Annotated in this window: 54 protein-coding genes, 3 tRNA genes and 1 other RNA gene (2 of these 58 only partly in view); 27 read left to right on the plus strand and 31 right to left on the minus strand. The window is 71.7% G+C overall.

The annotated features are described in order from the left end of the window. Positions 1 to 803, plus strand: partial view of a transglycosylase domain-containing protein gene (locus tag MICAU_RS29550; RefSeq protein ID WP_013289027.1) — the 3' end only. It extends 1,642 nt beyond the left edge of the window; 803 of the gene's 2,445 nt are visible here — the last part of the coding sequence; its start codon lies off the left edge, out of view; its stop codon occupies positions 801 to 803. 73 nt (positions 804 to 876) lie between these two features. Here MICAU_RS29550 and MICAU_RS29555 read toward each other — a convergent pair whose 3' ends face one another. Next, on the minus strand, positions 877 to 1,332 hold the full coding sequence (locus MICAU_RS29555) for a GatB/YqeY domain-containing protein (RefSeq protein WP_013289028.1): 456 nt from the start codon (positions 1,330 to 1,332) through the stop codon (positions 877 to 879). A gap of 25 nt (positions 1,333 to 1,357) precedes the next feature. Here MICAU_RS29555 and MICAU_RS29560 point away from each other — a divergent pair, with 25 nt between their 5' ends. From MICAU_RS29560 to MICAU_RS29575, 4 genes are all read left to right on the plus strand, one after another. Then, positions 1,358 to 2,251: a metallophosphoesterase gene (locus tag MICAU_RS29560; RefSeq protein ID WP_013289029.1), complete on the plus strand. Its 894-nt coding sequence runs from the start codon at positions 1,358 to 1,360 to the stop codon at positions 2,249 to 2,251. Between the two features lie 131 nt (positions 2,252 to 2,382). Further along, positions 2,383 to 2,459 (plus strand) — tRNA-Pro (locus MICAU_RS29565). A gap of 82 nt (positions 2,460 to 2,541) precedes the next feature. Continuing rightward, positions 2,542 to 3,216: an HAD family hydrolase gene (locus MICAU_RS29570; protein ID WP_013289030.1), complete on the plus strand. Its 675-nt coding sequence runs from the start codon at positions 2,542 to 2,544 to the stop codon at positions 3,214 to 3,216. A 76-nt stretch (positions 3,217 to 3,292) separates the two neighbouring features. Then, complete coding sequence (locus tag MICAU_RS29575; protein WP_013289031.1) at positions 3,293 to 4,396, plus strand: calcium:cation antiporter; 1,104 nt, start codon at positions 3,293 to 3,295, stop codon at positions 4,394 to 4,396. 51 nt (positions 4,397 to 4,447) lie between these two features. On the opposite strand, the gene MICAU_RS29580 is transcribed toward MICAU_RS29575, so the two are convergent. Beyond that, positions 4,448 to 4,921 (minus strand): hypothetical protein, encoded by a 474-nt coding sequence (locus MICAU_RS29580; RefSeq protein WP_244879695.1) that lies wholly within the window; start codon positions 4,919 to 4,921, stop codon positions 4,448 to 4,450. Between the two features lie 110 nt (positions 4,922 to 5,031). On the opposite strand from MICAU_RS29580, the gene MICAU_RS29585 reads away from it, so the two are divergent. Continuing rightward, positions 5,032 to 6,315 carry an MFS transporter gene (locus tag MICAU_RS29585; RefSeq protein ID WP_013289033.1) on the plus strand — a complete coding sequence of 428 codons (1,284 nt, stop codon included), beginning with the start codon at positions 5,032 to 5,034 and terminating at the stop codon, positions 6,313 to 6,315. Between the two features lie 57 nt (positions 6,316 to 6,372). Here the strand turns inward: MICAU_RS29585 and MICAU_RS29590 are convergent, their stop codons facing one another. From MICAU_RS29590 to MICAU_RS29600, 3 genes are all read right to left on the minus strand, one after another. Then, positions 6,373 to 8,115: a bifunctional metallophosphatase/5'-nucleotidase gene (locus MICAU_RS29590; protein WP_013289034.1), complete on the minus strand. Its 1,743-nt coding sequence runs from the start codon at positions 8,113 to 8,115 to the stop codon at positions 6,373 to 6,375. Between the two features lie 401 nt (positions 8,116 to 8,516). After that, entirely contained in the window at positions 8,517 to 9,209 is a 693-nt protein-coding gene (locus tag MICAU_RS29595) for a hypothetical protein (protein WP_013289035.1), read from the minus strand. Positions 9,210 to 9,221: 12 nt separating this feature from the next. Continuing rightward, positions 9,222 to 10,001 (minus strand): phosphodiesterase, encoded by a 780-nt coding sequence (locus tag MICAU_RS29600; protein ID WP_013289036.1) that lies wholly within the window; start codon positions 9,999 to 10,001, stop codon positions 9,222 to 9,224. Between the two features lie 178 nt (positions 10,002 to 10,179). On the opposite strand from MICAU_RS29600, the gene MICAU_RS29605 reads away from it, so the two are divergent. Beyond that, positions 10,180 to 11,637 (plus strand): sensor domain-containing diguanylate cyclase, encoded by a 1,458-nt coding sequence (locus tag MICAU_RS29605; RefSeq protein WP_013289037.1) that lies wholly within the window; start codon positions 10,180 to 10,182, stop codon positions 11,635 to 11,637. 155 nt (positions 11,638 to 11,792) lie between these two features. On the opposite strand, the gene MICAU_RS29610 is transcribed toward MICAU_RS29605, so the two are convergent. Both MICAU_RS29610 and MICAU_RS29615 read right to left on the minus strand, forming a co-directional pair. Then, entirely contained in the window at positions 11,793 to 12,854 is a 1,062-nt protein-coding gene (locus MICAU_RS29610) for an aspartate-semialdehyde dehydrogenase (protein WP_013289038.1), read from the minus strand. Between the two features lie 6 nt (positions 12,855 to 12,860). Then, on the minus strand, positions 12,861 to 14,126 hold the full coding sequence (locus MICAU_RS29615) for an aspartate kinase (RefSeq protein WP_013289039.1): 1,266 nt from the start codon (positions 14,124 to 14,126) through the stop codon (positions 12,861 to 12,863). 238 nt (positions 14,127 to 14,364) lie between these two features. Here MICAU_RS29615 and MICAU_RS29620 point away from each other — a divergent pair, with 238 nt between their 5' ends. Further along, positions 14,365 to 15,129 (plus strand): hypothetical protein, encoded by a 765-nt coding sequence (locus MICAU_RS29620; protein WP_225319527.1) that lies wholly within the window; start codon positions 14,365 to 14,367, stop codon positions 15,127 to 15,129. A gap of 270 nt (positions 15,130 to 15,399) precedes the next feature. Beyond that, positions 15,400 to 17,145: a 2-isopropylmalate synthase gene (gene leuA / locus MICAU_RS29625; RefSeq protein WP_013289041.1), complete on the plus strand. Its 1,746-nt coding sequence runs from the start codon at positions 15,400 to 15,402 to the stop codon at positions 17,143 to 17,145. Positions 17,146 to 17,266: 121 nt separating this feature from the next. Here leuA and MICAU_RS29630 read toward each other — a convergent pair whose 3' ends face one another. After that, complete coding sequence (locus MICAU_RS29630; RefSeq protein WP_013289042.1) at positions 17,267 to 18,712, minus strand: MFS transporter; 1,446 nt, start codon at positions 18,710 to 18,712, stop codon at positions 17,267 to 17,269. Between the two features lie 108 nt (positions 18,713 to 18,820). Between MICAU_RS29630 and MICAU_RS29635 the strand changes: the two genes are divergently transcribed. Further along, entirely contained in the window at positions 18,821 to 19,480 is a 660-nt protein-coding gene (locus MICAU_RS29635; RefSeq protein WP_013289043.1) for an HNH endonuclease family protein, read from the plus strand. Continuing rightward, the gene (locus MICAU_RS29640; protein WP_013289044.1) at positions 19,462 to 19,914 is read left to right on the plus strand and encodes a hypothetical protein; all 453 of its coding nucleotides are present in this window, start codon (positions 19,462 to 19,464) and stop codon (positions 19,912 to 19,914) included. The genes MICAU_RS29635 and MICAU_RS29640 overlap by 19 nt, the downstream gene beginning before the upstream one ends. A gap of 55 nt (positions 19,915 to 19,969) precedes the next feature. Here MICAU_RS29640 and MICAU_RS29645 read toward each other — a convergent pair whose 3' ends face one another. The 9 genes from MICAU_RS29645 to ffs all read right to left on the minus strand — a co-directional run bounded on the left by MICAU_RS29645 (position 19,970) and on the right by ffs (position 30,357). Next, on the minus strand, positions 19,970 to 21,073 hold the full coding sequence (locus tag MICAU_RS29645; RefSeq protein ID WP_013289045.1) for an ABC transporter ATP-binding protein: 1,104 nt from the start codon (positions 21,071 to 21,073) through the stop codon (positions 19,970 to 19,972). After that, a complete protein-coding gene (locus MICAU_RS29650; protein ID WP_013289046.1) occupies positions 21,070 to 22,185 on the minus strand; it encodes an ABC transporter ATP-binding protein in 1,116 nt (371 codons plus the stop codon). Before MICAU_RS29650 ends, MICAU_RS29645 begins: the two co-directional genes overlap by 4 nt. An 11-nt stretch (positions 22,186 to 22,196) precedes the next feature. Then, complete coding sequence (locus MICAU_RS29655) at positions 22,197 to 23,165, minus strand: ABC transporter permease (protein WP_013289047.1); 969 nt, start codon at positions 23,163 to 23,165, stop codon at positions 22,197 to 22,199. Continuing rightward, a complete protein-coding gene (locus tag MICAU_RS29660; RefSeq protein ID WP_013289048.1) occupies positions 23,162 to 24,166 on the minus strand; it encodes an ABC transporter permease in 1,005 nt (334 codons plus the stop codon). Before MICAU_RS29660 ends, MICAU_RS29655 begins: the two co-directional genes overlap by 4 nt. A gap of 78 nt (positions 24,167 to 24,244) precedes the next feature. Next, positions 24,245 to 25,906 (minus strand): ABC transporter substrate-binding protein, encoded by a 1,662-nt coding sequence (locus tag MICAU_RS29665; protein ID WP_013289049.1) that lies wholly within the window; start codon positions 25,904 to 25,906, stop codon positions 24,245 to 24,247. A gap of 322 nt (positions 25,907 to 26,228) precedes the next feature. Next, entirely contained in the window at positions 26,229 to 26,822 is a 594-nt protein-coding gene (recR, locus tag MICAU_RS29670) for a recombination mediator RecR (RefSeq protein WP_013289050.1), read from the minus strand. 8 nt (positions 26,823 to 26,830) lie between these two features. Further along, complete coding sequence (locus MICAU_RS29675; RefSeq protein ID WP_013289051.1) at positions 26,831 to 27,139, minus strand: YbaB/EbfC family nucleoid-associated protein; 309 nt, start codon at positions 27,137 to 27,139, stop codon at positions 26,831 to 26,833. A 108-nt stretch (positions 27,140 to 27,247) separates the two neighbouring features. Continuing rightward, on the minus strand, positions 27,248 to 30,160 hold the full coding sequence (locus MICAU_RS29680) for a DNA polymerase III subunit gamma and tau (RefSeq protein WP_013289052.1): 2,913 nt from the start codon (positions 30,158 to 30,160) through the stop codon (positions 27,248 to 27,250). Positions 30,161 to 30,267: 107 nt separating this feature from the next. Beyond that, positions 30,268 to 30,357, minus strand: an RNA gene (gene ffs, locus MICAU_RS31605) — signal recognition particle sRNA small type. Positions 30,358 to 30,438: 81 nt separating this feature from the next. On the opposite strand from ffs, the gene MICAU_RS29685 reads away from it, so the two are divergent. Then, positions 30,439 to 30,523: transfer RNA gene (locus tag MICAU_RS29685), tRNA-Ser, on the plus strand. A 64-nt stretch (positions 30,524 to 30,587) separates the two neighbouring features. Here MICAU_RS29685 and MICAU_RS29690 read toward each other — a convergent pair. Then, positions 30,588 to 31,808, minus strand: a complete 1,221-nt coding sequence (locus MICAU_RS29690; protein WP_013289053.1) for an RNA polymerase sigma factor — start codon at positions 31,806 to 31,808, stop codon at positions 30,588 to 30,590. Further along, positions 31,805 to 32,137 (minus strand): YciI family protein, encoded by a 333-nt coding sequence (locus tag MICAU_RS29695; RefSeq protein ID WP_013289054.1) that lies wholly within the window; start codon positions 32,135 to 32,137, stop codon positions 31,805 to 31,807. Before MICAU_RS29695 ends, MICAU_RS29690 begins: the two co-directional genes overlap by 4 nt. Positions 32,138 to 32,336: 199 nt before the next feature. On the opposite strand from MICAU_RS29695, the gene MICAU_RS29700 reads away from it, so the two are divergent. The 7 genes from MICAU_RS29700 (at position 32,337) to MICAU_RS29730 (ending at position 38,191) form a co-directional block, all read left to right on the plus strand. Next, positions 32,337 to 33,671, plus strand: coding sequence for a helix-turn-helix domain-containing protein (locus MICAU_RS29700; protein ID WP_013289055.1), 1,335 nt, complete (start codon positions 32,337 to 32,339; stop codon positions 33,669 to 33,671). Positions 33,672 to 33,692: 21 nt separating this feature from the next. Beyond that, on the plus strand, positions 33,693 to 34,205 hold the full coding sequence (locus MICAU_RS29705) for an NUDIX domain-containing protein (RefSeq protein ID WP_013289056.1): 513 nt from the start codon (positions 33,693 to 33,695) through the stop codon (positions 34,203 to 34,205). A 51-nt stretch (positions 34,206 to 34,256) separates the two neighbouring features. Continuing rightward, complete coding sequence (locus tag MICAU_RS29710; RefSeq protein ID WP_013289057.1) at positions 34,257 to 34,871, plus strand: hypothetical protein; 615 nt, start codon at positions 34,257 to 34,259, stop codon at positions 34,869 to 34,871. Then, positions 34,868 to 35,389 carry a hypothetical protein gene (locus tag MICAU_RS29715; protein WP_013289058.1) on the plus strand — a complete coding sequence of 174 codons (522 nt, stop codon included), beginning with the start codon at positions 34,868 to 34,870 and terminating at the stop codon, positions 35,387 to 35,389. The genes MICAU_RS29710 and MICAU_RS29715 overlap by 4 nt, the downstream gene beginning before the upstream one ends. Before the next feature lie 259 nt (positions 35,390 to 35,648). Beyond that, a complete protein-coding gene (locus MICAU_RS29720) occupies positions 35,649 to 36,026 on the plus strand; it encodes a hypothetical protein (RefSeq protein WP_041799133.1) in 378 nt (125 codons plus the stop codon). 10 nt (positions 36,027 to 36,036) lie between these two features. Next, a complete protein-coding gene (locus MICAU_RS29725) occupies positions 36,037 to 37,419 on the plus strand; it encodes a hypothetical protein (RefSeq protein WP_013289059.1) in 1,383 nt (460 codons plus the stop codon). Between the two features lie 127 nt (positions 37,420 to 37,546). Continuing rightward, positions 37,547 to 38,191 carry a hypothetical protein gene (locus MICAU_RS29730; protein ID WP_236619407.1) on the plus strand — a complete coding sequence of 215 codons (645 nt, stop codon included), beginning with the start codon at positions 37,547 to 37,549 and terminating at the stop codon, positions 38,189 to 38,191. Between the two features lie 105 nt (positions 38,192 to 38,296). Here the strand turns inward: MICAU_RS29730 and MICAU_RS29735 are convergent. Beyond that, a tRNA-Ser gene (locus MICAU_RS29735) sits at positions 38,297 to 38,383 on the minus strand. A gap of 75 nt (positions 38,384 to 38,458) precedes the next feature. On the opposite strand from MICAU_RS29735, the gene deoD reads away from it, so the two are divergent. From deoD to MICAU_RS29750, 3 genes are all read left to right on the plus strand, one after another. Beyond that, positions 38,459 to 39,166 carry a purine-nucleoside phosphorylase gene (deoD, locus tag MICAU_RS29740; protein WP_013289061.1) on the plus strand — a complete coding sequence of 236 codons (708 nt, stop codon included), beginning with the start codon at positions 38,459 to 38,461 and terminating at the stop codon, positions 39,164 to 39,166. Between the two features lie 111 nt (positions 39,167 to 39,277). Next, entirely contained in the window at positions 39,278 to 39,916 is a 639-nt protein-coding gene (locus MICAU_RS29745; RefSeq protein ID WP_013289062.1) for a TetR/AcrR family transcriptional regulator, read from the plus strand. After that, positions 39,913 to 40,380: an acyl-CoA thioesterase gene (locus MICAU_RS29750; protein WP_013289063.1), complete on the plus strand. Its 468-nt coding sequence runs from the start codon at positions 39,913 to 39,915 to the stop codon at positions 40,378 to 40,380. The genes MICAU_RS29745 and MICAU_RS29750 overlap by 4 nt, the downstream gene beginning before the upstream one ends. Before the next feature lie 10 nt (positions 40,381 to 40,390). On the opposite strand, the gene MICAU_RS29755 is transcribed toward MICAU_RS29750, so the two are convergent. From MICAU_RS29755 to MICAU_RS29765, 4 genes are all read right to left on the minus strand, one after another. Next, a complete protein-coding gene (locus MICAU_RS29755) occupies positions 40,391 to 40,864 on the minus strand; it encodes a nucleoside deaminase (RefSeq protein ID WP_342341510.1) in 474 nt (157 codons plus the stop codon). A gap of 148 nt (positions 40,865 to 41,012) precedes the next feature. Further along, a complete protein-coding gene (locus tag MICAU_RS29760) occupies positions 41,013 to 41,537 on the minus strand; it encodes a tRNA adenosine deaminase-associated protein (protein ID WP_013289065.1) in 525 nt (174 codons plus the stop codon). 122 nt (positions 41,538 to 41,659) lie between these two features. Beyond that, a complete protein-coding gene (locus MICAU_RS32810) occupies positions 41,660 to 41,830 on the minus strand; it encodes a hypothetical protein (protein WP_018786529.1) in 171 nt (56 codons plus the stop codon). A 72-nt stretch (positions 41,831 to 41,902) separates the two neighbouring features. Continuing rightward, positions 41,903 to 42,199, minus strand: coding sequence for a hypothetical protein (locus MICAU_RS29765; protein WP_013289066.1), 297 nt, complete (start codon positions 42,197 to 42,199; stop codon positions 41,903 to 41,905). A gap of 172 nt (positions 42,200 to 42,371) precedes the next feature. On the opposite strand from MICAU_RS29765, the gene MICAU_RS29770 reads away from it, so the two are divergent. Together MICAU_RS29770 and MICAU_RS29775 are read left to right on the plus strand one after the other, a co-directional pair. Continuing rightward, the gene (locus MICAU_RS29770; RefSeq protein WP_013289067.1) at positions 42,372 to 43,106 is read left to right on the plus strand and encodes a M23 family metallopeptidase; all 735 of its coding nucleotides are present in this window, start codon (positions 42,372 to 42,374) and stop codon (positions 43,104 to 43,106) included. 57 nt (positions 43,107 to 43,163) lie between these two features. Next, the gene (locus tag MICAU_RS29775; RefSeq protein ID WP_013289068.1) at positions 43,164 to 44,234 is read left to right on the plus strand and encodes a PHP domain-containing protein; all 1,071 of its coding nucleotides are present in this window, start codon (positions 43,164 to 43,166) and stop codon (positions 44,232 to 44,234) included. 3 nt (positions 44,235 to 44,237) lie between these two features. On the opposite strand, the gene MICAU_RS29780 is transcribed toward MICAU_RS29775, so the two are convergent. Further along, complete coding sequence (locus MICAU_RS29780) at positions 44,238 to 45,212, minus strand: DMT family transporter (RefSeq protein WP_174361751.1); 975 nt, start codon at positions 45,210 to 45,212, stop codon at positions 44,238 to 44,240. A gap of 73 nt (positions 45,213 to 45,285) precedes the next feature. Between MICAU_RS29780 and MICAU_RS29785 the strand changes: the two genes are divergently transcribed. Then, a complete protein-coding gene (locus tag MICAU_RS29785) occupies positions 45,286 to 46,956 on the plus strand; it encodes a DUF885 domain-containing protein (RefSeq protein WP_013289070.1) in 1,671 nt (556 codons plus the stop codon). A 45-nt stretch (positions 46,957 to 47,001) separates the two neighbouring features. Here the strand turns inward: MICAU_RS29785 and MICAU_RS29790 are convergent, their stop codons facing one another. The 3 genes from MICAU_RS29790 to pgfA form a co-directional block, all read right to left on the minus strand. Further along, a complete protein-coding gene (locus MICAU_RS29790) occupies positions 47,002 to 48,564 on the minus strand; it encodes a DUF6114 domain-containing protein (RefSeq protein ID WP_013289071.1) in 1,563 nt (520 codons plus the stop codon). A 77-nt stretch (positions 48,565 to 48,641) separates the two neighbouring features. After that, on the minus strand, positions 48,642 to 49,265 hold the full coding sequence (locus tag MICAU_RS29795) for a DUF6230 family protein (RefSeq protein ID WP_013289072.1): 624 nt from the start codon (positions 49,263 to 49,265) through the stop codon (positions 48,642 to 48,644). Positions 49,266 to 49,658: 393 nt separating this feature from the next. After that, entirely contained in the window at positions 49,659 to 50,816 is a 1,158-nt protein-coding gene (gene pgfA / locus MICAU_RS29800) for a cell envelope lipid trafficking protein PgfA (RefSeq protein ID WP_013289073.1), read from the minus strand. A 113-nt stretch (positions 50,817 to 50,929) separates the two neighbouring features. Here pgfA and MICAU_RS29805 point away from each other — a divergent pair, with 113 nt between their 5' ends. Together MICAU_RS29805 and MICAU_RS29810 are read left to right on the plus strand one after the other, a co-directional pair. After that, entirely contained in the window at positions 50,930 to 52,180 is a 1,251-nt protein-coding gene (locus tag MICAU_RS29805; RefSeq protein ID WP_013289074.1) for an acyltransferase family protein, read from the plus strand. Between the two features lie 151 nt (positions 52,181 to 52,331). Beyond that, positions 52,332 to 53,510: a glycosyltransferase family 4 protein gene (locus MICAU_RS29810; RefSeq protein WP_085983664.1), complete on the plus strand. Its 1,179-nt coding sequence runs from the start codon at positions 52,332 to 52,334 to the stop codon at positions 53,508 to 53,510. On the opposite strand, the gene MICAU_RS29815 is transcribed toward MICAU_RS29810, so the two are convergent. The 3 genes in view from MICAU_RS29815 to MICAU_RS29825 are tightly spaced (at most 35 nt apart) and all read right to left on the minus strand, a layout consistent with a single transcriptional unit that may run on beyond the window. Next, entirely contained in the window at positions 53,495 to 53,689 is a 195-nt protein-coding gene (locus MICAU_RS29815) for a hypothetical protein (protein ID WP_013289076.1), read from the minus strand. The genes MICAU_RS29810 and MICAU_RS29815 overlap by 16 nt on opposite strands. A 35-nt stretch (positions 53,690 to 53,724) precedes the next feature. Beyond that, positions 53,725 to 55,434, minus strand: a complete 1,710-nt coding sequence (locus MICAU_RS29820) for an MmpA family trehalose lipid delivery protein (RefSeq protein ID WP_013289077.1) — start codon at positions 55,432 to 55,434, stop codon at positions 53,725 to 53,727. Then, on the minus strand, positions 55,434 to 55,695 hold the 3' portion of the coding sequence (locus tag MICAU_RS29825) for a hypothetical protein (RefSeq protein WP_374539165.1). 1,616 nt of this gene lie beyond the right edge of the window; only the last 262 of its 1,878 coding nucleotides appear in the window; its start codon lies off the right edge, out of view; its stop codon occupies positions 55,434 to 55,436. The genes MICAU_RS29820 and MICAU_RS29825 overlap by 1 nt, the downstream gene beginning before the upstream one ends.

Raw genomic sequence — 55,695 nt, forward strand, 5'->3', positions numbered from 1 at the left:
TCTCCCAGACCACTCCGCTGGAGCTGGCGAACGCGTACGCGACGCTCGCCGCCGACGGCAAGTACTGCGAGCCGATCCCGGTGCAGGAGATCCGTGGCCCGGACGGCGAGAAGCTGGACGTCGCCAACCCCCGCTGCGAGCAGCGGGTCAGCACCGAGGTGGCCCGCGCCGCCGTGGATGCCGCGCGCTGCCCGGTCGGTGACCGCTCCTCCACCACGAAGTGCGGCCCCGCCACCGCCGGCAACGTCCGCAACATCGTCAACGCGCCGGTGGCCGGCAAGTCCGGCACCACCGACTCCGACCGCACCTCGGCGCTGGTCGCGATGACCAAGCAGTACGCGGTGGCCGGCATCATGGCCGACCCGGACTGGCCGCAGACCAACCAGAAGATGGGCCACGACGAGACGCCCCAGGGCATCAACCCGGCTGTCTACCAGACGCTGCGCGACGCCATGAAGGGCAAGGAGCGGAAGAACTTCACGCCGCCCAGCGGCAAGATCGTCCTGGGTGACCAGCGCTCCATCCCGGGCGTGAAGTGCGAGTCCATCGAGACCGCGAAGTCCCGGCTGAAGGGTGCCGGCTTCGAGCCGGTGGTCTCCAGCAACAAGGTGCCGTCGGAGTGCCCGGCCGGCACCGCCGCCGGCACCAGCCCCGACGGCCGCACCATCAAGGGTGGCGTGGTGATGATCGAGGTCAGCTCCGGCCAGGGCACCCCGGAGCAGGGCGACACCGCCACACCGGGCCGGCCGGGTGGCCCGGGCGGACCGGGTAACGGCGGCCGACCGGGACGACCGCCGAACTGACAGCCGACAACAGCGACGGCCACCTCCCTCGGGAGGTGGCCGTCGTCGTTTCCGCGCTACCGGAGCGCCGGGGTCAGAGACCGAGCTGGCGGCGTACCTCGGCGGCGACCCGACCACCCTCGGCCCGGCCGGCCACCGCGCCCTGGGCCGCCTTCATGGCCGGGCCCATCTGCGCCTTGCCGGTGAAGCCGCCCGCGGCGAGCGCCCCCGAGACCAGCTCGGCCAGCTCGTCGTCGGAGAGCTGCTTGGGCAGGTAGCGCTCCAGCACCTCACCCTCGGCGGTCTCCTTGCCGGCCTGCTCGGCGCGCCCGGCGTCGGCGAACGCCAACGCCGCCTCGCGGCGCTTCTTGGCCTCCTTGGTCAGCACGGCGAGCACCTCGTCGTCGCTGAGCTCGCGCTTTTCCCGGCCGGCGACCTCGGCGTTGCCCACGGCGGCCAGGGCCATCCGCAGCGTGGAGGTGGTCAGCTCGTCGCGCGCCTTGAGAGCGGCGCGCATGTCGGCGGTGAGACGGTCCTTCAGCGTGCTCATGGACGGTGAAACTACCCTGAACGCCATGCGAAAGCGCACACTATTCCGGCTCGCGGCCGGAACCGTCGCCGCCGGTGCGGCCACCCTGGCGTACGCGTCGCTCATTGAGCGCAACATGTTCACCCTCCGCCGGTACGACGTGCCGGTGCTCCCGACCGACGCCGAACCGCTGCGGGTGCTGCACCTCTCCGACCTGCACATGATGCCCGACCAGCGACGCAAGCAGGACTGGGTGGCCTCGCTGGCCGCACTCGACCCCGACCTGGTCGTGGTCACCGGCGACAACATGGCGCACCCGGCGTCGGTGCCGGGCGTGCTGCGCGCCCTGCAACCGCTGCTCGACCTGCCCGGCGCGTTCGTCTTCGGCTCCAACGACTACACCGGCCCGGTCTTCAAGAACCCCTTCACCTACTTCCTGCCCGACCGGGAGTACACCGAGGGCGTGCCGCTGCCGTACGAGGAACTGCGCGACATCCTCACCGGCGCCGGCTGGGCGGACCTGAACAACGCCCGCACCACGCTCAAGGCCGGCGGGCGGGAGATCGAGCTGGCGGGCGTGGACGACCCCCACATCGAACGGGACGACTACGACGCCGTGGCCGGCCCGGTCAGTGGCGACGCGGCGCTTTCGATCGCGTTGTCCCACTCCCCCGAGCCCGTGGTGCTGGACCGGATGGCCGCCGACGGCTTCGGTCTGCTGCTCGCCGGGCACACCCACGGCGGCCAGGTCTGCGTGCCCGGGTACGGCGCCCTGGTGACCAACTGCGGGCTGCCCCGCTCGATGGCGCGGGGGCTGCACCGCTGGCCCGGCTCGGACTCCTGGCTGCACGTCTCCGCCGGCCTCGGCACCCACCCCACCGCCCCGATCCGCTTCGCCTGTCCCCCAGAGGCCAGCATCCTCACCTTGATCCCCCGCTGACCCCCCGGCAGATCTTGGTACGCGGCCGCCCCTCGGAGGGCTCATCCGTACCAAGATCTGCCGGGTACGCGGGGCGGGGGGTACCGAGTTTGACCGTGCGGGCGGGTGGGCTACTATTTGTCGGCACGCCTCGGGGTGTGGCGCAGCTTGGTAGCGCGCTTCGTTCGGGACGAAGAGGTCGTCGGTTCGAATCCGGCCACCCCGACCAGAGGTAAGAGGGCACATCCGATCGATCGGATGTGCCCTCTGCGTTTTCCCGGCACCGGTCACCGTCGCAGTAGGATCCCGCCATGCCACGGCCGGTGGTCTTCGACCTCTTCCACACCCTGGTTCACGGCGCCGACGACGAGCGGGACCGGGTGGTCGGCGAGATGGCGCTCATCGTCGGAGTGGATCCGGCGGCGCTCGTCTCCGCGTACCACGCCACTTGGCGGGACCGCCTGGTCCGGTGGAACGCGGCCGAGACGGTACGCATCCTCGCCGCGCGTCTCGGCGGCTCGCCGACTGATGAGCAGGTGACCCGGGCCGCCGCGCATCGGCTGACTCTCGCCCACCGGGTGCTGGGCCGCGTCTCGCCCGTCACGCTGGACGTGCTCGACGCGCTGCGCGAGCGCGGGCACCGGCTGGCCCTGATCAGCAACGCCACCTCCGAGACGGCCGAGGCGTGGCCGGGCGGGACGCTCGCCCGGCGTTTCGACGTCACGGTGTTCTCCTGCGAGGTCGGGCTGGCCAAGCCGGACCCGGCTATCTACCGGACCGCCGCGGAGCGGCTGGGCGTCGCGCCGGCCGACTGCGTGTACGTGGGCGACGGCGCGGACGGCGAGCTGGCCGGCGCGGCCGCGGCCGGCATGACGGTGCTCCGGACCACGGAACACCAGGACACCGATCCGGGCTGGATCGGACCGGTGATCGCGAACCTCGGTGACCTGCCCGCCCACGTGGAGCAACCGGCCTCGGCCGATTAGATCGACGGAACTGCCCGAAGCCACCCCGCCACGCGCGGTTGCCCCTGCCTCCTGGCAAAGTGTGCGCATGTCGCCGATGATCCGATCCCGCCTGACCGATTGGACCACCGTCGCGCCCCTGGTCGCCGTGCTCGTGCTCGTGATGACCTGGGGACGGGAGCTGCCCGGCCCGCTCATCTTCGTGGTGGCGGCCCTGCTCGCCGCGGCCGTACTGGCGGCTGTGCACCACGCCGAGGTGGTCGCGCACAAGGTCGGTGAGCCGTTCGGGTCACTCGTGCTCGCGGTGGCGGTCACCGTGATCGAAGTCGGTCTGATCGTCACGCTGATGATCAGCGGCGGGGACAAGACGCAGGCGCTGGCGCGGGACACCGTCTTCGCCGCCATCATGATCACCTGCAACGGCATCCTCGGCCTTTCGCTGCTGCTCGGCGCGCTGCGGCGACAGGTCGCGGTGTTCAATCCGGAGGGCACCGGCGGGGCGCTCGCCACTGTGGCCACGCTCGCCACGCTCAGCCTTGTGGTGCCGACGTTCACCACGAGCCGGCCGGGACCGGAGTTCTCCCCGGCGCAGCTCGCCTTCGCGGCGGTCGCCTCGCTGGCGCTCTACCTGCTGTTCGTCATGGTGCAGACCGGCCGGCACCGCGACTACTTCCTCCCGGTCACGCAGGAGGGCAGCATCCTCGCCGAGGACAAGAACGGTGACGGGCACGCCGAGCCGCCGTCCACGCGTACCGCGCTGGCCAGCCTGGCCCTGCTGGTGGTGGCGCTCGTCGCGGTGGTGGGCGACGCGAAGACGATCTCCCCGGCGATCGAGACGGCGGTCGGCGCGGCCAACCTGCCGCAGGCGTTCGTCGGCGTGGTCATCGCGCTGCTGGTGCTGCTGCCGGAGACGCTCGCCGCCGCCCGGGCGGCCCGGCGGGACCGGGTACAGATCAGCCTCAATCTCGCGCTCGGCTCGGCCATGGCCAGCATCGGCCTGACCATCCCGGCCATCGCGATCGCCTCGATCTGGCTGGACGGGCCGCTGGTGCTGGGCCTGGGCGGCACCCAGATGACGCTGCTGGCGCTGACCGCTGTGGCAGCGGTGCTCACCGTGGTGCCGGGACGGGCGACTGTGCTCCAGGGCGGGGTGCACCTGGTGCTGCTCGCCGCGTTCGTCTTCCTGGCCGCCAGCCCGTAAGCGGGGCCCACTGCCGGGCCGCGCACCGGCAAGCGCCGCCGGCAAGAACCGTCAGTCGTGCATCTCCGTGCGCGCCACCTCGGCGAACGCGGCGGTCAGGTACTCGGCGAACGGGCGCCCGGTGACCGCCAGCAGGTCGGCCACCAGCAGCGGCGCGTGCCGGGCGATCGTCGCCGGGGCGGGCGGGTTCTCGTCGTCGCCCGGGTCGTAGACGCCGAGCGCGCCGGCCAGCAGCACCAGCAGCACGTGCGGGTCGACGTCGGGCCACCAGGACGCCGCCGAACGGACGCACTGTTCGAGCACCTGGCGTACGTCGTCGCCGTCCAGCCCGTCCGGGTGGCCCTCCTCCAGCAGCAGCCGGACCACGCCGCCGAGCACCAGCCCGGCCCGGTCGGCGGCGGCCAGCCGCTCGACGGCCGGGGCGTACGCCTCGGCGTCGCGGGCCTGCGCGGCGCTCACCGCGTCGGTGGCCGTCTCGGCGATCTCGCGGGCCGGTGCGGGCAGGTGCCGCCAGGTCGTGGTCACCGGGTCAGCATGGCAGAGCACGTGTGATCGCTCACCTTCCGGCCCGGCGACCACGTGTGTAAGGGGTAAACGGGTCGCGGTAGTCGTACCCGCCGAACAGAATCCCTGCCATGCTGCGCCGCGCCCTGCCCGCCCGTCCCGAAGCCCGCCGGATCCTGCTCGGCACCTTGTTCTCCGCTGTCGGGCGCGGCCTCACCCTGCCGTTCCTGTTCATCTACCTCACCGACGTACGCGGCCTGACCGACACCCGGGCCGGGCTGGTGATCGGCTGGTTCGGCGCTGTCACGCTCGCTCTGTCGCCGCTGGCCGGCACGTTCATCGACCGGTTCGGCGCGCGCCGGGTGGTGTTGCCCTGCCTGGTGATCGAGGCGGTCGGGACCGGCTCGCTGGCGCTGGTCGACTCGACCGCCTCGGCGTTCGGCGTGATGACGGTCGTCGCGGTGGGCAGTTCGGCGATCTGGGCCGGGCAGAACACGATCCTCGCCTCGCTGACCGGTGACGGCGAGCGGCAGCGCGTCTTCGGGCTCAACTTCGCGCTGCTCAACCTGGGCATCGGCACCGGCGGTCTGATCTCCGGCGCGGTGGTCGACGTGGCCCGTCCGATCACCTTCGAGGTGATCTACCTGCTGGACGCGGTGAGCTACCTGACGCCGGCACTGATCCTGCTCACGCTGCCGAACGTGGGGCACCGGCCGATCCTGGCCACGGGCGCGAAGGCCGACGACCGGAGGAGCGGCGGCTACCTCACGGTGCTGCGGGACCGGCCGTTCCGCCGCCTGGTCGTCTTCGGCCTGGTGCTCACCACCTGCGGGTACGCGCAGATCGAGGTGGGCTTCGCGGCGTACTCGGTCCGGGTGGTCGAGGTGACGCCCCGGGTGGTGGCGTGGGCGCTCGCCGCGAACACCGTGATGATCGTGCTCTCGCAGCTGCTGGTGATCCGGCGGTTGGAGGGGCGCAGCCGTACCCGGGCACTCGCCACCGTCGGCGCGGTCTTCGCCGGCGCGTGGCTGGTGCTCGGCGCCGCGGGTGTGGTGGGCAGCGGCAACGCGGTGCTCGCGGCGCTCGGCGTGGTGGCCTGTTCGGCGATCTTCGGGTTCGGCGAGACGATGCTGTCGCCGGTCATGCCCGCGCTCACAAACGCGCTGGCCACCGACGAGCTGCGCGGCCGGTACAACGCGATGAGCTCGATGATCTTCGGGATCAGCGGCGTGGTCGGTCCGGTCACCGCCGGGCCGCTGATCGGCGCGGCGCACGGCCGGGTGTGGGTGGCGGTCGTGGTGGGCGGCTGCCTGGCCGCCTCGGTGCTCGCGCTGTCGCTGCGTCCGCTGCTCACCGCCGCGCAGGACGGCCGCCTGGCCCCCGCCCCGGCCAAGCAGCCGGCCGGCGTGGCCTGACACAGAACGGGCCCCGGAGCTGAGCGCTCCGGGGCCCGTCCGCGGTGCGGTCGGCCGTCAGCCGGCGGCGACCTCGGTGGTCGTGCGGATCCGGTCCAGCGCCGGCGGGGAGACCGGCGACTTCTCGGTCAGGTACGCGGTGAAGGCGTCCAGGTCGATCTGGCCGGTCACCGCGTTGGTGCCACCGGTCAGGACGCTGAAGCCGTCGCCGCCACCGGCGAGGAAGTTGTTCACGGTGACCCGGTAGGTGGCGGTGTCCGTCACCGGGGTGCCGTTGATGGTGAGGCTGCCCCGGACCACCCGGGTGCCGGCGCACGGCGTGCCGGCCGGCGCGGTGGTGCCGTTGACGTCCACGACGTAGTTGACGGTCGAGGACGCGTAGAGCACGCGCGCGACGGTGAACTGCTGCTCCAGCATGCAGTAGAGCTGCGCGCCGGTCAGGTCCAGCGTCACCAGGTTGTTGGCGAACGGCTGCACGGTGAACGCCTCGGCGTAGGTGACCGGGCCGGCGTCGAGGTCGGCGCGGACGCCACCGGGGTTCATGAACGCGGCGACCGCGTTCTGCTCGGTGTCGGTGGCGGCGAGCTGCGCGTCGGCGATCAGGTTGCCGAGCGGCGACTCACCGGTCTGGTACGTCGGCTTGCCGTTGACGTCGACCCCGGTCTGGTACAGGTTCTCCTGGGTCTTGGTGATCGCGGCGGTGGTCTCGCCCACCACCCGGTCGGCCACCGGGCCGAGCGCGGTCTTGTACCGGTTGATCAGCTCCGTCGAGGCCGGGTCCTTCTCGACGTCCCGCGTGACCACCACGTTGTTCGCGGACGCGGTGACCACGTCGCGGGTACGCGGGTCGATCTTCAGGTCGATCTGGGTGACCAGGCGGCCGAACGAGCTGGCGCTGGTGACCAGCTTGCCGTTGATGTTGCAGTTGTACGCGGCGTGGGTGTGCCCGCTGACGATCACGTCGATGGACGGGTCCATCCGGTTGGCGATGTCGACGATCGGGCCGCTGAACCCGGTGCAGTCGTTGATGCCGCCGCCGTTCTGCACGCCGCCCTCGTGCAGCAGCACGACGATGCTCTTGACCCCGAGCAGGCGCAGGATCTTGGCGTACTTGTTGGCGGTGTCGGCCTCGTCGGTGAACCGCAGGCCGGCGACGCCCTGCTGGCTGACGATGTTCGGGGTGCCCTCCAGGGTCATCCCGATGAAGCCGATCGGGACACCCTTGACGATCTTGATGCCGAACGGCTGCATCAGCGGCAGGCCGGTGGAGGTCTTGAAGGCGTTCGCCGAGAGGTACTTGAACTTGGCGCCACCGAACGGGGTGCCGTCGGCGCAGCCGTCCACCGGGTGGCAGCCGCCGCGCTGCATGCGCAGCAGCTCGGCCGCGCCCTCGTCGAACTCGTGGTTGCCGACGCTTGCGAACTCCAGCCCGGCGAGGTTCATCTCCTCGATGGTGGGCTCGTCGTGGAACGCGGCGGAGAGCAGCGGCGAGGCGCCGATCAGGTCACCCGCGGCGACCGTGACAGTGCCCTTGCCCTGCTGCTTGGCGGCGGCGCGCATCGACTTCAGGTGGCTGGCCAGGTATTCCGCGCCACCGGCCGGCTGGCCCTCGATGGTGCCGCTGGAGCCGGTCGGCGGCTCCAGGTTTCCGTGGAAGTCGTTGATCGCGAGCAACTGGACGTCGACCGGCTTCGGGCGGGCCTCGGCCTGGTCGGGGGTGACGGCGACCGCTGTGAACGCGGTCGCGGCGAGTGCGGCCAGGCCGACGGCGGCCCGGCGTCGCATCCCGGTGACGGACATGGAACTCCTCGTGAGATGCCGGTATGTGGCGTCCGGGCGATGGTTCGCCCGGCGACCCTGATCCGTGCCGTGACAGGTGTCGATCGCGGAGGGCGGTACTCGGGGGAACGCCGCCCCGCCGGGGTAGCTTCTCATCCACCGGCCGCCAGGTCGAACGGGGCGGCATCAGGAATCGTCGTTGTCCTGAGCGGCCCGTACCGGTCTGCCGGACGAGTCGGACATGACGGTCAGGTGAAATTCCGCGCGGCGCACGCTGTCGATGCCTGCCGCTGTCGAAGGCGCCGGCTCCCAGGGACAGGGAGCCGACGCCGACGCTCATGTCACGCGGAAATCCTTGCGCTGGCAACCGTCCTTGCCGGAATCACCTCCTGCCGGACACCCATCGCGGACCGAACGGTCGTTCATGTCCGACGGCCCGGCATATCGAACGAACTGTCCGAACTCGACTCACTGCCGGGCGTGCCGGTCCGAGGTCCGCTGTGGGCGGTGACGACGAGCCTGCGCAACGCCGGACGCGTCCACCGCCCGGCGACCCCCGGCCGGCCCGCCAGATAGCCGACCGTCCGCGCGGCGTCCCAGCCGTGCGCCTCGCGCAGCCCGCGCGCCAGCATCCCGAGATAGACCGGGGCGGGCCGGGTCCACTGCACCTCCACCGCCCGATGCGGCGCGGTGAACGTGAGCATCGGCAGATCCTCGTGGACGCCGACGCGCAGCAGCGTCTCGTAGCGGCCCGGCCCGAGCGTCGCCCGCCCGGTCTCGACCGCCGCAAGGATCCCGGCCAGGTCGGCACCGGGCGGCCGGTACATCTCCTGCGCGGCGATGTCAGCGAACTGCTCGACGGTCACCAGATAGCCGCGCGCTGCTGCCCGGCCGGGCAGCAGCGGGTCGTAGAACGCCATGCCGCCGGTCCAGGCCCGCGACTCACCGGCGAAGTAGACGCCGCCGGGGATCAGCACCGGAACCGTCCGGCGCGGTGGCCGGCGGTCCCGGCAGCCGGGGTACGTGCGCAGCCCGCCCGGTGGACACCCGCCACGCAGGTACCAGTCGAGCCGGGCGGCGTGCAGGTTCGAGCCGTACGCGACGTACCAGAGCATCGGCGGCGCGGTTCAGAACCAGCAGGTGCGCCCGGCGGCGTGGCTGACCTGGACGGTGTGCGTCACGCAGCCGCCGTCGGCGATGCGGTGCAGCAGGAAGGCGGTCGGCTCGGCGACGAACCCCGGCTCCTCCTCGTCGGTCATGCTGAGGCTCACCTGGATCCAGGTGCTCGGCGCGGTGGTCAGCACCGTACCGGCGAACGCGCTCGTCACCTGGCGGTGCAGGTGCCCCGCGGCGACGCGTACGACATGGGGGTGACGGCCGACCACGGCGGCGAGCGCGTCGGCGTCGGCGAGGCCCATCGCGTCCATGCCCGGCACGCCCACGGTGACCGGCGGATGGTGCAGGCACACGACGGCGGGCGCGTCGGTACGCCCGGCGAGCACCCCGTCCAGCCAGGCGAGCTGCTCGTCGCCGAGCCGTCCGCCGGGGCTGCCCGGGGTGAGCGAGTCGAGCACCACGAGCGTCGCGTCCGGCAGGTCGACGTGGTAGTGCGCCGAGAAGCCACCGGCCAGGTACGGGGTGCCGCCGAACGTGTCGAGCAGCGACTCGCGGTCGTCGTGGTTGCCGGTCACCAGGTGCACAGGCAGCGGGAACGCGCCGACGATCTCGCGCAGGGCGAGGTATTCGTCCGGCCGGCCGTTCGCGGTGAGGTCGCCGGTGATCACCACGCAGTCGGGCCGCGGACGCAGGGCGAGCACCGTGCCGAGCGCCCGGTGCAACCCGGACGCCGGGTCGGCCGCGAGCGGGCCGGTGGTCACGTGCGGGTCGCTGAGCTGGGCGATGAGCATCGGCCGCCTCCTCGGGTGCCCGGGCCCTCACGCTATCGCCGCGCACCCTCCCCGCGCAGGCCCGCTTGTGCCCACAGGCTGTGTCCACAGCCTGTGGATAGCACATGTGTACGAAGGTCGGCGGCGGTTGCGCTGAGTACCCTTGATCGCGACCCGACCCCCTCCGAGCAGGAACGACGTGGATCACGAGCGAGTCCTCCGCGACGTCACGGTGCGCCTTCCCACGGCGTCGACCGTCCCGGAGGCGTGCCAGTGGACCGTCGCCGCGCTCGCCCGGCACACCCCGGCGACCGCCACCGTCCTGCTCCGCGTCCACGACCGTCTGCGCTGCGTCGCCGCGACCGGCGCCTGGCAGGTCTTCTCGCACGTGCCGGCGACCGCCGACGGCACCCCGCCGGGCCGCCACCGGCCCGAACCCTCGGTGGTGCGGCGGGTCTACGCCTCCGGGACCACCGCCGCCGTGCCCGACGTCGGCGCCGACCCCGACTACCTCGAGGTCCGCCCGGACGTCACAGCCGAACTCTGTGTGCCGGTACGCGACCCGGACGGCCGTCCGATCGGGGTGCTCGACCTGCAGTGGAGCGAGCCGGTCGTGCTCGCGGCCTGGCGGGAGACAGCCGAGCTGGTGGCCGACCGACTCGGCGGGCGGATCGCCGCGCTCGGCGGGCCGCCGGCCGAGAGCCGCAGCGAGAAGCTGCTCCGGCACGCCGCCGCGTTCACCGCCGCCCCGACCGACTGGGACCTGATGACCGCCGCGCTCGCCGCGGCCCGGGACGTCTCAGCGCTCTCCGCCGCCGTACTGGTGCTCACCGGCCGGCGCGGCCCACGCCTCGGCGCGCCCACGGCCACACCGGGCGAGCTGGAGGCACGGATCCGGGCCGAGCTGGACGAGGCCGGACCGGCCGCGCTCGACCGCATGATCGACCGGGCCCACCGGTACGGCTCGGCGTACACGCTGGGCGAGGCGGGCCACCCGCCCACCGAGGAGTACCTGCCGCTGACCCGGGCCGGCGCGCGCACGCTTGTGGCGGTGCCGGTCGGCACACCGGCCTCCGGTGGCGTGCTGCTCGTCGCCGACGAGCAGCGCCTGCGCCCCGACCCGACCACAGTCAACCTGATCGAGCTGCTCGCCGGGCAGGCGTGGACCTGCCTGGACCGGCTGCGTACGCTCGCCCGGCTCCGCGAGCAGGCCAGCTCGGACCCGCTCACCGGGCTGCGGCACACCGGCCCGTTCGGGCAGCGGATCGCCACCGCCACGCCGGGGCGTACCGCGCTGCTGGCGATCGACGTGGACGGGTTCAAGGACGTCAACGACACGTACGGCCACCAGGCCGGTGACCGGCTCCTGGTGGGGCTGGCCCGGGCGCTCGAAGGCGCGCTACGTCAGGGCGACGAGCTGTACCGGACCGGCGGCGACGAGTTCGTGGCGGTGATCGAGGTGAGCCGCCCGGAGGAGGCGGTACGGATCGCCGAACGGCTCACCGAGGCGGCCCGGCGTACCGGCCGGACGATCAGCGTCGGCATCGCCCTGCCGAGACCCGGCGAGTCTCCCGAACGCACCCTGCACCGAGCCGACCAGGCTCTGTACGCGGTGAAACGCCACGGCCGAGACGGCGTCCACCTCTCCGCCGCCTGACCCACTCCGTCCGCCCCGCCCCCGTCACCCCTCTCCCCCGCGATCTTGCACTTTAGGCCCTGGCAAATGCCGCATATGCCCCACAAGCAGGGCCGAAAGTGCAAGATCAACGCCGGACGGGGCGGCGGAGGGAGGGCGGCGGGAGGTGGGCCGCGTTATGGGCGGGTCAGGTCCTTGGCGAGGAGTTCGGCTATCTGGGCCGTGTTGAGGGCGGCGCCCTTGCGGAGGTTGTCGCCCGTCACGAAGAGGTCCAGAGCGCGGGGGTCGTCCACCGCGCGGCGGATTCGGCCCACCCACGAGGGGTCGGTGCCGACGGCGTCGATCGGCATCGGGAACTCCCCTGCGGCCGGGTCGTCGACCAGGATCACGCCTGGCGCGTTGCGCAGCACCTCACGGGCGCCCTCGGCATCCACCTCGGTGGCGAAGACCGCGTGCACGGCGACCGAGTGGCCGGTCACCACCGGCACCCGTACGCAGGTGGCGGACACCTTGAGGTCGGGCAGCCCGAGGATCTTGCGCGACTCGTTGCGCAGCTTCATCTCCTCGGAGGACCAGCCGCCGTCGGCGAGCGAGCCCGCCCACGGTACGACGTTCAGCGCCAGCGGGGCCGGGAACGGACCCAGCTCGTCGCCGACTGCCTGTCGCACGTCACCGGCGCGGGAACCGAGCACCCGGTCGCCGGCGATCTTGCCGAGCTGGAGGTGCAGCGCGTCCACGCCGGCCTGGCCCGCCCCGGAGACCGCCTGGTACGACGCGAGCACCAGCTCGCGCAGCCCGTACTCGCGGTGCAGCGGCGCGACCGCCACGATCATCGCCAGCGTGGTGCAGTTGGCGTTGGCGATGATGCCCTTGGGCCGGTTGCGTACCTGCTCGGGGTTGATCTCGGGGACCACCAGCGGGACGTCGCGGTCCATCCGGAACGCGCCGGAGTTGTCCACCACCACCGCGCCGCGCGCGGCGGCGACCGGGGCCCACTCCGCGGAGACGTCGTCCGGCACGTCGAACATCGCCACGTCGACGCCGTCGAGCGCGTCGGCGGTGAGCGCCTGGACGGTCAGCTCCTCGCCCCGGCACTGCACGCGCCGGCCGGCCGACCGCTCGGAGGCGAGCAGCCGGATCTCGCCCCACACGTTGCGCCGGGAGGAGAGGATCTGGCACATCACCGTACCGACGGCACCTGTCGCCCCGACCACGGCGAGGGTGGGCAGCGACGCCATGGCGCGTTACCGCCCGGTGCCGGCGTAGACGACGGCTTCGGTGTCACCACCCAGCTCGAAGGCGTCGTGGATGGCGCGGACCGCCTTGTCGAGGTCGGTGTCGCGGCAGACCACGGAGACCCGGATCTCCGACGTGGAGATCATCTCGATGTTCACGCCGGCCGCGCCGAGGGCGGCGAAGAAGCCGGCGGCCACGCCCGGGTGCGAGCGCATGCCTGCGCCGATGAGGGAGACCTTGCCGACGTGGTCGTCGTACAGCAGGCCCTTGAACTTGACCGACTCCTGGATCTTGCTGAGCGCGGTCATCGCGGTCGGGCCGTCGGCCTTGGGCAGCGTGAACGAGATGTCCGTGCGGCCGGTGCCCTCGGTGGACACGTTCTGCACGATCATGTCGATGTTGATCTCCGCGCCGGCCACGGTGTCGAAGATCGACGCGGCGGCGCCCGGCTCGTCGGGCACGCCGACGATCGTGATCTTCGCTTCGCTGCGGTCGTGGGCGACCCCGGTGATCAGTGCCTGTTCCACAGGAAGGTCCTCCATCGATCCGGTGACCATCGTGCCGGTGTTGGTCGAGTATGACGAACGGACGTGGATCGGCAAGCCCGCGCGCCGCGCGTACTCGACGCTGCGCAGGTGCAGCACCTTCGCGCCGCAGGCGGCCAGTTCCAGCATCTCCTCGTACGTGATCTGCTTGATGTGCCGGGCGTTCGGCACGATGCGCGGGTCGGCGGTGAAGATGCCGTCCACGTCGGTGTAGATCTCGCAGACGTCCGCCTCCAGCGCGGCGGCGAGCGCCACGGCAGTGGTGTCCGAACCGCCCCGCCCGAGCGTGGTGACGTCCTTGGTGTCCTGCGAGACGCCCTGGAAACCGGCGACGATGACCACCGCGCCCTCGTCCAGCGCGCCCTTGAGTCGCCCCGGGGTCACGTCGATGATCCGGGCCCGGCCGTGCACCGAGGTGGTGATCACGCCGGCCTGCGAACCGGTGAACGAGCGTGCCTCGTACCCCAGGTTGTGGATGGCCATGGCCAGCAGCGCCATGGAGATCCGCTCCCCGGCGGTGAGCAGCATGTCCAGCTCACGGCCCGGCGGCAGCGGGCTGACCTGGTTGGCCAGGTCGAGCAGCTCGTCGGTGGTGTCGCCCATGGCGGACACCACCACCACCACGTCGTCGCCGGCCTTGCGCGCGGCCACGATGCGCTCGGCCACCCGCTTGATCCGCTCGGCGTTGGCGACGGAGGACCCGCCGTACTTCTGCACCACGAGTGCCACGACGGTGCACTCCCTCCCAGCGACGACCCTGAGCGTGCCGACGCCGCCGGTTCTCTCGGTCCGGCGGCGCGTGTCAGACCGCCTCAGCCTATCGGGCGGGCCGCGAGGCCGGGTCGGGTGATCCCACCATCCGGCCCCGCCGTGGGGCGGCTCACCAGCCCGGAAGTACGCGACACGCCAAGCGGTACAGCCGTACGGTGGGCTGACCTGGACCCTCCCCACGACGCAGAATGAGCCGGTGCACGCTCATCGACGTGCGGCCCGCCGGCTGACCGGCGTGCTCGCGCTCACCCTGCCGGTACTGCTGGCCGCCTGCGACGGCGGCCACCCCGAGGCGGCGCCCACCGGCACCGCCGACCCGGTCCCGGTGCAGGTCGACGCCGCCCGCGAGGAACTGGCCGGACTGGCCGCCGCGGCGCAGGACCGGCACCTCACCGCCACGTACGCGTTCGCGCCCGCCGAGGGCACGCCCCGCACGGTGTCGGTGACCAGCGCCAACGACGGCAGCTGGCGGGTCGACGTGCCCGGCTGGGGGCACGCCGGCACGGTGGACGTCTCGCTCGCCGGCACGTCCGACGGGCTGTTCCAGTGCGCGCTGCCCTCGGCCGGCTGGGCGCAGGCGGCGACCTGCGTCCGCCTCGGCGACGCCGACGACGCGGTGCCGCGCCGGCTCGACCCCCGGGTGCAGCACCCGTTCACCGACTGGCTGGAGGTGCTCACCGACCGGCGCGCGCCGCTCGCGGTGTCCCCCGCCGAGCCGCTGCCCGGCGCCACCGGCCCCTGCTACACGGTCGACAGCACCTCGGCATCGCTCAACGCGCCGCTGGACGTGGGCATCTACTGCTTCCGGGAGGACGGCACACCGGCGGCGGTACGGGCCGGATTCGGCACCCTGACGCTGACCGGCGAGCCCGGCGCCGCGCCGGGCACCGTCGAGCTGGCCGGTGCGGTGACCGACGGCGAGCCGGTGGGACGGGACGCCCCGAGTCCGGGGACCCCGTAGCCGGCCCCGATCCGGTGACTCTGATCCCATAGTCCGGACGAGCCTTCCCACTGCACGTCCCACCACGTAGGGTGACCTTGTCATGTGGCGCGCGTACCTTCTCCTTGGCTGCCGCGACGAGGCCTGACCGGCCGGCACCTCGTCGCGGAGTCGCTACGCGCCGTCCAGCACATCCGATCTTCTTCTCGGCACCGCCGCGCACCGTCGCCCGGCAGCCCGCCGACACCTTTCCGATCTGCTGACGCCACATGTTCCAGGGAGCACTCCGAGATGGCTCAACCTGTCACCGAGACCGATCCGTTCGCCCGCCAGCGCCCCAGCCGGATGCCGGTCCACCGCTACGTTCCGTACGACAGCGAGTTCGGCGTCGACCTGCCGGACCGCGCCTGGCCCACCCGCCGCGTCGAGGCCGCGCCCCGCTGGTGCGCAGTCGACCTCCGCGACGGCAACCAGGCCCTGATCGACCCGATGTCGCCCGAGCGCAAGCGGCGGATGTTCCAGCTCCTGGTGCAGATGGGCTACAAGGAGATCGAGGTCGGTTTCCCGTCGGCGAGCCAGACCGACTACGACTTCGTACGGCAGCTGATCGAGCAGGACCTGATCCCCGAGGACGTCACCATCCAGGTGCTGACCCAGTGCCGGGAGCACCTGATCGAGCGGACCTTCGAGTCGCTGCGCGGCGCGCACCGGGCCATCGTGCACTTCTACAACTCCACCTCGACGCTGCAGCGCCGGGTGGTCTTCGGCCTGGACCGCGACGGCATCACCGACATCGCCACCCAGGGCGCGCGGCTGTGCCAGAAGTACGCGGAGATCCACACCCCGGACACCGAGATCCACTACGAGTACTCGCCGGAGTCGTACACGGGCACCGAGCTGGAGTACGCGCTGGAGGTCTGCTCGGCGGTGATCGACGTGATCGACCCGACGCCGGACCGCAAGCTGATCATCAACCTGCCGGCCACCGTCGAGATGGCGATGCCGAACGTCTACGCCGACTCGATCGAGTGGATGCACCGGCGCCTGCCCCGGCGGGACAGCCTGGTGCTGAGCCTGCACCCGCACAACGACCGGGGCACCGGCGTGGCCGCCGCCGAGCTGGGCCTGCTGGCCGGCGCCGACCGGATCGAGGGCTGCCTGTTCGGCAACGGCGAGCGCACCGGCAACGTCGACCTGGTGACGCTGGGCCTGAACATGTTCTCCCAGGGCATCGACCCGATGATCGACTTCTCGAACATCGACGAGGTCAAGCGCGCGGTCGAGTACTGCAACCAGCTGCCGGTGCACGAGCGCCACCCGTACGCGGGCGACCTGGTCTACACCGCGTTCTCCGGCTCGCACCAGGACGCGATCAACAAGGGCTTCGCCGCGCTGAACGCCGACGCGGCGGCGGCCGGGGTGCCCGTGGACGACTTCACCTGGGCGGTGCCCTACCTGCCGATCGACCCGAAGGACCTGGGCCGCACCTACGAGGCGGTCATCCGGGTCAACTCGCAGTCCGGCAAGGGCGGCGTCGCGTACATCATGAAGACCGAGCACCAGCTCGACCTGCCGCGCCGCCTCCAGATCGAGTTCTCCGGTGTGGTGCAGCAGGTCACCGACCACGACGGCGGCGAGGTCGAGCCGGGCGCGATGTGGGAGATCTTCGCCCGCAACTACCTGGTCGACCACCAGGTCGACCCGGCCGTGAAGCTGGCCGAGTACACGATCGGCACCGTCGACGGCAAGGTCGAGATCGACGCCCGCGTCGGCTTCGGCGGCGAGACCCGCCAGCTCACCGCTGTCGGCAACGGCCCGATCGACGCGTACGTCAACGCGTTGCAGTCCCTGGGCGTGGCGGTACGCGTGCTCGACTACCACGAGCACGCGCTGTCCTCCGGTGGGGACGCGCAGGCCGCCGCGTACGTGGAGTGCGAGGTGGACGGCCGCACCGTCTGGGGCGTCGGGGTGGACGCGAACATCGTCACCGCCTCGATCAAGGCGGTCACGAGCGCGGTGAACCGCACCCGCGCCTGAGGTGCTTGAGGTGTAAGGAAGGGCCCCTTCTTAACGCATTCTGCATAGGAGGGGGCCCTTCTTAACGCCCGCGCCCGAATGGCCCGAGTGTTAACAAGGGGCCCTTCCTCTACCGGAGGCGTTAAGAAGGGGCCCTTCCTTCCCCCCGCCGGGGGCGGTGGATCAGCACGGCGGCGAGCACCGCGCCGGCCAGCAGCAGCCCCGCGCACCACGCCAGCGCCCCCCGGTACGCGTCGGCAAGCGCGCCCTTCTGCTCGTACCCGGTGCCCGACAGCCCCACCAGCAGCGGCAACGCGGCCACCGCGAGCAGACCACCGGCCCGGGACGCGGCGTTGTTGAAGCCGCTCGCCACCCCGGCGAACCGGTCCGAGACGGCGCCGAGCACAGATGTGGTCAGCGGCGCCACCACGAGCGTGAGCCCGGCGCCGAACAGCGCCACGCCCGGCAGCACGTCCACCCAGTACGACGCACCCGGCCCGACCCGCCGCAACAGCAGCAGACCCACGGCGGCGATCACCGGGCCGACGGTGAGCGGCAGCCGGGGGCCGATGCGGGCCGACAGCGCGCCCGCGCGCGGCGAGCCGACCAGCAGCAGCACAGTCATCGGCACGGTGGCCAGGCCGGTGAGCAGCGCCGACCAGCCGACCACGTTCTGCAGGTAGACGGCGAGGAAGAAGGTGAACCCGCCGAGCGCCGCGTACACGACGACTGTGAAGACGTTCAGCACGGAGAACAGCCGGCTGGAGAACAGCCCGGTGGGCAGCATCGCGGTGTCGCCGCGCCGCCGCTCGACCAGCACGAAGACCACCACGGCGACCACCCCGAGCACCGCCGCGACCAGCACCGCCGGGGAGTCCAGGCCGCGCGCCGGGGCGTCGATGAGCGCGTACGTGACACCGCCGAGCGCGAGCGCGCCGAGCAGCGCGCCCGCCACGTCGAACCGCCGCCGCCCGCCCCCGGTACGCGAGACCTCCTCGTCCCGGCTCTCCGGCACCCAGCGCAGCGCGGCGAGCACCACGCCGACGGCCAGCGGCAGGTTGACGAAGAAGATCCACCGCCAGGAGAGCGTGTCGATCAGCCAGCCGCCGAGCAGTGGACCGAGCGCGGTGGACACACCGGACAGCCCGGACCAGGTGCCGATGGCCCGGCCCCGGTCGTCCGGGTGGAAGCTGGCCTGGAGCACGGACAGCGACCCGGGGGTGAGCAGCGCCCCGCCGGCGCCCTGGAGGAACCGGGCGGCGACGAGCCAGCCGGTGTCCTGGGCCAGCCCGCAGAGCACCGACGCCACAGCGAACCAGACCACGCCGAGCAGGAAGACGCGCCGCCTGCCGAACCGGTCCCCGAGCGCGCCGCCGAGCAGCACGAACGCGGCGAGCATGAGCAGGTAGCCGTTCACGGTCCACTGGAGACCGGCGACTGTGGCGTCCAGTTCGGCGCCGAGCCGCGGCAGCGCGACGTTGACGACAGTGCTGTCCAGGAACACCATGCCGGAGGCGAGGATCGCGGCGAGCAGCGTGCCGCGTCCGGCGGCGGAGCCGGTACGCAGCGCGGGAGCGGGTGCGGTCACGTCTCACCACTCTGCCCGCCGCCCACCGTCGACGCCACGAATCGCGGAAACCGCCGCCGGGTACTGTGCGGACTCGCCCGGAGCACGCAAGCTGGAGAGGTGTCGTCTGTGCGTACGAGATCAGGAGCCCGAGCCGGGCTGGCGGCCGCGCTGAGCGCGGTGCTCGCCCTCGGCGTGGCCGGCTGCGACGTGTCGGTCACCGAGCCGGAGGCGCCGCCCAGTGCCACCGGGAACGTCAACAAGCAGCTCGGTGAGCTGACAGTGGCCACCGCCGGGTCGATGAAGGGCTACAGCCGCTCCCGCTTCCCGCACTGGCGGGATACCGGCAAGAACTGCGACGTCCGCGACAGCGTGCTGCAACGCGACGGCGAGGGCATCAAGCTGTCCGGCTGCAACGTGGTGGGCGGGCGGTGGGAGAGCGTCTACGACGGGGTGGTGCTCAACGATCCGTCGGACGTGGACATCGACCACACCGTGCCGCTGGCCGCCGCGTGGCGTTCGGGCGCGGACGAGTGGGACGACTCGAAGCGCGGCGACTTCGCCAACGACCTGACGCGGCCGCAGCTCATCGCGGTTTCGGCGCGGTCCAACCGGGCAAAGGGTGACCAGGATCCGTCCCAGTGGAAGCCGCCGAACCGGTCGTCCTGGTGTCAGTACGCGGCGGACTGGGTGACGGTCAAGCACTACTGGCGGCTGACTGTGACAAGTGCCGAGAAGGCCGCTCTCACCGACATGCTGGAGGGCTGCACATGGGCGAGCAAACCGTGACCGGGCCGGACGCCACACCGGCGCCGGAGGCAGACGCCGCACCGGCCCCGGAGTCGGCACCGGCGGGTCCGGCCTCGGCCGGGATGACGGCGGACGGCCGGCAGCCGGCGTCCGCGGACGTCGCCGGGGCGGGCATGACCGCCGACGCGGTGCCGGGCGCACCGGCCGGGGGCGCACCGGGCGGACCGGCGGACCGCACCTCGGACATCACCGCAGGTCCGGGCGGGGTCATGACCGACGAGGTGGGCGTGGTGACCGGCGAGTTGACGCTGCGCACCGAGCACGCCGACGGCCGGGTGACGCTGCGGGTGCAGTACAAGGACGCCGACGAGTGGTACGCGGTCACCGGCGGTTCCGCGCCACTGGCCGACCCGGCCGCGCTCGACGCCGTGCACACGATCGCGGTGGGCCTGCTCAACCGCCCCGAGGGCTGACCGACCGACAAGGCGCGCCCCCACCCGGCCCGGGTGGGGGGCGCGCTTCGTCGTGTCAGACGTACGATCCGGGCTCGCTGGGCGCGGAGACCACGCCCGGCTCCTCGCCCTCACCCTCCGGCCGGGTGATCTTCGCGGTCACCTCGTGCGGGCGCAGCTCACCGGCGGCGATCTTCTCGGCCCAGTGGCAGGCCACCCGGCTGGCGCCGATCTGGCGCAGCTCCGGCCGCTCGTCGGCGCAGCGGGTCGGCTGCGCCCACGGGCAGCGGGTGTGGAACCGGCAGCCCGACGGCGGGTTCGCGGGCGACGGCAGGTCGCCGGCGAGGAGGATGCGCTCGCGCCGGTCCTCCACGTCCGGGTCCGGCACCGGCACCGCCGACATCAGCGCCCGGGTGTACGGGTGCAGCGGCTCGGTGTAGAGCCGGTCGCTCGGCGCCTCCTCCACCAGCGCGCCCAGGTACATCACGCCGACGATGTCGGAGATGTGCCGCACCACGGCCAGGTCGTGCGCGATGACCAGGTAGGTCAGGCCGAGGCTGTCCTGGAGTTCGTCGAGCAGGTTCACCACCTGCGCCTGGATCGAGACGTCCAGCGCGGAGACCGGCTCATCGGCGACGATCAGCTCCGGGCCGAGGACCAGCGCGCGGGCGATGCCGATGCGCTGGCGCTGGCCGCCGGAGAACTCGTGCGGGTAGCGGGACAGCGCCCACTTCGGCAGGCCGACCGCGTCGAGCGTCTCGCCGATGATCCGCCGACGGTCGTCCCGGTTCGCGCCGATGCCGTGGGTCTGGAGGCCCTCGGTCAGGATCGACTCGACGTTCTGCCGGGGGTCCAGGCTGGACATCGGGTCCTGGAAGATCATCTGCATCCGGCGGCGCATCGCGCGCAGTTTGCCGGCGGGGAGCGTGGTCAGCTCGACGCCGTCGAACTTCACCTCGCCGCTGGTCGGCGGGTTGAGCTGGAGCAGCGCCCGGCCGAGCGTGGACTTGCCGCAGCCCGACTCGCCCACCAGCCCGTACGTCTTGCCGCGCGGGATGCTCAGGTCGACCCCGTCGACCGCCTTGACGTGCCCGACCGTGCGGTCGAAGATCACGCCCCGGCGGATCGGGAAGTGCACCTTCAGATCGCGGACCTCGACGAGGATGTCGTTGTCGCTCATGGGGTCTCCTCCTCGCGCGGAGCCGGTCCGAAGCCGGGCACGGCGGGCGGGTCGGCCGGCTCGGCCTGGGCCGGCACCGAACCCGGTTCGGCGGTCGTCGGCGCGGTCGTGCGCGCGTCCGCCTCCGGGGTCAGGCCGGGGACCGGCACCGGGTTGACGCAGCGGTAGCTGCGCGCGTCGTGGGTCAGCACCAGCTCCGGCGGCTCGCCCACACACGCGTCGACGCGGCGGGCGCAGCGCGGGGCGAACGCGCAGCCGTCCGGCCAGGGCAGCACGTCGCGCACCGAGCCGGGGATGGGGTTCAGCCGTTCGCCGCGGCCGGCGTCCAGGCGCGGCACCGAACCGAGCAACCCCTCGGTGTACGGGTGCCGGGGCTGGCGGAACAGCGGACGACGGGTGGCCGTCTCCACCACCCGGCCGGCGTAGAGCACGTTGATGGTGTCGCACATGCCGGCCACCACGCCGAGGTCGTGAGTGATCATCACCAGTGCGGTGCCGGAGTCCCGGACCAGGTCCTTGAGTAGCTCCAGAATCTGCGCCTGGATGGTGACGTCGAGCGCGGTGGTCGGCTCGTCGGCGATCAGCAGCCGGGGCTGGCAGGCGACAGCCATGGCGATCAGCGCCCGCTGCCGCATGCCGCCGGAGAGCTGGTGCGGGTACTCCTTGAGCCGCCGCCGCGGGTCCGGGATGCCCACCCGGTCGAGCAGGGCGGCCGCCTCCTTGGTGGCCGCCTCGCCCTTCATGCCCCGGTGCCGGGCCAGCACCTCGGTCACCTGGAGCCCGATCGGGATGACCGGGTTCAGCGAGGACAGCGGGTCCTGGAAGATCATCGCCACGTCCCGGCCGCGGATGTCGCGGCGGGACCGGTCGTCGAGCTGGAGCAGGTCGGTGCCGTCGAAGACCGCCTTGCCGCCCACGCGCAGGCCCGGCTGCTTGGGCAGCAGGCCCATGATGGCCAGCGACGTGACGCTCTTGCCGCAGCCGGACTCGCCGACCAGGCCGACCACCTCGCCGGCGTCGACCGAGAAGGACACCCCGTCCACCGCGTGCACGGTGCGCTGCCCACGACGGGCGAACGTGACGGAGAGGTCGTCCACTTCGAGCAGTGCCATGACTGACTGACCTACTTCCGCAGCTTTGGATCGAGGGCCTCGCGCATCGCCTCACCGAGCAGGGTGAACCCGAGCGCGGTGATGATGATGCCGAGCGCCGGATAGATCGCCAGGCCGGGCCGGATGCCCAGGTACGGCTGCGCGTCGGCGAGCATGACGCCCCACTCCGGGATGGCCGAGTCGGGGTTGCCGAGACCGAGGAAGGACAGCGCGGCCGCCTCGATGATCGCGGTGGCCAGCGTCAGCGTGGCCTGCACGATGACCGGGGCGATCGAGTTCGGCACCACGTGGGTGAGAGCGATCCTGGAGCGCTTCACGCCGAGCGACGTCGCGGCCAGCACGTAGTCGCTGTTGGCCTGCGCGATCATCGAGCCGCGCAGCAGCCGGGCGAAGATCGGCACGGACACCACACCGACGGCGATCATCACGGTGGTGAGGCTGGCGCCGAGCAGCGCCGCGATGCTCACCGCGAGCAGCAGGCTCGGCATGGCCAGCAGCATGTCGATGAAGCGCATCAGGGTGGTGTCGATCCAGCGGCCCCAGCGCCCGCCGAGCCCGGCCGCGGCACCGGCGACGCCGCCGATCAGCGCGCCGACCGCGAGGCCGATCAGGGTGGAGACCACGCCGACGAGCAGCGTCTGCCGGGCGCCGACGATGAGCCGGCTGAACTCGTCCCGGCCCTGGTGGTCGAAGCCGAGCCAGTGGTCGGCGGAGACGCCGGGGATGATGCCCTGGCCGGACTTGACCAGTCCTTCGCGGATGCCGATGGAGTCCGTCGGGCTGTACGGGACGAGGAACGGCCCGATGACGGCGACCAGGACGAAGACCGCCAGGATGATGACGCCGATGACGGCCGCCGGGTTGCGCCGCAGCCGGCGGAACGCCTCCTTCCAGAGGCTCACCCCCTGCTCGTCGTCGCGGGCGGCCAGCTCGGCGAGCCGGTCGATCTTCTCGCGCTTCTTGCCAGTGGTGATGGTCATCGCACCCTCACCCTCGGGTCGATCACGCTGTAGGAGAGGTCGACCAGGAGATTCACCAGCACGTACACCACCGCAATGATCATGATGAAGCCCATCAGCACCGGGTAGTCGCGTTGGCTGATCGACTCGGCGACGAACGCGCCGATGCCGCTGAACGCGAACACGGTCTCGGTGAGCACCGCGCCGGAGAGCAGGAGACCGGTCTGCAGGCCGATCGAGGTGGCCACCGGCAGCATGGCGTTACGCAGCACGTGCCGGCGGCGTACGGTCCGCTCGGTCAGGCCCTTGGCCTCGGCGGTCCGGACGAAGTCCTCGTTGAGCACCTCCAGCACGCTGGCCCGGGTGATCCGGACGATGATCGCGAGCGGGATGCTGGCGAGCGCGATGCCCGGCAGCACGAGGTGCCAGAGCGCGTCGGCGGCGGCGTCCCACTCGCGGGTCATGAGCCCGTCGAGGACGAAGAAGTTGGTGACCCGGGTCGCCCCGATGGTCGGGTCCTGCCGGCCGCTGGAGGGGAACCAGCCCAAGTTCTCCGCGAAGATCGCCTTGAGCACGTACGCCAGGAAGAAGACCGGGATGCAGATGCCGATGAGCGATCCGCCTACCGAGGCGTGGTCGAGGAACCGGCCCCGACGGCGGGCGGCCAGGTAGCCGAGCGGGATGCCGATGCCGACCGCGAGGATCATGGCCATCACGGTCAGCTCGACGGTGCCGGGGAACCGCTCCACGAACTCCGTGGTGACGGCCCGCTTCGTACCGGTCGAGGTGCCCAGGTCGAGCCGGATCATCCGCCGCAGGAAGCGGGCGTACTGGACCAGGATCGGCTCGTCGAGGCCGAGGTTGCGCCGGATGGCGGCGCGCGTCTCGGGCGTGCCCCGTTCTCCGAGGATCGCGGTCTCGGGCCCGCCGGGAAGTCGGTGGAGCCAGATGAACAGCAGGACGGAGAGCCCGAACAGCGTGGGTATCAGCTGTAGCAGGCGTCTGATGATGAACCGGAACACGGGCGCCTCGGAGGGTGTGCGGAGGGGTGCGGGCGGGCGCTGTGGTCACAGCGCCCGCCCGCGTACGGTGCCTTCAGATCACTTGAACTCTGCGGTCGCGTACCGCTCGTCGGTGAGCGGGCTCGCCTTGATCCCGGTCACGTCCTTGCCGAACACGATCGCCGGCGGGGAGTGCGAGATCGGCACGCCCGGCAGGAAGTCCATGATCGTCTTGTTCAGTGCCTTGTACTTCTCCGTACGGGCCGCCGCGTCAGCGGTGGTGTCGGCGTCCTTGAACTGCGCGAAGAGCTGGGGGTTGTTGAAGCCCCACTCGTCCTTCGGGCGGTCGAAGAAGGTGCCGATGAAGTTGTACGCGTCGCCGTAGTCACCGGTCCAGCCGAGGAAGTGCAGGTCGTGCTTGTTGCCGGAGGTGGTGGCGTTGAGGTAGTCCGGGCTCCACTTCAGCGGAATGGCCTGGACGTTGATGCCGACCGCCTTGAGGTCCGCCGAGAGCAGCTCGAAGATGTCCTTCGGGTTCGGCATGTACGGCCGGGTGACCTCGGTCGGGTAGTGGAACTTCAGCGTCAGGTTCGACGCCCCGGCCTCGGCCAGCAGCTGCTTGGCCTTCTCCGGGTTGTAGTCGTACTTGGTGACGTCGCCGTTCCAGCCCTCGACGGTGTCCGGGAAGAAGTTCATCGCGACCTTGGCGCCCGGGGGCAGCTTCGAGTCGACCAGGGCCTGCCGGTTCAGCGCGTGCGCGATGGCCTGCCGGACCTTCAGGTCGGCCAGCTTAGGGTTCCCCTTCTGGTTGATCGCCAGGTAGAGGATGTTGAAGGCGGGCCGGGTGAGGACGTTGAAGCCCTCCTTCTTCAGCGGCTCCACGTCCGCCGGGCCGACCAGGTCGTAGCCCTGGATGTCACCCGAGCGGAGCGCCTGCTTGCGGGCGTTCTCGTCCGAGATCGTCTTGAAGATGATGGTCTTCAGCTTGGCCTTGTCGCCGTAGTAGTCGTCGTTGCGCTCGATGGTGAGCGACTTGTTCGCGATGTCCCACGCCTTGAACTTGAACGGGCCGGTGCCGGTCGGGTGCTCCATCGCGTACGCCGGGTACTTGATGTCCTCGGCCGTGCCGGTCACGTTGCTGGCGTCGTACTGCTCCATCGCCTTGGGGCTCTGGATCGAGAACGACGGCAGCATGAGCGCGGCCGGGATCTTGCTGGAGACCCGGGTGAACGCCAGGTCCACAGTGGTGGCGTCCTTGGCGGTGCAGGACTTGAAGAGGCTCGGCGGCAGGTCCGGGTTCTCGTTCTTGGCGAACCCGCCCATGACGTCCTGCCAGTACGCGGTCACGTCCGGGCTCTGCATGAGGCCCTTGGCGTTGTACCAGCGGTCGAAGTTGGCGCAGACGGCCTCGGCGTTGAAGTCGGTGCCGTCGTGGAACTTGACGCCCGAGCGGAGCTTGAACGTCCAGGTCGTGCCCGCCGCATCCGGCGTCCAGGACTCGGCGAGGCCCGGCGTCACCTTGGTGCCGCCCTCCTCCGGACGGACCAGGGTCTCGAAGACCTGGCGCGCCACGCGCAGCGACTCACCGTCGCTGGCGAAGCTGGGGTCGAGCACCTTCGGGTCTCCGGCGACGCCGAAGACGAGGGTGTCCTTCTTGCTATCTCCGGAGCCACTCTCACGGTCGCTCTCGGCGCAGCCTGCAACCGCGAGGGCCGCGACCGCGATGGCCGCGATTGCGACCTTCGGCCTGGATGCACGCATGGTGCTTCACCTCGTCCTTGGGGGTACGGACAACGTGGTGACAGGGTCACCGATGTGCGCAGACCTTAGCCCTCGGGTGGACGGCGCGGAAACGGGCGGGGGGCGGGTTGGTATCGAATCGTGTCTGTTCCGCAACGAGGCATACGAATCGAAGGAGAATCCCTTGCGCTTCCGATGTTTCGTCGGCTAGAAGGCCGAATTTATTACGTCGATCCGGTCCCGGACGCACGTTCCTGTTAGATCGACGAGCATCCCGTTCCGGCCCGGAGACACGTCCGGCGGGCACCCCGCAGGGCACCCGCCGGAGGCGGCACGACCGGATTCAGACGGCCCGTCGGCCCTCGAAGGCCCGGCCCAGCGTGATCTCGTCGGCGTACTCCAGGTCGCCGCCGACCGGCAGTCCACTCGCGAGCCGGGTCACCGCGATCCCCATCGGCTTGACCATCAGCGCCAGATAGGTGGCGGTTGCCTCGCCCTCGGTGTTCGGGTCGGTGGCGAGGATCAGCTCGCGGACCTCGCCGCCGCCGAGGCGGGTCATCAGCTCACGGATCCGCAGGTTGTCCGGGCCGATGCCCTCCAGCGGATTGATCGCACCGCCGAGCACGTGGTAGCGCCCGCGGAACTCGCCGGTCCGCTCGATCGCCACCACGTCCTTCGGCTCCTCGACCACACAGAGCACCTCGTCGGTACGCCGTGGGTCGCGGCAGATCCGGCACTGCTCCGACTCCGCCACGTTGTAGCAGGTCGTGCAGAACCGGACCAGGTCCTTGACCTTGCGCAGCGCGCCGGCCAGCCGGTTGACGTCGGCCGGATCCGCCGACAGCACGTGGAACGCGATCCGCTGGGCGCTCTTCGGGCCCACGCCCGGCAACCGGCCCAGCTCGTCGATCAGATCCTGGATGGCACCCTCGTACATCTGCCGGCTCAGAACCCGGACAGGCCGAGGCCGCCCATGCCGCCCGCGACCGGGCCCATCTTCTTCTCGGTCAGCTCGCGGGCCGCCTCGGCGGCGTTGTGCACGGCCGCGACCACCAGGTCCTCCAGCGTCTCGACGTCCTCCGGGTCGACCGCCTTCGGGTCGATCTTGATCGCCTTCAGCTCACCGGTACCGGCGACCGTCGCGGTGACCAGGCCCCCGCCGGCGGTGCCGGTCAGCTCCGCCTCGGCCAGCTCGGCCTGGGCCTTGGCGATCTGCTGCTGCATCTTCTGCGCCTGCTTCAGCATCTGCTGCATGTTCGGCTGTCCACCTGGGCGCACGGACCGCTCCTTCTTCCACTCGTCTGCTCGGCCGCGCCCAGCCTAGTCGGGCCACGGCACCGCTGAATCGCGGTCGGCGCGCGCTCAGCGCGCGTCCACCTCGTCGATCTTCTCCGCGCCGAACGTCTCGCGCAGCAGCTGCACCGCCTGCTCCTCGCTCGACTGCCGGGCGGTCCGCTCGTCGATCACGTCGTCCAGCGGCTCGTCGCCCGGGTCGAATCCCTCGTAGGCGGGTGCCGCCGCAGGCGCGCCCCCACCTCGCACCGGGCCGTCGAAGTCCGGGTCGTAGGGCGGCTCGCCCGCCCACTCGGCATCGGCCGTCTTCCGCGCCGGCTGCGCCGCGCGCGGCCCCTTGCCGGGACCACCGCCCGCAGCAGCAGCCGCCGCGGCCGCACGCGCCGCCGCGATCGCGCTGTTCTTCGCCCCCGCCGGCCTCGCCGCAGCGGCAGGCGCCGGCGCCGCCGCGGGTGCCGCAGGCTTGGGTACGACGACAGGCGCGGTAGCGGTAGCCGTGCCCCCGCCCGGACGGGCCGCAGCCGGCCAGTCCTCCCCGTCGCCGCCGCTCGCCGCCGAGGCGGTGCCGGTGGCCGAGGCCGTGCCACCGGGTCGGGCCGGCTCCGGCCAGTCCTCCTCGGTCTGGTCTGCCGCAGGGGTCGCCGTCGAACGGTGCGAGGCGTCGGGCGAACCCGCGCCTGCCCGGCCCGCCGGTCCCCCGGCCTGGCTACCAGTGGCCGGGTTGCCAGTGGCTCGGCTGCCCGTGGCGCTGCCCGAGCCGGACACCGGCTGTCCCGGGGCGCCGCCGACGGCGTCGGTTGCCGGACGTCCGGCGACACCGGAGTCAGGACGGCCTGGCCCGGCGTGGGCCGAACCCGGGCGGCCCGGTCCCGCGTCGGAGCCGGGACGGTTGAGTCCGGAGTCGTAGCCCGGACGGCTCGGTCCCGCATCGGCCGCGTCGGCGTCCGGGCGGCCCTGAGCAGTACCTACCGCCACGGAATCCGGGCGACCGGACCCGGTGTCGGACGCCGGGCCGGACGGGGCGGCCGCCGGGCGGGCCGGGGCGCTCTCGGGCGCGTTGCGGCCCGGTGCGGCGTCGGCCTGCGCGCGGCTCGCACCGGACGGACGGGACGGGCCGCCGAGCGAGGACGCGCCACGCTCGCCCGCCACCTCGCAGCGGATCTGCCAGCGACCGCCCAGTTCCTCGTAGAGCGCGTCGGTCAGCACTGCGGCGTGGTCGGCCATCATCTTCGCCAGCACCGTCGACTTCACGGTCAGCACGAGCGTGTCGCCGTCCAGGTCGCGTACCACCGCGTCCCGCATCAGCGCGGCGATCCGCTTGTTGCTGCGGTTGACCTTGCCGACCACCTCGGGCCACACGCGGCGCACCGCGACCGCGTCGAGCGCGCCGGGATTCGCCGCGCCGGGGCGGGGCGGCTCGGGCGTGGCCGGGTCGGGCATCACAGCGGACGGCGGTACCGGACGTCGGGCAGCGGCGGGAGCATCAGAGGCGGCAGCGGGCGAGCCGGAAGCGGCCGGATCGACGGCGGCTCGCTCGGGAGCGGCCGGGGCGGGGGAAGCAGCCTCCGGGTCGCCTGCCGGCTCCGTCCCGGCGGGAGCCGGACGGGAACCGGGTGCGGCGTTCCGGGCGCCCACCGCAGCGGCGGCAGCGGCACGTGCGGCGGCGGCGCCGGTCGGGGCACCGGCAGCCGCCGGCGTGCCGGCGGAATCCGCGTGGACCGCGGCGGCAGCCGCGCCCGGGGCGGGAGCCGCCGGGCGTACCCCCTGGGTCTGGGTGGGGTGCGCGGGGTCGGCGGCGGCCGGCGGCAGCTCGGCGCCCCCGAGCGTCAGCCGGCGCTCCATCCGCTCCAGGCGCTGGAGCAGGCCGCCGGACGAGTCGTCCGCGCCGGGCAGGAGCATGCGCGCGCAGATCAGTTCCAGCAGCAGCCGGGGCGCCGTGGTGCCGCGCATCTCGACCAGGCCGTTGTGCACGATGTCGGCGCAGCGCGACAGCGTCGCCGGGCCGAGGCGCTGCGCCTGGGCGGCCATCCGCTCGATCTGGTCGGCCGGGCCGTCGATGAGGCCCCTGGCCGCGGCATCAGGCACCTGCTGCAGGACGATCAGGTCGCGGAGGCGTTCCAGCAGGTCGGAGGCGAAGCGGCGTGAGTCGTGCCCGGCCTCGGCGACCCGGTCGACGGTGGCGTACGCGGCGGCACCGTCACCGGCGGCGAGCGCGTCGCACATCTCGTCGATCAGCGCGGCGTCGGTGACACCGAGCAGCGCGGCGGCCCGGGCGTAGCCGACGCCCTCCGGGCCGGCGCCCGCGATGAGCTGGTCGAGCACGGAGAGGCTGTCGCGCATGCTGCCCCCGCCGGCACGCACCACCAGCGGGAAGACCGCCGGCTCGACCTTGACGCCCTCCGCCTCGCAGAGCTGTTCGAGGTAGGGGCGGACCACCTTCGGCGGGAACAGCCGGAACGGGTAGTGGTGGGTCCGCGACTTGATCGTGCCGAGGACCTTCTCCGGTTCGGTGGTGGCGAAGATGAACTTGACGTACTCAGGGGGCTCCTCGACCAGCTTGAGCAGCGCGTTGAAGCCGGCCGACGAGACCATGTGCGCCTCGTCGATGATGTAGATCTTGAAGCGGCTGCGGGCCGGGGCAAAGAACGCCTTCTCGCGCAGCTCACGGGCGTCGTCGACACCACCGTGGCTGGCCGCGTCGATCTCGATGACGTCGATCGAGCCGCCGCCGTCGGGAGCCAGCCCGCGGCACGAGTCACACTGCCCGCACGGCTCGGGGGTGGGGCCCTGCTCGCAGTTGAGGGAGCGGGCCAGGATCCGGGCGCTGGAGGTCTTGCCGCAGCCCCGCGGACCGGAGAAGAGGTAGGCGTGGTTGAGCCGCCCGCTGCGCAGCGCCTGCGACAGCGGCTCGGTGACCTGCTCCTGGCCGATCATCTCGGCAAACGTCCGCGGCCGGTACTTGCGGTAAAGGGCCAGTGCCACCCGTCCCGCCTCCTCTCGACCGAGCCATTCTGCGCCGGTCGGCCCCGGGTGACCACCCACCACCCCGTGACCCGACCCGCAGCGACGTTACCCGGCCCGGGAGACAGAAAGGCCTCCCGTGCACCCGGCAGAGCTCGCTTATCCTTGCTGCCTTCCGGCCCTGGGGAGGTTCACGAGGTACCGCCGCACGGGAGGTGACGCCAAGCCTACCCGAAGGATTGTGGATCTTCCGGGAGGGTGGGGTGGCCCGCCGTCGGGAGACCTGTATCCTGGCTCGCGGAGGATTCGCCTAGAGGCCTAGGGCGCACGCTTGGAAAGCGTGTTGGGTTCACACCCTCACGAGTTCGAATCTCGTATCCTCCGCTCGCAGACGACAGGGCCGGTTCCCGCAGGGGGACTGGCCCTGAGTCGTACTCCGCGGCGCCCCTCACCGGCCGCCCAACTGGTCCCGCCGCCGCTTCAGATAAGCCGTCTCCGCGCTGTTCCCCGCCAGCTCGATCGCCCTGTCGTACGCCGCCCGCGCCTCCCCGCCCCTTCCCATCCGGCGCAATAACTCGGCGCGCGTCGCGTGGTACGCGTGATAGCCCTCCAGCGGCAACCCGTCCACCTCGGCGAGCGCCACCTGCGGCCCGTCCAGTTCGGCGACCGCCACCGCCCGGTTGAGCCGCACGATCGGCGACGGGTCGACGCGTACCAGATGGTCGTAGAGCGCGGCGATCTGCGCCCAGTCGGTGTCCCGCGCGTCGCGGGCGTCGGTGTGGACGGCGTTTATGGCGGCGAGGATCTGATAGCGGCCCGGCGGCCGTCCGGCGGCGATGCACGCGCGGACCAGGGCGTGCCCCTCGGCGATGAGTTCGCGGTCCCAGGCGCTGCGGTCCTGCTCGGCGAGGACGACGAGTTCGCCCGTCGCGGAGACCCGGGCGGGCCGGCGGGCCTCGGTGAGCAGCATCAGCGCCAAAAGCCCGGTGGCCTCGTGGTCGTCGGGAATCAGCGTACGGACCAGCCGGGTGAGCCGGATCGCCTCGGCGGTCAGGTCGGCGCGGACCGCCTCCTTGCCCGGATCGGAGGCGAGATAGCCCTCGTTGAAGATCAGGTAGAGAACGGCGAGCACGCCGGTGACCCGGGCCGGGAGGTCCTCGCGGGACGGCACCCGGTACGGGATCCCGGCCGCCTTGATCTTCGTCTTGGCCCGGGTGATCCGCCTGCTCATGGCGGCCTCCTGAACCAGGTAGGCCCGCGCGATCTCGGGCACGGTGAGCCCGCCGACCAGGCGCAGCGTCAGCGCCACCCGCGCCTCCATGGCCAGCGCCGGGTGGCAGCAGGTGAAGATCAGGCGGAGCCGGTCGTCGTCGATGGCACCGAGCGGTTCCGGCACGTCGGCCAGCATCAGCGCCTCCCGGTGCTTGTCCTCCCGCCGGCTCTCGCGCCGGATCCGGTCGACGGCCCTGCGGTACGCGGTGGTGGTGAGCCACGCGCCGGGATTCGGCGGTACGCCGTCGGCCGACCACCGCTCGACGGCGGCGGCGAACGCCTCGGCTGTCATCTCCTCTGCGACGTCGAGATCGCCGATGCGCCGGGCGAGCGTGGCAACCACCCGGGCCCACTCCTCGCGGTGGACCCGGGTGAGCGCCTCGCCGACGTCGCTCACGCGCCCAGGAACGGCCGCAGCTCGACCCGCCTGTTGCACCGCTGCGACGCCAGCGCGGCGAGCGGCAGCGCCACGTCGAAGTCCGGCGCCTCGATGATCCAGAACCCGCCGACGTACTCCTTCGTCTCCACGTAGGGCCCGTCGGTGAGCAGCGGACTGCCACCCCGCGCGTCCACGACCGTGGCCGTCTCCGGCGCCGCGAGCCCACCGGCGAAGACCCAGTGGCCGTCGGCTCGCAACCGCTCGTTGAACTCACCGATCGCGGCCATCTCCGCGTCGGTGGCCGAGCCGGTCGTGTCGTCGAGTACGGAGATCAGGTACTGCGCCATCGGTTCCTCTTTCACTCTCGCCGGCCGCGGGCCGGGCCGCCGTCACCCCGGCTACGAACGCCGCCACCCCGATCCGACAGCCCCCGACGAGGTCGATCACGCAATTCTCGTACGTGGCACGTCAAAGCTCTCGTCCTAGTCATGGCCGGTTATGCATTGCGTGCATAACCGACAGTCACTGAGCAGATTGAATAAGTGAGTGATCGCGGCATCGAGGCCAAGCAGGTGTGCGCGTTGCGGCGCCAACCTGGCTGCCGACAACGGCTCGGGACGGTGCGCTCCCTGTCAACGAGCGGAGCGGGACCGCATCGTCGCTGCTCCCGACGTTCCACCCAGCTTCTGGTCCCATGAACCGCTTCGCCATGCGCTTGCGGATCGGCACCTCGGTCGCGTTGTCCGCGCCTACCGTCACCATCCCTATCACGGGCGACAGCCGCTGCCCCAAACCACTGTCGCCGGCTGGTTCGGGATTACGCAGGCGCAACTGAGCCGCATCGAGAACGGACCGGAGGTGGTGCACCTCGACCGACTGGCGCATTGGGCCCGCGTGCTGCGGATACCCGCGCACACCTTGTGGTTCCGACTACCGGCCGCACCAGGCGACACCCCGCTGCCGGCCGATGTCGTGGAGGTGGGTCCTCAACTGATCCGCGCACTCCGGTCCGCAGATCGTCAGGTCGGCGGCAAGAACCTCTACAGCACCGTACTGACGCACCTTGCCGCCTTCTCCGGGCCGGCGGGTCCTCCTGCCATGTCCCCACAGGTACTCATGGCGACCGCCACCCTGCGCGAGATGGCCGGTTGGATGGCGCACGATTCCGGGGACAGCACGACGAGTAGACGACATTTCCTTGCCGCCTTGGCGCTCGCCGTCGACAGCAGAGACGCGCTGCTGGTGGCGCAGGTGCACGGAAGCCTGAGCCACCTCGCCTGCCACGGCGGAAACGCGGAGGCCGCGATCTCACATGCCAGGGACGGGCTCGGGGCTGTCGCTCAAGTGGAGGCCGGTGCTCTGGCACGCGCCCGTCTTCTCGCCTTGCAGGCACGCGGCCTCGCCGCAGCGGGTCTCACCGCCGACTGCCGTGCTTCCCTTCAGCGGGCTGAGTCCGCCTTCGCGGAGGCGGCACCTGCACCCACCGAATGGCTGAGTCCATTCGACCGCACCTCGTTCGATATCGAGTCGGCGCGCTGCCTGCTTCGCCTCGGTGACGTCACGGCCGCTCTTCGTATTCTCAACGGCAACGTCGCCGAGCGGCCGGGCGGCCGGGTGCGGAGTCAGGCGCTCGCCCGGATGCTCCTGGCCACCGCGCTCGTCGGGCAGGCCCGGATCGAGGAGGCGTGCGACCTGACGCACCAGACCGTCGAACTCACCCACGGGCTGGTGTCGGCCGTTGTCCTCGACCAGCTCAGACATCTCGCACTGCTGCTGCGGTCGCATGCCGCCCGGTGCTCGGACGTGCCACAGCTTCTGGACCGGCTTCGCGACGCCATCTGGGAGCGGAGATGGGTGGCGCTGCCGCTGCCGACGGCGTGAGGACGGCCGACAATCGTCGGTATGGCCGACGAGCGTCCCCTGTACGAGCGAGATCCGGCAGCCTGGCAGGTCCACCTCGCCGAGGGCAACGCGCGGCAGCCCCGGAAGCGGGTGGGAGCTGACGTACTGCTGCGCAACGGTGACGGCGACATCCTGTTGGTAGATCCGCGCTACAAGCCCGACTGGGACCTGCCGGGCGGCATGGCCGAGGCGAACGAGCCGCCGCACCTGGCCGCCGAGCGGGAGCTACGCGAGGAGTTGAGTCTCGAACTGCGCGTCGGACCGTTGCTGGTCGTGGACTGGGTGGCACCGCACGGCCCCTGGGACGACAGCTTGATGTTCATCTTCGACGGCGGCGCACTGCCTCCCGCCGAGCCGTTGAAACCGGCTGACGGCGAACTGGCCGACGCACGATTCGTTGCGTTCGATGATGCGCAGGCGCTGCTTCGCCCGTACGTTTGGCATCGGCTGCGTCACGCGGTGGCCGCGCTGAGCGACGGACGCCCGAGGTACCTGACCAACGGAACCACCTGAGACCCTCGTACACATGTTCCATCCACAGCCTGTGGACGCCGAGAGGACCGGATGAGTTACCAGCTCAGCGCCGTGGTCGCCGACGTCGAGCTGCTTCGCGAGCAGACCGCCGACCTGGACCACGCGGTGCTCGCCGCGCTCCGCCAGGACTTCGCGCTGCTGCCGGTCACCCCGCAACTCGTGCAGGAACTGACCGGCGGCCTGCCGGACTACGCCACCGACGAGCCGCACGCCGAGCGCCCGTTCCGGCTGGTGCTGTCACCGCCCTTGGCGGAGGTGCTGGCCTGCTGGTCGAGGATCAGCCCGGTGGCGTACCTGGAGGCGGAGTTCGCGGGCGGCCTGGGCCACCAGTCGGCGGTGGTCTGGCTGGGCGGCGAGGTGAGCTGGGGCCCGCGGTACGACGCCGCGCTGGACCGGCCGCGTACCGAGTGGCCGATCAACACGGCGCTGGCCCGGCTGGGCGCGGAGCCGGGCGCGTGGATCGACCCGTTCGCCGGGCTGGGCCTGCACCTCGAGCGCGACACGGACGGCTGGCTGGCGCACGGCCGCCGCGGACTGTCCGCCGACTACTGGGACGACCTGGCTGAAGAGTGGGAACTACGCCAATCCGACCAGCACCAGCAACCTCATCGCCCTGGCCCCGTTGGTGACTGGGGGATTGCATGAAGCTACGACAATTCGGCTTTATTGCCGCGATGCTTGCTGCCGCGTCCGCAGCCGGCAGCGGCGTTCATCCACAGTGGCCCACCCGCCCGGTCGGCGCCGCCCAGGTGGTCAGCCTGGAAGGCCTGCGCAACGCGGAGTTCGGCGACACCGAGGCGGCCCTGACCCGGCGCGGCGTGCTGCGCGCCGACGAGGAGGCATGCGGACCCGCGCTTGTGGGGCACGGCTCGGTCAGCCCGATCTTCGTCGACGACCGGCTCGTCCTGCTGTGGCTCGACGACCCGATGAGCACGCCCGAGGGCATCAGCGCCGGCACGCCGGTCGGCGAGGTCCGCGCCGCGTATCCCGGCGCCGTCGACCTGCCGGCACCGCCCGGCAGTCACCGCTTCGCCGGGCTGCTCGCCCGCGAGGGCGACCGCGCGTACCTGTTCCTGCACGACGGCGTCACCGTCCGCGAGATCATCGCCGGGTACGCGGACTGGGCCCGTCGCCTCTTCGACGAGGGCTACGGCCCCTGCTGACGCTCGGCAGCGACCGCCGGGCACAGCCCTCCACCCGGCCGCTTCCGGCGCCTCGGCTCAACGACCCACGCTCGACCAATGGGACGATTTATCAGGTCTGCCGCTTATCGAATAGCGAAGCCCTGAGCTCTGACGCCGGTACGGCCTGATTGGATGATTCTCTGCGCTTCATTTTCATGTGATAATGGCCGCATTGGTGCCCATGACGGGGCCATCTCGATGTCCGCCTACGTGTCGCGCACCGTGATCTGGGGAGGCCATGGACCAGCCCGTCGTTCCAGCCCTCATTCCCGCAGTCATGGCACTCGTAGGGCTGATCGCGGGTCTTGTCGCGCCGATGATTGCGGGGTCGGGAGAGAGTCGACGGCGAAGGAGGGAGGACCAGCGTGCGAGATGTGACGAGATACTGGGACTGTTCGAGGACATCAGCGTCTATCGCGCCTTGACCGAATCGGAATCGGCGGTACGTCGTCGGTTGGTGCTGTCGGCCGCGCGATTGAAGGACCAGGCAGCCCGCGAGGCATGCCTCAGCCTCGCCAATGCGGTGGCGAGATCAGACGCCGACGAGGAAGACATCCTGCGGCAATGGACGGTCATGATCCGAGAGGTCTCCCGCGTCTATCGTTCACATCTTTGAGGACAGCGACATGGCAAATCATGGGGGCAGGGGCAACGAGGATCTTCGGCTCACCGAGGAATTGATGGGGAAAACCGGCCCCGCCACGTCCAAGTCGTCGAACGCTTTGCGACGGAGCCAGTATCTGGTGGGGCCGCCGGAGGCGAACCGGCGCTCCGAGCTGGAACGTACGTTACGCGAGGCCTCGAAGATCTCGATATGCGGAATCGCCAGCCGGAGCGTAGTACTGGCGATGTCAACAGTTGCCGCGGAGGTACGCAAGAGCGAAAAGGACTTCCCGTGGGACAGCCTGCATTACGTCACACCGACGCCGTCAATGATTCTCACCGGGCGCAGCGGAGTCGGGCTCGGGCCGGTCGTACGGGACTGGCAGGCGGCCGTGGACACGATCCGAAACTGCGCTCGTCAGCAGGCGCGGGCGGTCCCCGCCGCCGCTGCCAGGCGGAGCAAAGCATTGCAGTTGCTGGGGATGCGTCACTATTTCTTGGAAATGCTGATGCACGTCACCGTCCGCAGTACAGGCCGTAAAGAGTTCTGGTTGACAATAGGGGCCGGCCATCAGAGCAACGACCTTCCCCTTCTGGTGGTCGAGGAGACGGACGACAACTATCCCATTCTAGATGACATGCACAGCCGATTGATCGAAGGCTGCGAAGAGCTGGCGATCCGGCAGGTGCGCTGTGACCTGATCGAAGCGAGCGATGTGAACGGCCCCCCACCGCCGGGAGGCTGGCACGACGAGAAGACGCCTTACCTCGTCGTACACGGCCTCGAGCCGTACGGGACCGGCGGGCAGGCCCGTCCCGCCTGCATGCCAGTGGCGGCCGTGATGATCCGCGCGAACACCAACCGCGGCCCGGTCGTCATGCTCAGGCAGCGCAACGAGTTCTCGGACACCGACTCCTTCGGAAAATACTCGCTCATCACCAGCAGGCTCCTTGAGGAGGACCTGGCTACCGCACTGGGAGTTCCGGTATTCGCCGACCGGCACGTGGATGCCGCCACCGACGCGATGTGGCAGGCAACCAGAACCGATGGCCCGCTCGGGGTCCCGGTGAAGGCGTTCATACGCGCAGCGCAGCGGGAGTTGTTCATCTGCTGCGGCCTCGATGCCCCGGAGAGCCGATTCCAGTTCCACGGATACCAGGTCGTTTCCACGGCGGACGGCTCACAACTCGGCTTCGCCGTGTTCGAGTTGGTGCTCAACCGGCATGAGCCTTTCGACGAACTCGTCGCAGCCGAGGACTGGGACCGGGAGGAGAACCTCCTCGTGGTCAGCCAGTCCGACCTGTACACCGAGGCGTATACTGATCGTTTGAATCGTCTGTTGACGCAGCGCGAGGGATGGTTCCGCACCACCATTCTGGCTCGCCCAATTGCCGCCAGTCACTGACCACGCCGACCTATCCGAAAATACAAGCCAACGAAACAGATCGATATTCTTCGAGCGAGGACCGATGTGGCTTCGAGATGAGGCGTCGACGATTCGACGCCGGGCACCGAATGATCTTCCCCAAGCAGTGATCGGTCTCGTCATGGTGCCCGCCGACGACCCGGAGCTGGTACTGGTCGGCATTCGGAGCAGTGAGGGGAACGTCCGCCATCCAGGAGTCGTGAGCATCCCCACCATGCGCGTGCCGGCAGAGTGGGCGATCCAGGAGACCGGAGTCATCAGGAGCGGCGAGACGAGGCAACTCGAAGGAGCGGAGGGCACCTTCGGCAGGACGCGGTCGACGTCGACAGCAGCCGGCTACGCCGTCGAAGCCCTCCTCTCGAAGAAAGTCCTCGACGGCTCCCTCCTCGACACCGGCTACACATCCGGGCGATGCGCCTTCCGGCTGGCGATGCGAAGCGACGTCGACGACCCGACCGGCCAGGACGGGAGCATCGAAGACACTCTGATGCTCACCGTCCTGGCAATCTGCGACTTCGGTGCCGATGCGCTGCGCGGCCGCAGTCACAGTTATTCCCAGCTCGAGTTCGTCAGGTCGTCGGATCTGGTGAAGGCCTGGCGACAACGGGACGGCCAACTGCTGTTCCCGGCGGCCAACCCGCTCGAGGTGTGCATTCGCGGACTCTGCGTCGAGTCAGCGGTACGGCTGCTCGACTCGCCTGCGGTGATACGCGCCATGAGCGCGACAGGCTTCGGGCCCGGCGTGCGGTGACAGGCGCGGCGACGCTGGCCGCACCGACGGCTCCTTCGTGACGGGATGCGAGAACGCCCGGTGCGATCCTCGCGGATCGACCCGGGCGTTCTCGCATTTCACGAGCGGTGGCGGCGGGATTTGAACCCGCGGAGGGCGTAAACCCTCACACGCTTTCGAGGCGTGCTCCTTAGGCCACTCGGACACGCCACCGCCGACGAGGGTACAGGACCGCCGGCTTGGACGCCGAACCGGTATCCCTCGGCCCGGCCTGGCAGGATCTTTGCCATGAGTACGCACATCGGCGCTGAGCCGGGAGAGATCGCCGAGCGGGTCCTGATGCCGGGCGACCCGCTGCGGGCCAAGTGGATCGCGGAGACCTACCTGGAGGGGGCCCGCTGCTACACGACGGTGCGCGGCATGCTGGGCTTCACCGGCCGGTGGAACGGTGTCGACGTGTCCGTCCAGGGCTCCGGCATGGGCATGCCGTCCGCCTCGATCTACGCCCACGAGCTGGTCAACGAGTACGGCGTGAAGTCGCTGATCCGGGTCGGCTCCTGCGGTGCCCTGACCGAGGATCTGCAACTGCGGGACGTGGTGGCGGCGATCGGCTCGTCCACCGACTCGAACATGAACCGGATGCGCTTCGACGGGCTGATCGACTACGCCCCGGTGGCCGACTTCGGGCTGCTGCGCACCTCGGTCGAGGTGGCCGAGCGGCGCGGCATCAGCATGCGGGTGGGGCCGATCCTGGCGGCGGACGCCTTCTACACGGACCGGCCCGACCTGTACGACAGGCTGGCCGACTACGGCGTGCTGGCGGTGGAGATGGAGTCGGCGGCGCTCTACACGATCGCGGCGCGCTTCAAGGCCCGCGCGTTGACCATCCTGACCGTCAGCGACCACATCAAGACCGGCGAGAAGACCACGTCGCAGGAGCGTGAGCAGACGTTCGGCCAGATGGTCGAGATCGCGCTGGACACCATCATCGCCTGACCTGAACGATCCTGGACCGCCTCGTCGCCGCAAGGCGGCGGGGCGGTTCGCGTTACCCGGGTCACAAAAATAAATACGACCGGTCGTGCTTGTTTCCCCTAGGCTGATCGCATGACCTCCGACGGCCGCGTCGCCCGCGGCGACCGCACCCGCACCGCGGTGCTGGACACCGCAGTGGCGCTGGCGACCGAGGTCGGCCTGCACGGCCTGTCCCTGGCCCAGCTCGCCGACCGGCTGGAGGTGAGCAAGTCCGGCCTCTTCGCGCACTGGCGCTCCAAGGAGGCACTGCAACTCGCCACAGTCGACCGGGCCGTGGCGCAGTGGCAGGAACGGATCGTCGCCCCCGCTCTGAGCGCGCCACGAGGCGTACGCCGGCTGCGCGCGCTGCACGAGGCCCGGATCGACTTCTACGCCGCCCGGGTGCTGCCCGGCGGCTGCTTCTTCGCCAACACCGAGTTCGAGTACAACGCCCGCCCCGGCCCGGTCCGGGACCGGCTCGCCGAGGCGTTCGCCAGGTGGACCGCACTGCTGGAGCGCCTCGTGCAGGAGGCGGTCGACCTCGGCGAACTCCCCGCCGACCTGGACGTGCCGCTGCTCGCGTACGAGATCGACGCGCTGGGGATCAGCGCGGTGATGCGGTCCCGGCTGCTCGACCCGGACGCCACCTACCGGCACGCCCGCCAGGGCCTGCTGACCCGGCTGCGGGCGCTCTGCCCGGATCCGACCCTGCTACCGGAAGGCCAGTCATGAGCCACGCCACCGCTGACCGGCAGGTCGCCGAGTTCGGGCACGTCGAGCACGTGCCGGTGCACTTCGACGACCTCGACGCCATGGGCATCCTGCACAACGCCCGCTACGCCGTGCTGCTGGAACGCGCCCTGACGCCCTACTGGGCCGAGCGCGGCGTCGCCTTCCGGGGCGACGTGCACGCCACCCCCGACGTGTTCCACGCGGTCCGTGAGTTCACCATCACCTACCAGGCGCCGGTCGTCGGCGTCGGCACGGTGGCTGTGCACTTCTGGCTCGAACACTTCGGCACCAGCAGCGCCCGCTACGCCTTCGAGTTCCGCTCGGTGGACGGCGCGACCGTGCACGCCACCGGCACCCGGTCGATCGTCCGGCTGGACCCGGCCACGCTGCGCCCGACCGCCTGGACCGAGGTCGGCCGAGCGGTCGCCGCGACGCTGCTGCGCCCCGCCCCGGCCGACGCCTGAGACCTGGCGGTCAGCGGAAGAAGGCGCGCAGCAACGTCGCGCTCTCGCGTTCCAGCACGCCGCCGTACACCTCGGGGCGGTGCGTGACGCGGCGGTCGCGCAGCACGTCCCAGAGCGACCCGACCGCGCCGGTCTTCGGTTCCCAGGCGCCGAACACGACCGTCGAGACGCGCGCCAGCGCGATCGCCCCGGCGCACATGGTGCACGGTTCCAGCGTCACCACGAGCGTGCAGTCGTCCAGCCGCCAGCGGCCCAGCCGCTGCGCGGCCCGGCGCAACGCCAGCACCTCGGCGTGCGCGGTCGGGTCGCCGGTCAGCTCCCGCTCGTTGCGGCCGATCGCCAGTTCGGTGCCGTCGGGGCCGTAGAGCACCGCGCCGACCGGCACGTCGTCGGCGTCGCGGTCGGCGGCCGGCCCGTCCGGGCCGGTCACCGCGACCTCCAGGGCCCGGCGCATCCACAGCTCGTGCCGCTGCCGGCGGCCGATCGCGCCCGGGTCGGCGAGCGCCTCGTCGGCGCCCGGACCGACGCGCCCGGCCCGGCCGGGGGTGGGCTGCCCCGGGCGTACGGTCTCCAGCGCCGGATCTGTCGCGTCGGCCGGTTCGGCGGCGCCGGGCGTCAGGGACTCCCCGGGCTCAGACCTCACGCAGCTCCTCGACCTCGTCCGCGCAGCCGAGCACCTGGCAGATCTCGGCTGTCACGTCGGCCGGCATGGAGCCCTCGTGCGCGCAGAGCGCCAGCAGCTTCTGCGCCGGGATGCCCAGGTCGGCGAGGAGGTCGGCGTCACCGACCGGGTCCGCCTCCGGGTCGACAGCGGGTTGCTCGGTGTCGTCGTCGCCGGCGGAGGCGCGCGGCTCGTCGACATCCTCCAGCCCGGTCACCGAGGTCTTCAGGTCACCGACGAGCAGCGCGCCGAGCCGGGACTCCTCCGCGTACGCCGAGTCCGAGCCGAAGACCCGCAGGTCCTCCCCCTCGTCCAGGCGCAGGATGACCAGGTACGTGTCGTCGGCCTCGACGAACAGCAGCGAGAGGTCGGCGTCCGGCTCGACGTCGCGCAGCCGGTCGGCGACCTCCTCGATGTCGGTGACGCCCCGCAGGCTCACCTCACCGGCGGTCCAGCCGCCGTCGACGCGCGCCACGGCAGCAGCGAAGTACGACACGGTCCCCCCAAATCAGCCTCGGCAGCACGCCGACACGTCACGCGATGCACGTTAACCGGTCGGGTCGGCAGGCGAGCGGTCAACGCCCCGTATGGGCCGGCCGTTCCTGAAGAGAAAGCCGGTCAGCCGACGACGCGCCGGCGGGTGGCGATGAGTTGGCGCAGCCGCTCGGTGCGGGCCCGCTGCGGCCGCTGGCGCTGCTGTACCGCACGGGCACCGGCCAACTCGGCGAGGAGTTGCAGGCGTCGGCGGCTCCGATCGGGGTCGAGCCGCGGCGGTGTGGTCCAGGCCATACCGCGAGCGTGGACCGTCCTCAGGCGTACGTCAAGGTGGCCTTCGCTACGCAGTGAAACCGGCACCGAAGGTCACCAGAGCGGCCAGTCCCCGGTCTGCGCCCACCGCATCGCGACTATCGCTGCGGCGATGCTCCAGCCACCCGCGGTGACGATCGCCACGCCCGTCGCCACCCCCCGGTCGCCGTGGCGGACCAGCACCGCGGCGGCCAGCCAGGCCAGGCCGCCGGCCAGCAGCGTCCACCAGGCGTAACCGGCGACGCCGCCGCCGACCAGCCCGAACAACAGCAACCAGGCGAACGCGACCAGCGCACCGACAGCGACGCCGGCACCGGTGATCGGGTACGGCTCGCGGTAGCTGGGCCGCATCGACGTGCTCGACGGGAACAGCCCCGAGGGCGTACGTGGTGGCGGGAACGCCCCCGGACCGGTCCCCTCGGGTCCGCCGTGCCACCCGTGCGTCACCGCCGCCCCCTTTCCCGGACCGTCCGTCCCGCGTTCGGCTTTCGTCCCTACGGTAGTGGTCTGTCAGGATGACCGGATGCGCTCGCCATCGATCGGACGCCGCACGCGGCCGGCGTACCCGGTCCTGCTGCTCGTCGCGGCGCTCGCCGCCGGGTGCGGCGCCCCTACCGGGCGCGCCGACAGGTGGCAGGAACCGAGTCCGATCGCGACGGCGGCGCAGCCCGCCGACCCGGCCCCGCCGGTCGCCTCCTCGTCCGCCGCGCCGTCGCGCACCGACGTGAAGCGGGTCTTCCCGGTACGGGCCGGCAACGTCGACTACCACCCGACGCACGGCGGCTACCCGGGCACCGACGTGTTCGCCGACTGCGGGGAACCGGTGGTGGCGGTGACCGACGGCGTCGTGCTGGAGGTGAGCCGCGTCGACCGGTTCGACAAGCGCGGGCCGCTGGGCCCGGACAACGGTGGGCTCTCCGTCTCGCTGCTCGGCGACGACGGGGTGCGCTACTACGGCTCGCACCTGAGCGCGATCACCGCGGGTGTCGACGCCGGGGTACGGGTGCGTGCCGGGCAGCAGCTCGGCGAGGTGGGCCGTACGGGCAACGCCAACAACGTCTGCCACCTGCACTTCGGGCTCTCCCCGAAGTGCACCGGCGCCGACGACTGGTGGATCCGCCGGGGCGTGGTCTGGCCGGCGCCGTACCTGAACTCGTGGCGCAAGGGCGGCAACCGCTCGCCGGTCACCGAGGTCACCGCCTGGCAGCGCAAGCACGGCTGCCCGGCCGCGCCCGGCCGGTCCACCCGCAGCGGCTGACCGACTCGCGGTTGCGGGGCCACGCGGCGGACGGCGTATGCGCGTAGGTTCCAGGACATGAGTGCCCGGGATCCCCTCGCCGACCTGCGCCGGATCGCGTTCCTGCTGGAACGGGCGAACGAGGCCACGTACCGGGTCCGGGCATTCCGGTCGGCGGCGAAGACGCTCGGCGCGCTGCCCGCCGCCGAGGTGGCCGAGCGGGCCCGCACCGGCAAGCTGACCGAGCTGTCCGGCGTCGGTGACGTCACCGCCCGCTGCGTGGCCGAGTCGCTGGCCGGCGAGGAGCCGGTCTACCTGCGCCGGTTGCTGGCGACGGAGGGCACCGACCTGGACGAGGCGGCGGCGAAGCTGCGGGACGCGCTGCGCGGCGACTGCCACACCCACTCGGACTGCTCCGACGGCGGCTCACCGATCGAGGAGATGGCGCTGGCGGCGGTCGAGCTGGGCCACGAGTACATGGTGCTCACCGACCACTCGCCGCGGCTGACTGTGGCCCGGGGCCTGACCGCGGAGCGGCTGCGCAAGCAGCTCGACCACGTCGCCGCCGTCAACGAGGCGCTGCCGAAGGGCTTCCGGATCCTCACCGGCATCGAGGTGGACATCCTCGCCGACGGCTCGCTCGACCAGGACGAGAAGCTGCTGGCGCGCCTCGACGTGGTGGTCGGTTCGGTGCACAGCGGCCTCAACGACGACCGGGCGAAGATGACCCGCCGGATGCTGACCGCGATCGCGAACCCGCACCTGGACATCCTCGGCCACTGCACCGGCCGGATGGTCTCCTCCCGGCCCGCCGGGGTGACCGGGCCGGGCGACCGGGGGCACCGGGCGCGTACCCGCAAGGAGAGCGAGTTCGACGCGGACGCCGTCTTCGCCGCCTGTGCCGAGCACGACGTGGCCGTCGAGATCAACTCCCGGCCGGAGCGGCAGGACCCGCCGAAGCGGCTGATCCGCCTCGCGCTGGAGGCCGGGTGCCGGTTCGCCATCGACACCGACGCGCACGCGCCGGGCCAGCTCGACTGGCAGCGCTTCGGCTGCGAGCGTGCCGCGCTGTGCGGCGTACCGGCGAAGCGGGTGGTGAACACCTGGACGGCCGACCGCCTGGTGAAGTGGACGGCCGGCCGTAGCTGAACGTCAGCCCCGGGTGGCCGGCTCGGCGGCGCGGACTGCGGGCGCCACCGCCTCCGGGCGTGGGCGACGCCGCCCGAACAGGCCCTGGGCGACCGCCACGCCGACGAGCACCACGAACGCGCCGACCGGCTGGTGCCAGTTCATCCGCTCGCCGAGCACCACCGCGCCGACGAGCACCGCGAACACCGGGATCAGGTACGTCACGGTGGACGCCGTGCTCGCCCCGGCCAGCCGGATGTTGCGCATGTTGATCACGAAGGCGAGCCCGGTGCCGAGCGCGCCGAGCGCCAGCACGCTCGCGATCACGCGCGGGGAGAGGCCGGTCGGCGACGGCGGCGTGCCGACGAACGGCGCGACGAGCGCGAGCTGCGCGGTCGCCACCAGCAGCTGGGCGGCCGACAGCGACAGCCCGGAGTACGCGCTGCCCGCGACGAACTTCTTCTGGTACGGGATGGCCAGCCCGTAGCAGGCCGCCGCGCCGAAGCACATGAGCTGGCCGACGAAGTGGGCGCCGCCCACGCCCTCCCAGACGCCGAGCACCACGAGCACGCCGGCGAAGCCCAGCCCCAGCCCGACCGCACGCCGGACGGTCAGCCGCTCGGTGCGGAACACCAGCACCGCCAGCGGCAGCACGATCAGCGGCGTGGTGGCGTTCCAGATGCCCGCGAGCATCGACTCGACCCGCTGCTCGCCGTAGCCGAACAGCGTGAACGGCACCGCGACGCCGAACGCGGCCACCACGAGCATGTGCGCCCAGACCCGGGGGTCGCGGGGCAGCCGGTCGCGCAGCACGGCGAGCACCACGAGCAGCGTCAGCGCACCGGTGGCCACCCGGTAGAGGGTGAGGTGCACGGGGTGCAGCTCGGTGACACCGACCTTGATGAACAGGAAGCTGGAGCCCCAGATGGCGGCGAGCGCGACGAACCCGGGCAGCCAGCTCCGCGCCGGCGCGCGGTCAGGAGTGATCTCGACGTTCACCCCTGACACTCTGCCGCAGAGGTACGACGAAGTCGCGCGGTATTCCGGATGCGGGGTCACGTAGGGTCGCCTCGTGGGACGAATCGATGACCTCGCCAACCGGTACGTGGCCGAGTGGGCCCCGCTGAGCCCGACCGGCGCCACCTACGTCGGCATCGCCGGCTACGACGACCAGCTCGACGACCTGTCGCCCGAGGGTTACGCGGCGCGCGCCGACCTGGCCCGCCGCACGCTCGGCGAACTCGACGTGACCGAGGCGGAGACCGAGGCGGAGCGGACCGCCCAGGAGGCCATGCAGGAGCGCCTCGGCCTGGAGCTGGCCCGCTACGACGCGGGCGAGACCGGCAGCGAGGTCAACGTGATCGCGAGCGGGCTGCACGAGATCCGGATGGTCTTCGACCTCATGCCGACCGACGGCGAGCAGGCCCGGGCGAACGTGGCCGCACGGCTCAACCGCTTCGCGTCCGCGCTGGACGGCTACAAGCGGACGCTGCGCGAGGCCGCCGCGGCGGGACGGGTCAGCTCGCGGGTGCAGCTCGTCGAGGTCGCCAAGCAGTGCGACGTCTGGGTCGACCCGGAGGGCGACAACTTCTTCCACGGGCTGGTCGAGCGGATCGACGCGGACGGCGCGCTCGGCGCGGAGCTGCGCAAGGGCGCCGCCGCCGCGACCGCCGCCACCGCCGAGTTCGGGCAGTTCCTGCGCACCGAGCTGGCGCCGGTGGGCCGGGAGAAGCAGGCCGCCGGGCGGGAGCGCTACGAGCTGGCCTCGCAGTACTTCCTCGGCGCGAAGGTCGATCTGGACGAGACGTACGCCTGGGGTTTCGCCGAGCTGGCCCGGCTGGAGGCCGAGATGCGCGCGGTGGCCGCGCGGATCGCCGGGCGCGGCGCCTCGGTCGACGACGCGGTACGCGCGCTCGACGCCGACCCGGCGCGGACGGTACGCGGCAAGGAGGCGTTCCGGGACTGGATGCAGGCGCTCGCCGACAGGGCGATCATCGAGCTGAACGGCACCCACTTCGACATCCCCGAGCAGGTGCGCCGGATCGAGTGCTGCCTCGCGCCGACGAGCGACGGCGCCATCTACTACACCGGCCCGAGCGAGGACTTCTCCCGGCCGGGACGGATGTGGTGGGCGGTGCCGCAGGGCATCACCGACTTCTCCACCTGGCGGGAGGTGACCACCGTCTACCACGAGGGCGTGCCGGGTCACCACCTCCAGGTCGCCCAGACCGCCGTCCGGGCCGACCTGCTCAACCGCTGGCAGCGGCTGCTGTGCTGGGTCTCCGGGCACGGCGAGGGCTGGGCGCTCTACTCCGAGCGGCTGATGGACGAGCTGGGCTACCTCGACGACCCGGGTGACCGGCTCGGCATGCTCGACGGGCAGGCGCTGCGCGCGGCCCGGGTCATCGTGGACATCGGCATGCACCTGGAGCTGGAGATCCCGAGGGACAACCCGTTCGGCTTCCACCCGGGCGAGCGGTGGACGCCGGAGCTGGGCTGGGAGTTCATGCGGGCGCACTGCCGGGTGCCGGACGAGAACCTGCGCTTCGAGCTGAACCGCTACCTGGGCTGGCCCGGTCAGGCCCCGTCGTACAAGGTGGGCGAGCGGATCTGGTTGCAGGCCCGCGAGGACGCGAAGGCCCGCAAGGGCGCCGACTTCGACCTCAAGGAGTTCCACCGCCAGGCGCTCGACCTGGGCTCGCTGGGGCTGGACCCGCTGCGCAAGGCGCTGGCCCGGCTCTGAACCGGGTGCGGGTGCCGGCGGGGAGTCCCGCCGGCACCCGCCGGGTCAGGCGCCGAGCGTCAGCCGCAACGTCGGCCGGCCGGTGAGCGTGTTGCTGGTGACGTACGCCAGGTCGATGACCGGGTCGGTGAACGTCACCGGGATGGGCAGCGTGACCGGCAGGCCGTCCGGGAACGGCAGGTCCGGCGTCAGCGTCAGCTTGATACCGGCGAGCTTGCCGACGAACCGGGTGCAGTAGAACGCGACGTCGTCGCGAACCGTGAGGCGGTCGGTCGCGTACCGCTGGGTGCGGCCCCTGGGACCGTCGGCGACCAGCAGGAAGTCGTCGGTCACCGCCTCCTTCATGCTGAACTTCAGCACCTTGAGCGCACCCTGCTCGGTCTGGAGGTCGGTGATCCCCTCGAACCGCAGCCCGGTCATGGTCACCTTGGAGCCGGTGAGCTTCGACGGCGTCTGGCCCACCTTCGGCAGGCTCGGGTCGGCGGCGATACGCGGCAGGGGCTTGCCGGGTTCCACTTTGCCGGGCTTCGCCGGGTCCACCTTGCCGGGCTTGCCCGGCGCCGGGCACTCGGTCGATCCGGGCCGGGTCGCCGGCTTGCTCGTCGGGGCCGCCGACCCGCTCGCGGTCGGTGTGGGCGACGGCGTCTCACTCTTCTTGCTGCTGCCCTTGAACAGGTCACCGATCCCCTCGAAGAAGTCGGTGATGATGTTGCCCTCCCGCGTCGGGCTCGCGCTCGGCGACGGGGTGGGCGTCGCCGTGGGCGCGCTCGCGCCGGGCGTCGGCGTGGCGGGCTTCGACGGGCAGGCGCTGGCGGCGGGCTTGCTCGGGGCGGCCTGCACCGCCCCCGGCTGTACGGCGAGGCCGGCGGTGGCGAGGCCGAGCACCACGAGGACGATGCCGAAGGCGCGCGGGTCCGCCGAACGCCCCGCCCACTCCGGCGGGCCGCCGTCGGATCCGGCCGCCTGCCCGTTCACCGACTGCCGAGGGACCGGCCGCTCCCCGCCCGGCCGCTCGGCAGTCGGCTGCTCGACGGCCGGCCGTACGCCGGCCGGCACCTCGACGGTCGGCCGCTCGTCCGCGGGCTGCGTGTCCACGGGCCGCGTGTCCACGGGCTGTGCGTCCGCGGCGGTGCCGGGCTCGGCGTCCACAGCGGTGCCGGGTTCGGCGTCCGCCTCGGCGTCGCGCTCGTCGGCGGCCGGACCGGCGGGACCGGCCGGAGGGGTCGGCACCCAGGCGAACGCGAGCGCGCTGCCCACGATGCCGAGCAGCAGACCGACGAAGAAGCCGCCGAGGTTGAGCCCGATCAGGGAGTAGACGGTCGTGATCGCCGCGACGATCGAGTAGAACAGCCGCTGCGGCGGGCTGAGCCAGAGCAGCACCCCGCAGGTCACGAGGATGCCCGGGATCAGCAGCGAGAGCAGACCGGTGGCGCCGCTGCTGAAGCTCAGGCCGTTGAGGGTCAACCGGGTGGAGGCGAGCATCTCCACCCCGGCCAGGATGATGAACAGGCCGCCCCAGAACGGCCGGCTCCGCTGCCAGCGGCGGAAGGTACGCCATGCCCGGGCCGCGGTGCCGAGCCGGGCGTGGGACGGGTCGACGGTTGTCACGTACTCCTCCTGGCGGAGCGGGGACGGGAACGATCGGGCGGGCCCGCGGTGGTCGGCCACCGCGGGCCGTGCTCAGCTCAGAAGCACTCCTTGCCCTTGGCGTCGTCGCCCACGTTGACCTTGAGCCGCAGCCCGACCAGGTTGAACGTCGAGGAAGTGGTGTAGCGGGACACCTGCTTCAGGTCACGGATGGTGACCCGGTCGGAGTTCTGGCCGAACGAGCCGCGCTGCGCCGTCGGGTTGAGGTCGCTGGCGTCGCGTCCGATCTTGATGTTGGTGAAGGTCGCGTTGCCCTCGAGCGAGTCCATCGCGATCACGAGGTCCTTGGCCCGGGCGGGGTCCTTGCCCTCACCGGCGTTGATGGTGAGCACCACCGGCAGGCCGGGCAGGTCGGCGCGGACGGACTGGCAGAGCTTGTACAGCTCGGCGCTGCTGATCTCGGCCATCGCGACCGGGCGGGTCGCGCCGGCCTTCCCGTCCTCGCCCTTCTCGCGGACGATGCCGCCGTACTGCTTGAAGCCCTCACCCTCCAGGCGGTCGGCGCCGATCTTGAACGTCTGCCCGGACACGGTGATGTCGGAGGCGATGGCGCCGGTCGACATGCCGAACAGGATGGCACCGGCGGCGGCCGTGGTGGGCACGATCATGGCGGCGAACCGCCGCCACCGGGTACGACCCTGGTTGTCGAGCCGATTCTGCACGGGGTTCCTCCTCGAACGAATGTGCGCGGCGGCCGGTGGGGAACCGGTGGCCCGCGCCGGGCCCGTCCTCTGTTACCGACGGGTAACGATCGAGCCTGATCGTGCACCCGATGCGGTGCAGCTCACAACCCCCTGATTACCCGGCGGTAACACCGGGGTGAGACAGAGAGGTGACCAGGCGTCACGAAATCCCCGCCCAGGCAGGGCGTGGAGGGCGAAATGTCGCGGCAAACCGGGCATAGATGACGGTGAGCGCGACGGAAAGTCACCGGACATCTCGCCGTTACAATCGAGTAACGAATGTAAAGTAGGTTCGCCCGCATGGGAGATCTTGACGACGGAGGGGTGGGCCGCGATGCGGCCCACCCCTCCGTCGTGCTTCCGGCGTACCGGTCAGCGGCGCTCCACCTCACCGGCACCCGAACGCTGGGCCGGCACCGACGGATCGTCGGACCGCCAGTTCGTCGACGCCGGCGGGATCTCGTCGTCGAGCGGGCCACCCACGGGCTCCTGGTCCACGCGGGTGGGCGTCGGGTCGGAGGTCGGCGCGTCCGCGCGGTGCCGGGCGCTGCCGTCACCCTTGGGCCGGGTCACCAGCCACACGCCCGCGATCAGGGCGATCAGGCCGAGCACGCCGGCGATGATCGGACCCCAGACACTGATCAGGCCGATCTTGAAACGGTTGTCCTTCACCGTCTCGACGCTGCGGCTGATCGTGGCGTCGTTGTAGTTGAAGTCCGCGTCCAGCAGCACGGTCGGGGCGCCGGTGTCCGGGCGCAGCTCCTTGTACTGCTGCTCGCGGACCTTGACGTAGGCGCCGGTCACCGGGTCGACCCAGAGCGTACGGGTGTTGCTGTAGACGACCTGGCCGCTGGTCGCGCCGGGCGCGAACTTGCCCAGCAGCGTCTTGACGCTGTCCTCCGGGGTGTTCAGCGGCTCGTTCTCGATCCGCTGCTCGAAGCGGTACGTCTCGACGCCCTTGATCTTCTCGGTGCCGGTGAACCGCGCCGGGGCCGTCTTCTTCAGGTCACGGTCGAACACCTGGTAGTCACGCTTGCCGGTGCCGAACGGGAACTTGTAGATCTGGCCGGAGTAGCGCACGTTGCCGACCGGGGTCTGCTGCGCGCCGGACTCGTTGAGCCACTGCTCGTCCCACGGCGCCGCCGCGCCGGAGATCCGGTACAGCGCCAGCTCGGTGCTGTACTGGCTGATCACGTCCTGGTTGTCGCCGCGCTTGACCGTCTGGAAGACGTTCCAGATGACCGCGTCGCCCTTCAGCTCCTTGGGCAAGCGGTCCTTCGTGTCCTCCGGCTGCGGGATGACCTCGACGCTGGACACGAGGTCGGCCTGCGGCACGTCGATGCTCACGCCGCCGGCTTCGGACTTGATCTGTAGGAACTTCGCGCCCTTCGCCTCCGCGACGGACGTCGTTGGTTCCAGGTCATAGGGCAGCTTGGTCACGGCGGGGGCCACGTAGAACGGCAGCCCGGCCGCGAAGACCAGCAACAAGACACCTAGCCCGAAGAGCGCGGCGCCCACGCGAAGCTTCACTCATCCTCCTGTAACCTGCCGCCCTACGGTCTGTCGTCCGGGGCACCCGATCCTTAGCATTGGCGGGAGGTTACTCCCCAGTCACCTGCAAAAGCGACCCCCTGGATGTCCAGATGTCCACAGCCACCACGCCAACAATCCCGGAGCCACCGGTAACGGGCCGTCTTCCCGCCCTCGACGCGCTGCGAGCGATAGGCGCGGTGGCGGTCGTCGGTCACCACGTCGGCTTCCAGACCGCCGTCACCATGAACACCACGTGGGGCGGCTGGTTGGCGCGCCTAGACGTGGGCGTGGCGATCTTCTTCGTGCTCTCCGGCTTCCTGCTGTTCCGCCCGTGGGCGCTCACCGTCGCCACCGGACGCCCACGGCCCCGCGCCAAGCGGTACTTCTGGCGCCGGGCGCTGCGGATCCTGCCCGCGTACTGGCTGGCGGTGGTGGTCTGTTTCGTCGTCCTGCCCGGCAACCACCCGGTGTCGGCCGGTGACTGGCTGCGCCACCTCACGCTCACCCAGATCTACGGCCCGGGCCAGCTCCGCCACGGGCTCAGCCAGACCTGGAGCCTCGCCACCGAGGTCGTCTTCTACCTGCTCCTGCCGCTGCTCGCGGTGCTCGCCGTGGGCCGGACCTGGCGTCCCGTCCGCACCGTCCTGCTCGCCTCCTCCGGCGCGCTGCTGACCGTCGCGTGGGTCGCCATGATGGGCGCCGGCTGGCTCGACGGCGCGCTGCACACCATGTGGTTCCCCTCGTACGGCGCCTGGTTCGGCGGTGGCATGGCGCTGGCCGCGGCGCACGTGGCCCTGCGTACCGACACCGCGCCGGCCGCCTTCCGCGTGCTCGACGACCTCGCCTCGGCGCCGCTCGCCTGCTGGGGTGCCGCGGTCGCGGTGATGGCGATCGCGACGACGCCGATCGCCGGCCCGCGCGACCTGACCAGCCCGACCGCCGTCGAGTTCGGCACCAAGATGGCGCTCTACCTCCTGATCGCCGTCCTGATCACGATCCCGGTGGCGTTCGGCGGCCCGACCCGGGCGAAGGAGGTCTTCAGCACCGGGTCGGCGCGGTGGATGGGCCACGTGTCGTACGGGCTGTTCCTGTGGCACCCGCTGGTCATCGAGCTGATCTACCTGCTCGAGGACCGGCCGCTGTTCACCGGCGAGTTCGTCAACGTCTTCGCCCTGACCATGGTCTTCGGACTGATGTACGCCGCGGCCAGCTACTACGGCGTCGAGCGCCCTCTCCAGACGCTCGGCACGCAGAGCCGCCGCCGGCCGACCGGGCGCGGACCGGCGGCGGGGGCACCGGCCGTCCCGGCCACCACGCCGGGCGCCCCGGCCACCACGCCGGACGTCGCGGCACCCGCCTAGCGGTCACCAGCCGAACACCGAGCGTCATCCGACGACGCCCGGCGGCTCAACGCCGCCGCTCGGGGCATTGCCGGGCGCAGGCCCAGCCCTTAATGTGACGCGCACCGCTAAATTACTTGAGAGTAGGGTTCGCGTGGAGCGTCGCTTCGGCATGCCCGGACACGTGCTGTTCCTCAACTGGCGAGACACTCGCAACCCCGAGGGCGGCGGTTCCGAGGTGTACGTGGAACGGATCGCCGCCGAGCTGGTGGCGCGCGGATTCCGCGCCACCCTGTTCTGTGCCGCGCACCGTGAGGCTCCCGCCGACGAGGTCAACGACGAGGGCATCCGGTTCGTCCGTCGCGGCGGCCGGCACACCGTCTACCTCTGGGCCGCGCTCTGCTACCTGGCCGGGGCGTTCGGCCTCGGCCCGCTCGCCGCGCGCCGGGGCGGCCGGCCGGACATCCTCGTCGACGTCTGCAACGGCCTGCCGTTCCTCTCCCCGCTCTGGGCCCGGCGTCCGGTGGTCAAGCTGATCCACCACGTGCACCGCGAGCAGTGGCCGGTGGTCCTGCCGCAGTGGGCCGCCCGGTTCGGCTGGTGGGTCGAGTCGTCGCTGGCGGTACGTGTCTACCGGCGCTGCCGGTACGTCACCGTGTCCGAGGCGACCCGGCGCGAACTCGCCACCCTCGGCGTACCACCGGAGCAGGTCTCGGTGGTCTACAACGGCACGCCGGAGCTGCCCCGCACCGACGCCGGGCGCGCACCGTTCCCGCTGCTCGTGACGCTGAACCGGCTGGTGCCGCACAAGCGGGTGGAGGTGGCGCTGCGGGCGGTCGCGGCGCTCGCCGACGAGCTGCCCCAGCTCCGGCTGGTGGTGGCCGGTCAGGGCTGGTGGGAGTCGCACCTGCGCGAGGTCGCCGACGAGCTGGACATCACCGACCGGGTCGACTTCCGGGGCTTCGTGACGGAGGAGGAGAAGGCCGCGCTGCTCGCCTCGGCCTGGGTCGCCCTGACGCCGTCGCTCAAGGAGGGCTGGGGGCTGACGATCGTGGAGGCCGGCGCGGCGGGCACGCCGACAGTGGCGTTCCGGGAGGCGGGCGGCGTCGCGGAGGCGGTGGTCGACGGGCGCACCGGCCTGCTGGCCGACGACATCGACGACTACCTGGCGAAGGTGCGCGCGCTGCTGCACGACGACGAGATGCGTCAGGAGATGGGCGCTCAGGCCCGGCGGCACGCGGCGAACTTCACCTGGCCGGTGGCGGGGGAACGCTTCGCGACCCTGCTGGAGACCGCGGACTCGCCCCGCCGGGTGCAGCGGCGGGGCGACCCGTCCTACCTGTTGCCGTAGACCTCGGGGGCGTACGGGTCCTGCTTCCCGGCCCGCTTGGCCGCCTCCGAGGCGTTACGCGCCTCGGTTGCGGCCTCCTCCGCCGTGGCGGTCGCGGCGGCGGAGAGCCCGCCGAGGGCCAGGACCCCGAGCAACGCCGCCACCAGGCCGGACACGACAAGGGTTAGAGCTCTACGCATGCCATTCCTCCAGTGGTGAGACGTGCGAGCGGACGTTACCACGCAGTAGCTCGCCGGCGTAGGGTCGAAAAGGCGGCAGCCATGACCACCAGAACGGCAGTTCCGCACGCGAGCACGACAAGCCAGCGACCGGATCCGGCCCGCTGCGGCGAGCCCGACGCGGCCGGGTTCCGGTAGAGGCTCAGCGACTCCCCCTCGTACCGGAGGTCGAGACCGGCCAGGACGGCCGGATCCACTGTGCTCGGCGTACCGTGCTGCACCACCACCCAGCGCACGCCGGTGGCCGAGACCGGCCGTCCCTCGGCGAGCACCCGGCGTACCTCGCGCAGGCGCGGATTCTCGCCCGCCACCGCGACGTCGTCGACCACGAGCGTGTCGTCGGTGAGCACGGTTCCCGGCAGGTAGCGGGGCGCCGGGTCCAGCACCACCCGGCCCGGGTTCCACGGATAGGCCCGGTAGGTGGTCAGCGGCAGGGCGAGGATCTCACCCGGGTCGTCGGGCAGCCGCTCGGCGACCGCCTGCCAGTCCGCCGGGTAGCGCACCGGGCTGATCCGGCCGGCCCCGCCGAACGCCAGGTCCGGCATCGCGGCCAACGGCAGGAGCAGCAGCCCGGCCAGCACGATCCCGCCGACCTCCCGGTCGATCCGGGCCACCAGCCGCTCGGCGCCGAGCGCCGCGCACACCACCAGCACGAGGGCGTACGGCGCGAGGAACTTCTGCCCGTCGCGGAGCAGTCCCGCGCCCGGCACGTGCGCCACCGCCCAGCTCAGCGCCGTGTTCCCGCCGGGCAGCACGGCGAGGGCGGCCAGCAGGTACGCGCCGCCGGCCAGCACGCCCAGCCGTACCGCCGCGCCCGCCGGCAGCCGGCGCCGCAGCAGGCCGGCGCCGACCACGGCCAGGACCACGAGCACCAGGGTCGCCAGCGGGGCCGGCGTGCCGGACCGGCTGGACGGGGTGGCCTGCACGTTCCAGATGCCGCCGGTGCCCGCGAGCGCCACCAGCGGGCCGGCCCAGTTCTCGGCGCGCGCCGCGAACGCCGCCACACCCGCCGGGTCGGACGTGCCGCCCGCGCCGGTCACCAGGGCCGCCACGATCCACGGTGCGTTGAGCAGCGCGACACCGCCCACCGCGACCGCGGACAGCCGGAGCCGGGCCCGATCCGCCGCCAGCACCAGCACCGTCGCCAGGGCGATCAGGCCGCCGGTCGGGGTGATCGCGGCGGGCGCGGCGAGCAGCACCACCCGGGCGAGCGCGCCGTCGCGGCCCGCCCGCAGGTCCAGCGCCGCCCGCACCAGCCAGGGCAGTGCGGCGTACGCCAGCAGCAGCCCCCACTGCCCGATCAGCAGCCGCTCGGCCAGGTACGGCGTCCACGCGTACGCCACGGCGGCGACGAGTTGCACCGCACGCCGCTCGGTCGGCACCAGCCGTCCGGCGCCCACGGCGGCGAACAGGACCGCACCGGCCAGCGCCACCCGCTGCACCACCCAGCCCGGCACGAGCTGGGTCACCAGCGAGACCAGCGCGTCCATCGGCACCGCCCGGGGCAGGCTCTGCGCCGGGGCCACCAGATCCCAGCTCAGCGGCTGCCGGGGGACGAACACCATGTCGTACCGCAGCGCGTAGCCCGGCGCCGCGAGCGGGGCCAGGATCAACGCGGTGACGACGACCGCCACGAGGTACAGCGGCAGCGCCTCCCGCCACCGCCGGACCGCGGGGCCGCCGCCCTCGGCGGGACGTCCGGTCATTACGGCTTCGGCACCGCCCGGCCGATGGTGATCAGGTTGGTGCACAACCTGACTCCGGGCGTGTTCACGGTCAGCTCGACGGCGGACCCGGCACCCTCCACCATGAAGAACACGTCGTTCAGCCCGCTCTTGAGCGTGATCTCGCGGGTGGCGTCGCCGAGCTTGAACACCGCCGTCGAGTCACCGGAGCTGACGTAGCCGAAGTGCACCACGTACGGCCACTCGACCAGGTAGCCGTCCATCGGGATCCGGGTGGTCCGG

This window comes from Micromonospora aurantiaca ATCC 27029 (assembly GCF_000145235.1).
Classification (GTDB): Bacteria; Actinomycetota; Actinomycetes; order Mycobacteriales; family Micromonosporaceae; genus Micromonospora; species Micromonospora aurantiaca.

What these genes read in the sequence shown, in the direction of transcription:
- MICAU_RS29640 (WP_013289044.1), top strand. Translation starts at nt 19,462, where the DNA reads ATGGGCGAGCAAACCGTGACCGGGCCGGACGCCACACCGGCGCCGGAG.
- MICAU_RS29575 (WP_013289031.1), top strand. Translation starts at nt 3,293, where the DNA reads ATGATCCGATCCCGCCTGACCGATTGGACCACCGTCGCGCCCCTGGTC.
- MICAU_RS29665 (WP_013289049.1), bottom strand. Translation starts at nt 25,906, where the DNA reads ATGCGTGCATCCAGGCCGAAGGTCGCAATCGCGGCCATCGCGGTCGCG.
- MICAU_RS29600 (WP_013289036.1), bottom strand. Translation starts at nt 10,001, where the DNA reads ATGCTCATCGCCCAGCTCAGCGACCCGCACGTGACCACCGGCCCGCTC.
- MICAU_RS29745 (WP_013289062.1), top strand. Translation starts at nt 39,278, where the DNA reads ATGACCTCCGACGGCCGCGTCGCCCGCGGCGACCGCACCCGCACCGCG.
- MICAU_RS29555 (WP_013289028.1), bottom strand. Translation starts at nt 1,332, where the DNA reads ATGAGCACGCTGAAGGACCGTCTCACCGCCGACATGCGCGCCGCTCTC.
- MICAU_RS29710 (WP_013289057.1), top strand. Translation starts at nt 34,257, where the DNA reads ATGAGTTACCAGCTCAGCGCCGTGGTCGCCGACGTCGAGCTGCTTCGC.
- MICAU_RS29590 (WP_013289034.1), bottom strand. Translation starts at nt 8,115, where the DNA reads ATGTCCGTCACCGGGATGCGACGCCGGGCCGCCGTCGGCCTGGCCGCA.
- MICAU_RS29715 (WP_013289058.1), top strand. Translation starts at nt 34,868, where the DNA reads ATGAAGCTACGACAATTCGGCTTTATTGCCGCGATGCTTGCTGCCGCG.
- MICAU_RS29610 (WP_013289038.1), bottom strand. Translation starts at nt 12,854, where the DNA reads ATGGCGTCGCTGCCCACCCTCGCCGTGGTCGGGGCGACAGGTGCCGTC.
- MICAU_RS29765 (WP_013289066.1), bottom strand. Translation starts at nt 42,199, where the DNA reads ATGCGGCCCAGCTACCGCGAGCCGTACCCGATCACCGGTGCCGGCGTC.
- MICAU_RS29720 (WP_041799133.1), top strand. Translation starts at nt 35,649, where the DNA reads ATGGACCAGCCCGTCGTTCCAGCCCTCATTCCCGCAGTCATGGCACTC.
- MICAU_RS29725 (WP_013289059.1), top strand. Translation starts at nt 36,037, where the DNA reads ATGGCAAATCATGGGGGCAGGGGCAACGAGGATCTTCGGCTCACCGAG.
- MICAU_RS32810 (WP_018786529.1), bottom strand. Translation starts at nt 41,830, where the DNA reads ATGGCCTGGACCACACCGCCGCGGCTCGACCCCGATCGGAGCCGCCGA.
- MICAU_RS29810 (WP_085983664.1), top strand. Translation starts at nt 52,332, where the DNA reads ATGCCCGGACACGTGCTGTTCCTCAACTGGCGAGACACTCGCAACCCC.
- MICAU_RS29595 (WP_013289035.1), bottom strand. Translation starts at nt 9,209, where the DNA reads ATGCTCTGGTACGTCGCGTACGGCTCGAACCTGCACGCCGCCCGGCTC.
- leuA (WP_013289041.1), top strand. Translation starts at nt 15,400, where the DNA reads ATGGCTCAACCTGTCACCGAGACCGATCCGTTCGCCCGCCAGCGCCCC.
- MICAU_RS29675 (WP_013289051.1), bottom strand. Translation starts at nt 27,139, where the DNA reads ATGCAGCAGATGCTGAAGCAGGCGCAGAAGATGCAGCAGCAGATCGCC.
- recR (WP_013289050.1), bottom strand. Translation starts at nt 26,822, where the DNA reads ATGTACGAGGGTGCCATCCAGGATCTGATCGACGAGCTGGGCCGGTTG.
- MICAU_RS29650 (WP_013289046.1), bottom strand. Translation starts at nt 22,185, where the DNA reads ATGGCACTGCTCGAAGTGGACGACCTCTCCGTCACGTTCGCCCGTCGT.
- MICAU_RS29655 (WP_013289047.1), bottom strand. Translation starts at nt 23,165, where the DNA reads ATGACCATCACCACTGGCAAGAAGCGCGAGAAGATCGACCGGCTCGCC.
- MICAU_RS29750 (WP_013289063.1), top strand. Translation starts at nt 39,913, where the DNA reads ATGAGCCACGCCACCGCTGACCGGCAGGTCGCCGAGTTCGGGCACGTC.
- MICAU_RS29570 (WP_013289030.1), top strand. Translation starts at nt 2,542, where the DNA reads ATGCCACGGCCGGTGGTCTTCGACCTCTTCCACACCCTGGTTCACGGC.
- deoD (WP_013289061.1), top strand. Translation starts at nt 38,459, where the DNA reads ATGAGTACGCACATCGGCGCTGAGCCGGGAGAGATCGCCGAGCGGGTC.
- MICAU_RS29815 (WP_013289076.1), bottom strand. Translation starts at nt 53,689, where the DNA reads ATGCGTAGAGCTCTAACCCTTGTCGTGTCCGGCCTGGTGGCGGCGTTG.
- MICAU_RS29805 (WP_013289074.1), top strand. Translation starts at nt 50,930, where the DNA reads ATGTCCACAGCCACCACGCCAACAATCCCGGAGCCACCGGTAACGGGC.
- MICAU_RS29645 (WP_013289045.1), bottom strand. Translation starts at nt 21,073, where the DNA reads ATGAGCGACAACGACATCCTCGTCGAGGTCCGCGATCTGAAGGTGCAC.
- MICAU_RS29705 (WP_013289056.1), top strand. Translation starts at nt 33,693, where the DNA reads ATGGCCGACGAGCGTCCCCTGTACGAGCGAGATCCGGCAGCCTGGCAG.
- MICAU_RS29560 (WP_013289029.1), top strand. Translation starts at nt 1,358, where the DNA reads ATGCGAAAGCGCACACTATTCCGGCTCGCGGCCGGAACCGTCGCCGCC.
- MICAU_RS29820 (WP_013289077.1), bottom strand. Translation starts at nt 55,434, where the DNA reads ATGACCGGACGTCCCGCCGAGGGCGGCGGCCCCGCGGTCCGGCGGTGG.
- MICAU_RS29585 (WP_013289033.1), top strand. Translation starts at nt 5,032, where the DNA reads ATGCTGCGCCGCGCCCTGCCCGCCCGTCCCGAAGCCCGCCGGATCCTG.
- MICAU_RS29770 (WP_013289067.1), top strand. Translation starts at nt 42,372, where the DNA reads ATGCGCTCGCCATCGATCGGACGCCGCACGCGGCCGGCGTACCCGGTC.
- MICAU_RS29775 (WP_013289068.1), top strand. Translation starts at nt 43,164, where the DNA reads ATGAGTGCCCGGGATCCCCTCGCCGACCTGCGCCGGATCGCGTTCCTG.
- MICAU_RS29695 (WP_013289054.1), bottom strand. Translation starts at nt 32,137, where the DNA reads ATGGCGCAGTACCTGATCTCCGTACTCGACGACACGACCGGCTCGGCC.